The organism is Halomonas sp. YLB-10 (assembly GCF_003856855.1).
In the GTDB taxonomy this organism is placed as follows: domain Bacteria; phylum Pseudomonadota; class Gammaproteobacteria; order Pseudomonadales; family Halomonadaceae; genus Halomonas; species Halomonas litopenaei.
The window spans coordinates 113388-162207 of sequence record NZ_RRCU01000011.1; the positions used below are offsets into that span (position 1 = coordinate 113388).

Genomic DNA, 48820 nt, shown 5'->3' on the forward strand with positions numbered 1-48820 from the left:
TCGCTGGCGCCGAGGTTGTCGAACAGATCGAAGATCTGGTCGATGACCCAGTCCGGGCGTGCGCCGGGGCGATCGATCTTGTTGACCACCACGATCGGCTTGAGGCCCTGATCGAAGGCCTTCTGGGTGACGAAGCGGGTCTGCGGCATGGGGCCGTCGACGGCGTCGACCAGCAGCAGTACCGAGTCCACCATCGACATCACGCGCTCGACCTCGCCGCCGAAGTCGGCGTGTCCAGGGGTGTCGACGATGTTGATGTGGTAGTCCTGTCCCTCGGGGGAATTCCAGCGGATCGCCGTGTTCTTCGCCAGGATGGTGATACCGCGTTCCTTCTCCTGGTCATTGGAGTCCATGATGCGCTCCTGACCCTCGGCCTTGCGGTCCAGAGTGCCAGACTGACTCAACAGCTTGTCGACCAGGGTGGTTTTGCCGTGGTCGACGTGAGCGATGATGGCGATGTTGCGAAGATTCTCGATCACGACGGGATCCTGCTGGAAAAAGTGGGGCAGCATTATAGGGCCTGGGCGATGACAACGACCAGCCTTGTTGGCGCCAATCTCGGCATCGATCCTCAAGATGCTGAACTATCAAGCACCTGCGAGGCGAAAAAAGTAGGCGAAATCGACAGAAAGGACGATCTGACGCTCAGGCGCGCTGCACGACCATCTTGGCGCGACAGGCCTTGAGGCGAGTGGCGAGGTCCTCTACCGCGCTCAAGTCCAGCGACGGGTCGAAGCCTCCCAGCCGATCGAACCAGGTACGTTCGACGCCCAGGGCCCGGGTCGGAGTACGTCGCAGCAGGCTGAGCAGCGATAGCGGACAGGGGCGAGCAGGACGCACCACCGGGCGCGAATCATCGCAGGCGGCTGCCATCATTCGCTCGACCCAGTGGGTGTCCAGAGGGCCGAGGCAGAAGCCAAGCATGCGTCCATTGCTGTGGGAGGCGGCCAGGTTGAGGCGCCGCCCCATGGGCGCGGGCCGGCTGCGCACCTGGCGATAGCCGACGACGGCGTGTTCGCCCGGTTCGCCCAGTAGTGGTGGCGCCATATCGCCATCGTCGATGACGAGGATCTCGCCTCTTCCCTGGAAGAGGGCGACCTGCTGGCGTGCTTCCGCGAGCCGGCGAGGCAGTTCCTTGCCGGTAAGTCGGGCATCAATGATCAAGCTGATTTTCACGACGACACTCCGAGGAGGGTGACGCCGGCCGGCAGGGGAGGCGGTCGGAGTCGAACGTAATAAAGTGTATCTTTGCGTTGCGAAAGGTTCCAGCGCCCACTGACACCTCGCGATCGGCCCGGCAGAGTTTATAGATCCTGTCACAAAGGTCCAAAGTGGTGCGTCGCAGTCTTTATTGCACTTTTGTGGTGCATTGGTCGGCAGATCCTGAAGGTGGTGGGCCTTTGTGCCCTAAGCTGGCGCAAAGGGCCTGTTTGGATAAAAAAGATTTGAAACAATGGGTTGGGATTTTTTTGGTCGATGCTGGTGCAATGCTGGCACGCAATCTGCATTGTGGTTGGCAGTGTCATCGTGTCGCGCACGTTGCCATGGGCAGTGTCCCGGGAGCGTGCTACAAAGGATCCCGGTACCCCTTTTGTTCCCTGGATCATCCCCCGTTTCAAACCGGTGACATGGGATTGGCGCCGTTGCGCAACGCTCGAGTCACGAGACAAGTTCCACTCTGGAGGACCACATGTCAGACAAGACCCTCGCCCTGATCAACGAACATGATGTGAAGTGGGTTGACCTGCGCTTCACCGATACCCGCGGTAAAGAGCAGCACGTCACCATTCCGGCCGCCGAGGTCGACGAAGAGTTCTTCGAGAATGGCCAGATGTTCGATGGTTCCTCCATCAACGGCTGGAAGGGCATCAACGAGTCCGACATGATCCTGCGTCCGGAGGACGGCACCGGCTTCCTCGACCCCTTCACTGAAGACGCGACCCTGATCCTGCGTTGCGACATCATCGAGCCGGCCACCATGCAGGGCTACGAGCGTGATCCGCGCTCCATCGCCAAGCGCGCCGAGGCCTACCTGCAGTCCTCTGGCCTGGGCGACACCGCCTTCTTCGGCCCCGAGCCCGAGTTCTTCATCTTCGACGAGGTGCACTGGAAGGCCGATATCGAAGGCGCCATGTACAAGATCAGCTCCGAAGAGGGTGCCTGGTCCACCGACCGCGCCGTCGAAGGTGGCAACCTCGGTCACCGTCCGCGGGTCAAGGGCGGCTACTTCCCGGTTCCGCCGGTGGACAGCTTCCATGACATGCGCGGTGCCATGTGCAACACCCTCGAGGCCATCGGTCAGAAGGTCGAGGTGCACCACCACGAGGTGTCCAACGCCGGCCAGAACGAGATCGGTGTTGCCTTCAACACCCTGGTCAAGAAGGCCGACGAAGTTCAGGAAATGAAGTACGTGATCCACAATGTGGCTCACGCCTACGGCAAGACCGCCACCTTCATGCCCAAGCCGCTGGTCGGCGACAACGGCAGCGGCATGCACGTCCACCAGTCTTTCTGGAAGGACGGCCAGAACCAGTTTGCCGGTGACGAGTACGCCGGTCTGTCTGAAATGGCGCTTTACTACATCGGCGGTATCATCAAGCACGCCCGCGCCCTGAACGCCTTCACCAACGCTTCTACCAACTCCTACAAGCGTCTGGTGCCGGGCTTCGAAGCGCCGGTCATGCTGGCCTACAGCGCCCGTAACCGTTCTGCTTCCATCCGTATCCCGTACACCGCAAGCCCGAAGGGCAAGCGTGTCGAGGCGCGTTTCCCCGACCCGACCGCCAACCCCTACCTGTGCTTCGCGGCGATGCTGATGGCCGGTATCGACGGCATCAAGAACAAGATCCACCCCGGCGACGCCATGGACAAGAACCTCTATGACCTGCCGCCGGAAGAAGGCAAGGCTATCCCGACCGTGGCCGAGAGCCTCGACCAGGCGCTGGCAGCCCTCGACGAGGACCGCAGCTTCCTGACCGAAGGTGGCGTCTTCACCGACGACATGATCGACGCTTACATCGAGCTCAAGAACGAGGACGTCGAGCGCCTGCGCATGGCGACCCACCCGATCGAGTTCGACATGTACTACAGCTGCTGATCGGCATAGCGCCTCGTGCGTTCCGTCGGCCCCGCGATGATCGCGGGGCCGATTTTTTTTGCGCGGGCCTTGCGCCTGGGCAAGGGATCCCCTTGGCGCGGGTCGTGGCTGACGTCATCCTCGTCAGGGGAAGGTCGGCGAGGGCAATCACGATGATGCAGCGGTGGACGCGCAGGGCAGGCCGGGAGAGGGGCGAGAGCGCTCCCTCGTCGCCGAGTCGACCGTCACTGATGGCCATTGCCTTGCTGGCAGCGTCCGGGCTGGCGTTGCCGGTGGCAGAAACCGTGCCGGCGAGCACCATCTATCGCAGTGTCGGTCCCGACGGCGTCGTGCGCTACAGCGATACCCCCTCGGCCGGCGCCCGCGAGCTGGCACCGCCGCCGTTGTCCAGCGCCCCTGCGCTGGATGTGGCGGCGCCCTCCAGGCCGACGGCGCCTTCAGTACCAGGCCCGGATAGCGACGCCGATATCTTCCAGCCCCACGATGTCCTGGCCATCGCCTCTCCGGCGGATGGCAGCGTGTTGCCCACGGGGGCCGGGGGAAGATTGAAGGTGCTGGCCGCGATCAGCCCGCCTCCGGCGACGGGGGATCGCCTCGGCCTGGAGGTCGACGGTGTGCTCGCCACCAGCGTCACCGGCATCGGCCCACTGTGGCTCACCAATCTGGAGCGTGGCGAGCATCGCCTGGGCCTGGTGGTGCTGGCCCCGTCGGGAGAGGTGCGTCAACGCAGTGCCGATATCGTCATCCACGTACAGCGCGCAAGCCGCCTGCTTCCCGCCAACCCCCTTCGTCCTGCGCCGCCTTGACCCGCGATCTGCGGGCCTTGTGCGGACAGTGATCCAGGCGAGACTGCCCTGCACCAGGTTGGTGCACTAAAATGGTGCGTAGGTGCGCCGACGGTGACCCGCCTCCTCGACAAAAGCACCGTCCTGGCGCCTGCGCGGCGGGAGTGTGCCACTGGCACCAAGGCTGGCCCGCTTCTTGCTTTGAATGTTGTTGTCTGACGCCTGCTCGAGGCCGAGACCTGGACCGCCACCATGGAATGCCGGCTTGGCGCCGTGGCGGCCTCTATCGAGTGGGCGCTTTGCCCCATCAGGATGGACCCATGACGCCTGGCATCATCGAACACCTCACAACTGCGGTCATGCTGCTCGACGGCGAGCTGCGACCGACCTGGATGAACCCGGCGGCCGAGACCCTGCTGGCGGTCAGCGCCAGTCGGGTTGCCGGCGTGGCGCTGACCGACTGGCTCAGCGGCGAGGATGATATCGCCGAGGTGCTGATACGTGCCCGGGATGGGCAGCATCCCTATACCCAGCGGGAGGCGCGGCTGGTCCTCGCCGGTGGAGACCCCCTGACGGTGGACTACACCGTGACGCCGCTGTCGCCTGATGAGCTGCTGCTGGAGATGGAGCCACGGGATCGGCTGTTGCGAATCTCCCGCGAGGAAGCGCTGCAGTCGCGCCAGGAAACCATGAAGGTGCTGGCGCGGGGGCTGGCCCACGAGGTCAAGAACCCCCTGGGGGGGATTCGTGGTGCAGCGCAATTGCTCGAGCGTGACCTGGAGCAGACGCCGGCGCTCAAGGAGTACACCCGGATCATCATCGAAGAGGTGGATCGGCTCCGGGATCTGGTCGATTCCATGCTCGGGCCCAACCGGGTGAGTCGGCGAGAGCCGCTGAACATCCACCGGGTGCTGGAGCGGGTACGCGCGCTGCTATTGGTCGAACAGCCGCGGGTGGGCATCGAGCGCGACTATGATCCCAGCCTGCCGGAGTTGACCGGCGATGAAGCCCAGTTGATCCAGGCGGTGCTCAATGTGGCCCGCAACGCCGTCCAGGCGCTGGTCGAGTCCGAGACACCGAACCCGGTGATGACCCTGAGGACCCGCGCGCGCCGCCAGTTCACCCTGGGCGCCCAGCGCCATCGTCTGGTCTGCGACGTCAGCGTGATCGACAACGGCCCGGGCGTCCCCGAGACGCTGCGCGAGACCCTGTTCTATCCGATGGTGTCCGGTCGTGCCGAGGGCAGCGGCCTGGGGCTGTCGATCGCCCAGTCGGTGCTGCACCAGCACGAAGGGCTGATCGAATGCGAGTCCGAGCCTGGACGTACCGAATTCCGTCTGTTGATTCCCCTGGAGATGAGTCATGACTGATACCGCTCGTGTAATGATCGTCGACGACGACCGGGCCATACGCTGGGTGCTCGAGCGCGCCCTGGCGCAGCCGGACCTTGAGGTCGAGGCGGTCGAGCGGGCCGACGGTATCCTCGATCGACTGCTGGCCGAGCCGCCCGACGTGCTGGTCACCGATATCCGCATGCCAGGTATCGACGGACTCGATCTGATGGCCAAGGTGCGCCAGGTGCACCCGGACCTGCCGGTCATCGTGATGACCGCCCACTCCGACCTGGACAGTGCGGTGGCTTCCTATCAGGGCGGGGCCTTCGAGTACCTGCCCAAGCCGTTCGACGTGGACGAGGCGCTGGCCCTGGTGCGACGCGCGGTGGCCCACGTGCGCGAGCGCCAGCGGCCGGTCAGCGTGCCCGAAGGACTCGACGCCGAGATCATCGGTGAGGCTCCGGCGATGCAGGAGGTGTTCCGGGCCATCGGGCGCCTGGCGCACTCGCATATCACGGTGTTGATCAACGGCGAGTCCGGGACCGGCAAGGAGCGTGTGGCGCGTGCGCTTCATCAGCACAGCCCCCGCGCCGCCAATCCCTTTATTGCCCTCAACATGGCGGCGATCCCGCGGGATCTGATCGAGTCGGAGCTGTTTGGCCACGAGAAGGGCGCCTTCACCGGCGCCAGCGCCAGTCGCCAGGGGCGCTTCGAGCAGGCCAACGGCGGCACCCTGTTCCTCGACGAGATCGGTGACATGCCGTCGGAGACTCAGACCCGGCTGTTGCGGGTGCTGGCCGACGGCGAGTTCTATCGGGTCGGTGGTCATACGCCGGTCAAGGTGGACGTGCGCATCATCGCCGCGACCCACCAGGACCTCGAGACGCTGGTCGCCGATGGCCGCTTTCGTGAGGACCTGTTCCACCGCCTCAACGTCATCCGCGTGCACCTGCCAAGGCTGTCCCAGCGGCGCGAGGATATTCCCCGGCTGGCGCGGCACTTCCTGGTCGAGGCGGCCAAGGAGCTGTCCACCGACGTCAAGGTGCTGACCCGCGAAGCCGAGGAGTTCCTGACCCGGGTGGACTGGCCCGGCAACGTGCGTCAGCTCGAGAACACCTGTCGCTGGCTGACGGTGATGGCCTCCGGGCGCGAGATCCTGGTCGAGGACCTGCCGCCGGAGCTGCGCGGCGGCGATGACAGCGCCGCAGGCGGGGACTGGCGTGAAGCCTTCCGCGCCTGGGCCGACAGCGCCCTGGCCTCCGGCCACACCCACCTGCTCGAGGAGGCGGTGCCGGACTTCGAGCGCATCCTTATCGAGACCGCGCTCAAGCACACCGCCGGGCGCAAGGGCGAGGCTGCCGAGCTGCTGGGCTGGGGGCGCAATACCTTGACCCGCAAGCTGAAGGTGCTGCTGCCGTCGTTGGCGGAAGACCAGGAGGTCTGAGCGGGCCGGGGCGGCGAGTCCGGGGGCACCGATTTAACCAGCCTGCCCGGACCGGCCTACCCCAAGGGGCATATCATCAGCCTGTTATCGGTGGCCTAGAGTGGTGGCGACGTTGCACCGCTACTCTCGGCGTCGGGGGTAGCGTCACGATTCTGAGGCCTACCCCCATGAACCTTTCACGCTCTCGTCGGCTTGGCCTGGTGGCCATGTCGCTGGTTTTCATCTCGAGCCTCTCGCTTGCCCAGGAGCGGTCCTCGCCACGCACCGTACCGGCCAACAGCGAGCCTGCTGCCAGCAGCGAGGATCTTGCTGCCATCGCCAAGGAAACCACCAACCCGGTGGGATCGGCCTGGATGCTGTGGATGCAGAACGACTATACCCACCTGGACGGCGACGACTTCGACGGTCGCTGGTCCAATTCCTTCAAGTTCCAGCCGGTCATGTCCTTCCCCTTCGAGATGGCAGACGACAACTGGAACCTGGTGGTGCGCCCGGTGTTCCAGTACAACTCGAGCCCGATGGACGAGAGCTTCGGTACCCTGGCCCGGGGCGGCAGCCCGCTGGACATCGATCCCGACGAGTGGAGCCGCAATGCTCCCCATCGCGGGCGTACCGAGGGTCTGGGTGACACCGCCCTGGTGACCCTGGCCGGCCCGGCACGCGCCGACGGCGTCATCTGGGGCCTGGGGCTGACCCAGATCTTCCCCACCGCCGAGCATGATGTGCTGGGCCAGGGCAAGTTCCAGGCCGGCCCGGCGGCCCTGATCGCGCGCCTGGCGCCCAATCCCGGCGGCTGGAACATGGGCCTGCTGGCTCAGCACTGGTGGTCCTACGCCGGCGAAGATGACCGCGAACACACCAGTCAGACCGATCTGCAGTACTTCCTCAACTACCGGCTCAGCGGCACCGAACTGGTGGGCATGACGCCCAACGTGCGCATCAACTGGGAGGCCGACAGCGGCGAGAAGGTCAACTTCCCGATCGGCCTGGGCTATTCCAACGTGGTCCGCATGGGCAGCACCCCGGTGCGCCTGGCCGCCGAGATCCAGCACAGCGTGATCCGCGGTGATGAGTGGGATGCGGACTGGAACTTCCGCTTGATGTTCATCCCGGTGGTCAAGAACCCGTTCATGTAACGGCGCTGGCAGCCTACGCAAAGGGGCCCCGCCATGGCGGGGCCCCTTTGCATCTGCGGCCGACCAGCAGGCCCGCTATCAGGCAAGCGTCAGCGGTTCGGTGCGGGCTTCGAGCCAGGCCAGCGCCTGGCCGTCGAGCCTCGGCGCCAGCCGGCGGCGGACCTCGTCGTGGTAGGCGTTGAGCCAGTCGATCTCGGCCTGATCCAGGGTGAACAGGTTCAGGCAGCGGGTGTCGATGGGACACAGGGTCAGGGTCTCGAACTCGAGGAAGTCGCCGAAGTCGCTGGGGGCCGCGGCGCGGTTGGCCACCAGGTTCTCGATGCGCACCCCCCACTGGCCGGGACGGTACACCCCAGGCTCGTTGGAGGTGATCATGCCTTCGCGCATGGCGGTATGTTCGGCGACGGAAGCGCCCGAGCTGATCACCTGAGGACCTTCGTGGACGTTGAGGAAGTAGCCCACGCCGTGGCCGGTACCGTGACCGTAGTCGCGGCCGGTGGCCCACAGCGGCGCCCGCGCCAGAGCGTCCAGCCGCGAGGCGGCGATGCCCTCGGGGAAGCGCGCCCGCGACAGTGCGATCATGCCCTTGAGCACCAGGGTGCAGTCTTCGCGCTGAGCCTCACTGACGGTGCCGACCGGGACCATGCGGGTGATATCGGTGGTGCCACCGCGGTACTGGCCGCCGGAGTCGATCAGCAACAGGCCGTCGCCCTCGATCACCGAATGGGCCTCCTGGGTCGCGCGGTAGTGGGGCAGGGCACCGTTGGCGTTGAAGGCGGCGATGGTATTGAAGCTCTCGCAGACGAAGTCCTCGTCCTTGGCGCGTTCCTCGTACAGGCGGGCTTCGACGTCCAGCTCGGTGACCCGTTCGCCGGCGGCGAAGGCGGCCTCCAGCCAGGCGAAGAAGCGACACAGGGCCGCGCCGTCGGCTTCCATGGCCTGACGCACGAAGCCGAGCTCGTGGGCTGTCTTGATGCCCTTGGCCAGGGTGCTGGGCTGGAAGGCTTCGACCACGGTCATCTCGTCCGGCAGGGCCTGGCGGGTCCCCAGCGTCAGCCGGGCCGGATCGATCAGTACCCGTTCGTCCCGCGGCAGGGCGGACAGCCGCGCCGCCCAGTCGGCGTAGTCGGCCACCTCGACGCCATCGGCCTTGAGCGCATCGACCAGTTCGGGAGCGAGCTTGCCCGGTGCCACGAACAGGGTGGCGGTGGCGCGACCGATCAGCAGGTGGGACAGGAACACCGGATTGAAGCCCACGTCGGCACCGCGCAGGGTGGTCAGCCAGGCGATGTCGTCCAGCGTCGACACCAGATGCCAGTCGGCGTGGTGCTCGGCCATGGCCGTGCGTACCCGGTCCAGACGCTGGCGCCGGGTCTCGTCCAGATAGCGGCTGGCGTGGGGTTCGATGGCCCCGCTCGGCAGGCTCGGGCGATCGCGCCAGATCTCGTCGAGCAGGTCGCTGTCGCCGCGCAGGACGACGCCCCGTTCACCCAGGATGTCCTCGAACTGGCGGCCGTGGGCCAGGGACACCACCTGGGCGTCGTAGCCCAGGGTGTCGCCGGCCTCGAGACGCTCGGCCAGCCACAGCATCGGTGCGCTGGCCTGGCCCTGGGTCAGCTTCATCATGCTGATGCCGGTGCCGGCGAGTTGAGCCTCGGCCTGCACGAAGTAGCGGCTGTCGACCCACAGGCCGGCCTCGTCCTGGGTCACCACCAGGGTACCCACCGAGCCGTCGAAGCCGGACAGCCACTCGCGACCGGCCCAGTGCTCGGGCAGGTATTCGCTGTTGTGCGGATCGCTGGACGGTAGCCACCAGGCATCGATGGCGTGGCGGCGCATCGCCTCGCGCAGATCGCTCAAGCGTTGGCGAGCGGTATCGGCACTGGCTGAGGTCATGCTCAGACTCCTGTTCTGACAATGGCTTCGGCGTCCGCGCGGTGGGCGGCCGCCGGATCGATAAGACGGTGATGCTTCAGCATGCGCTTGAACACCGGCACGAGCAACAGCAGCACCCCGGCGAAGATCACCAGGGCGATAGCCGACCGCCCGAACAGTTCCGGCAACTGCTGAAGCTCCTCGGCGTTGACGTGACCGCCGATCAAGCCAGCCACCAGGTTGCCGAGGGCGGCACCGGTGAACCACAGGCCCATCAACTGGCCCTGGGTGCGACGCGGCGACAGCCCCGACATGGTGGACAGCCCCACCGGCGACAGGCACAGCTCGCCCAGGGTCAACAGCAGCATGCTGCCGACGATCCACCAGGGTGACACCAGCCCTGTGCCTGTCAGTACCTGTTGCGCCGCCAGCACCATCAGGCCAAAGCCGCAGGCTGCGAGCAGCAGGCCGAGGACGAACTTCATCGGGCTGCCCGGTTCCAGTCGGCGACGACCGAGCGCCGGCCACAGCCAGCCGAACAGCGGACCCAGCAGCACGATGAATACCGGGTTCAACGACTGGAACCACAGGGTGGGGACCTCCCAGCCCATCACGTTGCGGTCGGTGTAGTTGGCCGCGAACAGGTTATAGGAGGTGGGCTGCTGCTCGAAGGCGGCCCAGAAGAAGGCGGCGGCGACGATCAGCACAAAGCAGATGGTGACGCGAATACGCTCGTCACCGCTGAGTCCAGAGAACAGCATCAGGTAGGCAAAGAAGCCCAGCGAGGCGACGATCAGCACGCTGGTCATGGCCTCGGCCACCGCGCGGGCGTCGATGGTCACCACGCCGGTAGCGACCAGTGCCACCAGGGCGGCGATCAGCGCCAGGCACAGCGACACGACGGGGCCGACGTGACGACGGCGCTGGGCCGGGGCGTCCCAGGTGGAGGCGCGGCCGCGCTCGGCGTCGGCGCGCTGCATGGCGGGCACCGCCCACAGGCGAAACAGCAGCAGTGCGATCAGCATGCCAAGGCCGCCCATGGCGAAGCCCCAGTGCCAGCCCAGCGAGTCCATCAGCAGCCCGGTGAACAACGGCGCGAACAGGCTGCCGATGTTGATGCCCATGTAGAAGATGGCGAAGCCGCCGTCGCGGCGCACGTCGCTTTCGTCATACAGGCTGCCGACCATCACCGAGATGCAGGTCTTGAATAGCCCGGTGCCGAGCACGATGAAGATCAGCCCGACAAAGAAGGCGACGGCACCGAGCAGGGCCGACAGCGCGATGGACAGATGACCGAAGGCGATCAGGATGGAGCCGTACCACACCGCCCGGCGCTGGCCGAGCCAGTTGTCGGCGAGCCAGCCGCCGGGCAGCGCGGCCAGGTAGATGGCACCACCGTAGATGCCGACGATGGCAGCGGCGGTCTTGGGGTCGAAGCCGAGCCCGCCGTCGAACAGTGAGGCGGCGATGAACAGCACCAGCATGGGGCGAATGCCGTAGAACGAAAAGCGCTCCCACATCTCGGTGAAGAACAGTGGCCCCAGGGCGCGGGGGTGACCAAAGAAGCCCTTGTCGGCGGCCGAGCCGTCGGAGGAAGTGGATTGCATGAAACCAGGCCTTTTCAGGGTGGGAAGGCGAACGTCGACGCCTCTACATCAAGCGCCCCGGGACGGAGGCGGCATGCGAACAGAAAAACGTGTGAAGAACACGATAATGTGCGAGTCCGCAACAAAAATTGCTGTGGATCACGATTTGGGCGGTGAATTCTATGGAAATCACCGGTCAAGGGGAATACCTCTGCGGTCTGGCACCGTCAGCGTACGGACGTCTCAGCGAAAAGGCGTATGTCCAACATGAGCCAATAGCCTCTATATTGGTGAAATATCGACTTTTAGGGACTTCTTCGCCATGACGTCATCGCCGCCCCAGCGAGCACCTGCCAGAATCGAACTGACCGAAGTGGGGCTTCGTGATGGCCTGCAGAACGAGGCGCGGGTGCTGTCCACCGAGCACAAGCTCGAATTGCTGCACGGGCTTCACCGGGCCGGACTCAGGCGCTTCGAGCTGACGTCTTTCGTCAGTCCCCGGGCGGTACCGGCGCTGGCCGACGCCGCGGAACTGGTGGCCGCCGCCAAGGGGTTGGCGGATGCCCGCTTCAGCGCCCTGGTGCCCAACCTGCGCGGTGCCGAGCGCGCACTGGAGGTGGGCATCGATCGTGTGGTGCTGTTCGTGTCCGCTTCCGAGACCCACAACGCGCGTAACGTCAATCGCTCGATCGACGCCTCCCTGGCCGGTTTCGCCGATATCGTCGAGCGTCTGTCCGGCAGCGGTATCGAGGTACAGGGCGCCATCGCCACGGCCTTCGGCTGTCCCTTCGAGGGTGACCTGCCGGCCGGGCGCATCGGTGAGCTGGCGCGTCGCCTCGGCGAGCTGGGTATCGATGACCTCACCCTTGGCGATACCACCGGCATGGCCACCCCCGCCGTGGTCTCGCGGGTGGTGGGTGAGATCGCCGAACAGGCCCCCGCGGCGCGGCCGATCCTGCACTTTCACAATACCCGGGGTCTGGCGTTGGCCAACGTCATGCAGGGGCTGTCGCTTGGCGTCACGCGCTACGAAAGTGCGGTCGGTGGTCTTGGAGGCTGTCCCTTCGCCCCCGGTGCCAGCGGCAATCTGGCCACCGAGGAGCTGATCTACCTGCTCGAGGAGCTGGGATATGACACCGGCGTCTCGCTGGAGTCCTTGATCGAGGTGGCGGGGCTTGCCGCGCGGCGACTGGAACGTGCGCCGGGCTCCCAGCTGGCCCGGGCCGGCACTCGGCTCAGGCTGCATCGACCCGATGCGGTGCCCACCGCGAAGGGCTGAGTCAGATCCCTGAACCTGGCAAGACCAGACGACACCACCACAGACATACCGACGGATACGCAAACCTATGGATGCTAGCCCCGGCAGGGATGACAGCGACGACCCGCGGCCATCGACCCAGGACGCCACCGGCCTTGCCCCGGGCAGCCTGGCCGGCATACGTGTGATCGATCTGACCCGGGTGATCTCCGGCCCCTTCGCCAGCCAGATGCTGGGGGATCACGGCGCCGAGGTGATCAAGATCGAGACCCCGGGGGAGGGCGACGTGGTCCGCCGCCAGGGCAATATGGTCAACGGCTTCAGCGCCTATTTTGCCCAGTTCAACCGCAACAAGCGCTCGATCACCCTCAATCTGCGCGAGCCCGAGGGACGCCAGATCCTGAACCGCCTGCTCGAGGACGCCGACGTGCTGGTGGAGAACTTCCGCCCCGGGGTGCTGGCCAAGATGGGACTCGACGACGACACCCTGAGGCAGCGCTTCCCGCGCCTGGTGGTGGGGCGGATCAACGGCTTCGGATCCACCGGGCCCTACCGCGACCGACCCGCCTACGATTTTGTCGCCCAGGCCATGAGCGGCTTCATGGGCGTCAACGGGGTCGAGGGGGGCGAGCCGATGCGCGCCGCGCCACCGATCAGCGACATGGTGGCGAGCCTCAACCTGGCCTTCGGGGTCAGCGCGGCACTGGTGCGCCGCGAGCGTACCGGCCAGGGCGAGATTCTCGAGACCGCCCTGACCAACGGTCTGGTGGCGATGCTGGGCTATCTGGCGGCGGAGTACTTCGCCACCGGCGAGGTCCCCCGACGTACCGGCAATGACCATCCCATGCTCTACCCCTACGGCCTGTTCGAGGCCAGCGATGGCGAGGTCGCCATCGCCCCCAGCAGCGAGACCATGGTGCGTCGTCTGCTGGAGGCGCTGGGTCGTGTCGATCTGCTCGAGCAGCCGCGCTTCGCCGACAACGCCCAGCGCATGGCGCACCGCGAGGCGCTGCGCGAGATCCTCAACGAGGTGACGCGCCGGCGCAGTGTGGACGACTGGATCGAACACCTGAACACCGCCGGCGTGCCCTGTGGCCGAGTGCAGGATCTGCGCGAGACCTTCGATGACCCCCAGATCATCGACCAGCGCATGCGCCTGACCCTGGATCAGGGCGAGGCCGGACAGATCGCCACCACCGGCTTTCCGGTGAAGATGCGCGAGGCCCCGGCGATGATCCAGCGACCGGCGCCACAGCTTGGCGAGCATACCGACGAGGTACTGGCCGAACTCGGCTTCGGTGCCGACGAGTGTCGGGCGCTGCGCCAGCGCGGGATCGTCTAGGCTGGGTGGCGGTCCCCGCCGGACAACGCCAGGCGAGTGGCCGCGCAAGATGGCGACTCGACAACCGCCAGGCAATCCGCCGGATGGCCGGTGCCGGCTGGTGACAACGATGCAGGACCGCAGGACCGCAACACCCACAACGAAAACGCCAACAACGAAAAACAAGGAGCCTTCCATGCCCTCGACTCTGACCACTCGCCTTGGCCTGCCGCTGCTCGCGCTCGGCCTCGGTATCTCGACCTCGGCCAGCGCCCTGCCCATCGACGAGTGCATCGCCCCGGCCGACCCCGGTGGCGGCTGGGACTTCACCTGCCGCAGCGTCGGCAAGCTGCTCACCGACCTGGAACTGACCGACGGCTCGGTGCAGGTCACCAACATGCCCGGCGGTGTCGGCGCGGTGGCCTTCTCCAACGTGGCCTCCAAGCGTGCCGATGACAGCAACCTGATCGTCGCCACCAGCACCGTGGGCATGACCCAGATTGCCCAGGGTCGCTATCCCGGGGGTGCCGAGACCATGCGCTGGCTGGGCATGCTCGGTACCGACGTCGGCGTCATCCTGGTCGACGACGAGAGCGAGTACGAGTCCCTCGAGCAACTGCTGGAGGCCATCGTCGCCGATCCGACCTCGGTGGCCATGGCCGGCTCCAGCGGTGCCGGTGGCTGGGATCACATTCGGGCATTGATGCTGGCCAAGGCCGCGGGCCTGCCCGGCGACCAGGTCGGCGCCCTGCGCTGGGTGCAGTTCGACGGCGGCGGCCCCGCGGTAACCCAGATGATGGGCAACCACGTGGACGTGGTTTCCACCGACCTGGGCGAGGTCGCCGGCTTCATCGAGTCCGGTGACGTGCGGGTGCTGGCGGTGATGTCGGATGATCCGCTGCCCGAGCCCTTCGACGAGCTGCCCACCGCGGTCAGCCAGGGCTATGACGTCACCGGCTACAACTGGCGCGGCTTCTACACCGGCGGCGAGGTCTCCGACGAGGACTACGCCAGCATGGTCGAAGACCTCGAGAACCTTTACGCCAGCGACGAGTGGAAGGACGTGGCAGCCCAGAATGGCCTGGTGCCGCTGTGGCGTGGCGGTGACGACTTCTCGAGTTTCGTCGAGGAATCCATCCAGCGCGTCGAGGCCATCTCGCGCGAGATCGGGGTTATTCAATGAGTCAGATGAGCGACCTCGACGCTCACCAGCATCGCCGGCCGGCCCAGGTCGGCGATCGCCTGGCCGGCGCGGTGCTGCTGGTGCTGGCGCTGGGGGCCTGGTGGCATTCTCATAGCTTCGTCACCGGCTTCATGCAGCCGGTGGGGCCGGGGGCCTTCCCCCGGCTGGTCAGCCTGCCGCTGGCGGCGCTGTCGGCCTATCTGATCCTGCGCCCGGGCTTCAACGAGCGCTGGCCGGATCGTGCCGGCCTGGCCCGGCAGCTGGCGGTGCTGCTGCTGCTGGCGGCCTACGCTGGCCTGCTCGAGCCGCTGGGGTTTGTTCCCGCCACCCTGGCCTGCGCCATCGTACTGACGCGGCTGTTCGGCGCGGCCTGGGGCCAGGCGCTGATCGCCGGCACAGGACTGGCGCTGGGGCTGTACGCACTGTTCGAGTTTGCCCTCGGCATGCCCTTGCCGGACGTGCCCTGGTGGGGAGGGGGACACTGATCATGGAAACGCTTGCCTTTCTTGCCCAGGGCTTCGCCGTGGCGACCCAGCCGGAATTTCTGCTGCTGGCGCTGATTGGCTGCGCCGTGGGAACCCTGATCGGGGCGCTGCCAGGGCTCGGCCCGGTCAACGGGGTGGCGCTGATGATCCCGCTGGCCTTCAACTTCGGCCTGGATCCCACCGCCGCGCTGATCCTGCTGGTCAGCGTCTACTATGGCTGCATGTACGGTGGGCGGATCAGTTCCATCGTGCTCAATATCCCCGGCGACGAGCCGGCGATGATGACTACCCTGGACGGTTACCCGATGGCGCTCAAGGGGCGCGGAGGCGAGGCCCTGGGGCTGTCGGCGGTGGCTTCCTTCGTCGGCGCCACCATCGCCACCATCGGGCTTACGCTGTTCGCGCCGCTGTTGGTGGACCTGGCGATCAAGTTCGGTCCGGCCGAGTACTTCGCGCTGTTCCTGCTGGCCTTTGCCACCATCGGCGGGGTGACCAGCGGCAGCTTTACCAAGAGTTTCATCGCCGCCTGTCTGGGCCTGCTGCTGGGGACCGTGGGCATCGACCCGGTGTCCAGCGTCGCGCGCTACACCTTCGGCACCTTCGAGCTCTATGACGGCATCGACTTTATCGTGGCCCTGGTGGGACTGTTCGCCATCTCCGAATGCCTGGTGTTTCTCGAACAGCGCCACGACGCCGACAAGCCGCATATCAAGCTGGGCTCGGCCTGGCCGGGGATGAAGGCGTCGCTGTCCTGCAAGGGCACCATCGGTCGTGGCTCGCTGATCGGCTTCGTCTCCGGGGTGCTGCCCGGCGCTGGCGCCTCGCTCGGCAGCTTCCTGTCCTACATGCTTGAAAAGCGCTGGCTGGGAGCCAAGGGCGACTTCGGCAACGGCGACCCGCGCGGCGTGGCCGCGCCCGAGGCGGGCAACAACGCCGCCGCCGGTGGTGCGCTGATTCCGATGCTGTCGCTGGGCATTCCCGGCAGCGGCACCACCGCGATTCTGCTGGCCCTGCTGCTGTCGATGAACATCACCCCGGGGCCGCTGTTGTTCGCCCAGCAGCCCGAGATGGTGTGGGGGCTGGTGGCGGCGCTGTTTATCGGCAACATCATGCTGCTGGTGCTCAACGTACCGCTGGTGGGACTGTTCGCTCGGGTGCTGCAGGCCCCCAGCTGGCTGCTGATGCCGATGGTGGTTCTGATCGCCTTTGTCGGGGTCTATTCGCTCAACAACAGTCCCTTCGATCTGTACATGATGCTGGCCTTCGGGGTGCTCGGCTATGTGCTCAGAAAACTCGAGATTCCCACCGTGCCGGTGGTGCTCGGCCTGCTGCTGGGCGGGCAGATGGAGTTCAATCTGCGCCGGGCGATGTCGATCAGCGGTGGTGACTGGAGCATCCTGGTCAACAGCGGGATCTCGATCGGGATCTACGCCTTCGCCGCCACCCTGATCGTGGCCGGAGCGGTCTACGCCATGATGCTCAAGCGTCGGCTGGCGTAGAGAAGCGTCGCTAAAGCGTCGCTAAAGAAAGAGGGCCCGGTGGAGGTGTATCCACCGGGCCTTTCCATCGACTTTCCATCGATGCGCCTAGGGCCTGTCATGAGGGTCCTGGCGACCTCGCGGTCGTGGCCTTGCAGGTGTCGTCCCGGGTGTCAGAATGGAGGGCCACAAGGAGGGGCCATCGATGAAGACCATGAACTGGGAACGACTGCTCGATCCGGGCCGACTGCACGATCCGCGTGGCGGGACTCGTGACGAGGTGGGACGCAGTCCCTTCCACAAGGATCACGATCGCATCGTCTTCGCCGGCTCCTTTCGTCGCCTGGGACGCAAGACCCAGGTGCATCCCCTCACCGACAACGACCATATCCACACCCGCCTGACCCACTCGCTTGAAGTGGGCTGCGTCGGCCGCTCGCTGGGCATGAGCGTGGGCGAGCTGCTGCGTGACCGCCTGCCCGACTGGATCACTCCGGCGGATTTGGGGGTAATCATCCAGGCGGCCTGTCTGGGGCACGACATCGGCAACCCACCTTTTGGCCACGCCGGCGAGTACGCCATCCGTGACTGGTTCAAGTGCGCCGAGGTCAACGGTAGCGGGCTGCTCGATGGACTGTCGCCGCTGGAGCGCGAGGACCTGCTGACCTACGAAGGCAACGCCCAGGGCTTTCGTATCGTCACCCAGATCGAGTACAACCAGTTTCGCGGCGGCATGCGCCTGACCGCAGCGACCCTCGGTACCCTGCTCAAGTATCCGTGGACGGTGACCCACGGTGGCAAGGCCGGCAAGTTTGGCTGCTATCAGAGCGAACTCGGTGCACTTGAGCAGGTGGCCGACCATCTGGGACTGATTCCCCAGGGCGAGCACCGCTGGTGTCGCCATCCGCTGGCCTGGCTGGTGGAGGCCGCCGATGACATCTGCTACGCCCTGCTTGACCTCGAGGACGGAGTGGAGATGGATATCCTGGCCTTCGACGAGGTGGCCGAGATCCTGACCCAGATCGCCGGTGGCGAGCCGTCGGACTACGCCGAGATGAACCGTACCGGTGTGTCTCAACGCCGGCGTATCGCGGCGCTGCGAGGGGCGGCCATGGAGCGAGCGGTTACCGACGTGGGCCAGGTGTTCGTCGAGCATGAGCAGGAGCTGCTTTCCGGGACGCTTCAGGATGACCTGCTGGAGCTGTGCCACCCGGATCTGGACTGGGGGGTCAAGCTGGCCAAGCAGCTGGCGCGCAAGCGCATCTTCCGCAATACCCGCAAGGCCAAGCTGGAGATCGGTGCCTACACCACCCTCGGCATTCTGCTCGAGGCCTTTATCGGCGCGGCCCACGAGCTGCACCACACCGGCCATTCGAGCTTCAAGCACCAACGGGTGCTGGCGCTGATCGGCGAGAACACCCCGCTGCCGTCCTGGTCTTTGTACGACAGCTATCGACGCATGCTCGACTTTATCGGTGGGATGACCGATCACTACGCGGTCGACCTGGCCCAGGAAATGGGCGGCAAGCTGCGGGGTGATTGAAGAATTGAGTGTGTTCAGGCGGTAAGCGCGGGGTGATTGAACCAGGGCGTTCCGGTCAAGGGAGTCGAGCGGCGGACGATAGGGCGTTTGTCGCTGCGCGGCCTAAGTCAATGGATGACGTTTGATGCAGCAAGACTGCGTATACTGGGGAAAACGATAACAAGGGTATGGCCCGTGAAAAGGAAATCCTCCCCCGCCTCTTCCGATCAAGGCTTTGATGCGATCGACAAGCCCACCTTCTTCGGTTCGCTGTTTCTCCTCCTTGCTGTCACTCTGCCTCTGGTGGTGTTCCCCGAACAGGGAGCAACCTGGGTCATCGCGGCCAAGAACTTCATTACCAATGAACTTGGTGTGCTGTATCTGGCCCTGGGGCTCGGGGCCAGCGGCTTCATGCTGTTCATCGTGTTCAGCGATATCGGCCAGATCAAGCTGGGTGACCCTGAGGAGCAGCCGGAGTTCTCGACCCTGTCCTGGGCGGCGATGCTGTTCTGCGCCGGTATCGGCGCCTCGATCCTCTATTGGTCGATGATCGAGTGGATCTACTACTACCAGGCGCCACCCTTCCATGTGGAACCTCAGTCGCCGGATGCGGCGCGCTGGGCGGCGGCCTACGGTATCTTCCACTGGGGGCCGGTGGCCTGGTCGATCTATCTGATCCCGGCGATTCCCATTGCCTACTTCTACTACGTGCGCAATCACAGCGTGCTCAAGATCAGCGAGGCGCTGATGCCGGTGCTGGGCGAGAGCCGTGCCCACCGCTGGCCGGGCAAGCTGATCGACGTGCTGTTCGTGTTCGGCATGCTGGGCGGCGGTGCCACCACCCTGGGACTGGCGGCGCCCTTGATCAACGAGGGGCTGCATGAGCTGTTCGGTTTTCCGAAGACCCTGGCGACGCGCATCTTCGTGCTGATGCTGTGTACCGCTGTCTTCGGCTACAGCGCCTTCGTCGGCCTCAAGAAGGGCATCAAGGTGCTGTCGGACATCAACTTCTGGCTGGCGGTGTCGCTGCTGACCTTCGTCTTCATCGTCGGGCCGACCCAGTTCATGGCCAGCACCGGCCTGGATGCCCTTGGCAGGGTGCTCAGCAATCTGGTGCACATGGGCACCTGGACCGAGCCCTTCGCCCGCTTCGAGAATTTCCAGGACACTCACTTCCCTCAGGACTGGACCATCTTCTACTGGGCCTGGTGGCTGGTGTTCGCCCCCAGCGTCGGCCTGTTCATTGCGCGCATCTCCCGCGGCCGCACCATCCGCTCCATGGTCGCGGGCTCGATCTTCTTCGGTACCCTGGGATGCGCCCTTTTCTTCATCATCCTCGGCAACTACGGTCTCTACCTGCAGCTGTCCGGCACCCTAGATCTGGTCACCATTCTCAACGAGCAGAGCCCCACGGCGGCGATCTTCGCTACCCTGTCGACCCTGCCGCTGAGCTACCTGGTGATCTTCGCCTTCACCCTGCTGGCGCTGATCTTCACCGCCACCACCTTCGACTCCATCTCCTACATCCTGGCGGCGGTGGTGCAGAAGGAGGTCGACGAGGAACCGATGCGCTGGAATCGACTGTTCTGGGCCTTTGCGCTGTCGTTCATGCCGGCGGTGCTGATGTTCATCGGTGGGCTCGAGACCCTGCAGACGGCTTCGGTGGTAGGGGGTGTGCCCTTGCTGCTGGTGGCGCTGTTGTTGTGCATCTCGACCGTCCGGGCGGCCCACTACGATCTGCGCTATCAGCCGGACTACACCGACAAGGAAATCTATATCGAGGAATTCCCCGAGGATGACCCCTGGACCGAGGATGGCACCTGGGAGTTGCCGGAAGGGGAGCACCACGGTGTCGATCATGACGACAAGCCCCACCAGGAGGGCGACCCGGCGAGCCATCCTTCACGGCTGTAATCAGCGCTCAGCGCCGACTGCCCGGGCCACCGTCATTGCGACGGTGGCCCGTTTTCTTGTGGTCGATCTTGTGAAGGGGGATAGCTCCGAGAGCGGCGACCAGCAAGGCTCAAGGATCAGGCCGCCTGGCGCCAGCTATCCTGCTCGAGGTGTTCGATGATCGCCTCTCCCACGCTGGTCTCGGGGGAGTCGATGCCCTGGTTGCCGAACAGGCGGTTGAACTCCAGCACCATCGGGGCGTCGTCGACCATGGCGATGTCGAAGCCGGCATGATCGATGCCCAGGCGCTGGGCCAGGGTGGTGGCAAGCTCGATGGCGGAGGCCGGCACCGGGTCGTGGCGGATCTCGCCGCCGCGTGCCACATTGGTGCGAAAGTCGCCCAGCGGGCTCTCGCGCCAGTAGGCGGCCAGCACCCTGCGCCCGACCACCACGATGCGCAGGTCGCGTTCGATGGGCAGGTAGCGCTGGGCGTAGAGCAGATTCTCGCTGGACAGGTGATCGATCAGCGCCTCGCGGGAGCGAATCAGGCGCACGCCCTCGCCCATGGAGCTGCGCACCCGCTTGACCACGAACGGGTAGCCGAAGCGCGCCTCCACCTGGTGGATGGCGTCTGAATTGACCCCGAGGATGGCGGTATCGGGCGTTGCCTCGGGGCAGCAGGCCTGGAAGGCGCGGGTCTGTTCGATCTTGTCGTGACCCAGGTGATAGCTGGGTAGACTGGGAAAGACGCGCGGATTGAGGCCGTAGGCCAGGGCATTGATCTGCCAGTATTCGGGGAACAGCAGGGCGTCGGCATCGGCCAGGGCCTGGCGATGGTCATTCATGTGCTCAGGCTTGATGTATCGCGCCCCCGGGACCCCCAGACTCCGTAACGGATCGAAGGTGATCAGGTTCATGAGACAGTCATCCGAGAAAGACGAAAGAGGATTGAAGCGAGGCGGCGCACCTTGCCAACTGTGGTCGCCGATTGCAAGGCGACAGGGGGACCGGGGAGCCCGTCGACGGCAACCATGGCGTGCGCTGGCTGCGGTGCTGCTGGCCCTCACCATGGTCGCTGGCACCCAGGCCCACGAGCCGCAGGAGCAGCGTGAGGCACTGGAGGATCTCGAGCGAGAGCACTTCGATCATTATGTGCTGGCGCTGACCTGGCATCCCGGGTTCTGCGCCAGCCGCCGTCAGCCGCCACGAGAGTGCCGGGATCCGTCGCTGATGGTCGGGGCCGACGACGGCTTCGTGATCCACGGGCTGTGGCCGTCACGCCCCGTCAGGCTGATCTCACAGGGCGTCAGTGTCAGCGAGTGGCGCCGCCAGGGCTGCTTTCTTGAACGCCCGAGGCCAGCGGGCGACTTCTGCCAGGCAGGGCCTGCCATCGATATCGGCTCATCGCTTGAACAGGAGCTCGACGACGCCATGCCCGGCAGGGCCAGCTGCCTCGACCGTTACGAGTACGCCAAGCACGGTGCCTGCCTGTCGATCAGCGATGATGACTTCTTCGACGGTGCCCTGGAGCTGACCGAGATCGTCAACGCCGGGGCCCTGGGGGACTTCATGCGCGACAATCGAGGCTCGACGGTCAGGCGCAATGCGCTGATCGCGGCCTTCGAGGAGGCTTTCGGCCGGGGTACCGGCAGCTCCCTGTCGCTGCAGTGCGGGGGCTCGGGCAACCGACTGCTCACCGAGGTGCGCATCGGCCTGGAGGCGGAGCATATCGATGACTTCCCGGCCAGAAAGAGTTTCGCTCCGGTGGATCATGGACGCTGCCCCAGCCGGATCGAGCTGCGCCGCTTCTAGATGGACGGGCCTTCCAGGTGGCCAAGTTCCCGCGTCAGTGTTCGCCGGTTCAAGGCCTCGATGACCCGGTCGTGCAGCGTCGGATCCATCGGCGCGATACCAGGGCAGGCGTCGGTCAGATGGGCGGCAAGCCCTTCGCCGCTGACCACGGCAAGATCGTCGTCGGGGACCTCACGTTCGATCTTCCAGCCGGGCAGGGCAAGGATGCCCTTGACCGGCACCGGCTGTCCCAGTTCGCGACATAGCCAGGAAGCGACCCAGCGGGTGGCCTGGCGGGCCTTGCGCTGGGGGCGTCGCTCCATCCAGCCGGGAAAGCGCAGGCGCTCGTGTTCGACCACCACGGTGTCCTCGGTCTCGCCGGCGGGACTGATGGCCGGGGTGCGGGCCCGGGTCTCGATGACGAAGACGGCGTGGGGGGTGATCGCCACGTGGTCGATCACGAAGGTGTCGGCGGGTACGTCGTGGAACACGAAGTAGGGATGGGCCTCGGGGCGAATCAGGCGTTCGAGCTCCTGACCCACGGCCAGTTCGCAGGCGAGCCCCAGCTTCAGTCGACGGATACGCTGGTAGTCACGCATCAGTCGGAAGCTGACCACGATCGCCAGCAGTGTGCACAGCACACCGTAGAGCGCCCATTCGATCCAGTTCTGGTGGCGCGAGAACAGCATCCGGCCCATGCCGTAGACCAGCGGGGTCAGCACCAGCACGGGGCCGAGGGCGGCGTTGAGGAACAGGGTGGCGAAGGCGCGATCCAGCCGATCGCGCAGGGCCTGCCCAGGCTCACGCAGTGGATGGGCGTCGAACGGCGAGCGTACTCGCGCGTCGTGCAGGCTTCGGAGTGCCACCACCACCGTGGCGGCCGCCGCGAGGGGGAACAGAAAGAACAGCGGCAGCAGGTAGTCCAGCCAGGCCATCGGCACTCCTTGCCCGTGAAGAATCCCGTCCATTGTAGACAACGACGTGCCTGTTGGGCCATGGCGCCCTTGGTCTTATCGATCGCCCGGGGGTAGTCTTGGCCTTGGGGGCAGGGCCGGCGGGCCTGTCCCGGGTGCTGGTGCGCGGTCACAAGGGGAGGAGCAATGACGAATGTCGGCGGCGGTAGCGAGGCTCGAACTTGCGTCAACCGAGACGCGTCAGCGTCGGCGATGGATGCGCTGTTTGACCTCGTCTGTCGTCACCGGCGCATCGCCGTGCTCAGTGGCGCCGGCATCAGCACCGCCAGCGGTATCCCCGACTATCGCGACGCCCAGGGCGAGTGGAAGCGCTCGCCGCCGATCGACCATCGCGACTTCATGTCTCGCCACGCCTCGCGTCAGCGCTACTGGGCGCGGGCGATGATCGGCTTTCGGGTGCTCAATGAGGCCAGTCCCAACGCGGCGCACCGGGCCATCGCCGAGCTTGAGCTGCGCGGCAAGGTCTCCGGGGTGATCACCCAGAACGTCGATGGACTGCACCAGCGCGCGGGCTCCCGGCGGGTCATCGATCTGCACGGCAGGGCGGATCTGGTGGTGTGCATGAGCTGCGGTGCGCGCCAGATGCGCCATGCCCTGCACGATGAGCTGGCACGCTGCAATCCGCAGTGGGCGGCGCAAACGTCGCCTGTGCGGCCTGCACCGGACGGCGATGCGGACCTGGAGGCGGACTTCTCGAGCTTTCGGGTGCCCTCCTGTGGCCGCTGTGGCGACGGTATCTGGAAGCCCGATGTGGTGTTCTTCGGCGACAACGTGCCAGCGGCGACGCTGGCCAGCGCCCGCGGGCTGCTCGAGGACAGCGACGCCCTGCTGGTGGTCGGCAGCTCGCTGATGGTCTATTCCGGCTTTCGCTTCGTGCGCGAAAGCGTGAAGGCGGGACGCCCGGTGGCCTGCATCAATCTGGGGCGCACCCGCGCCGATGAACTGTTCGACGTCAAGCTCGAGGCCCCGGCGGATCAGGCGCTGGAAGCGCTGGTGCGGGATCTGGGCTAGGCGCCGGCCCAGGCACTTCTCAGGCGAGCCAGCGCTCAGCCTCCGGCCAGCTTGACCCTGTAGCCTTTCTTCTCCAGGGCGTCTTTCAACACCTGGCGGTGGTCGCCCTGGATCTCGATGACTCCATCCTTCAGCGCGCCACCGGTGCCGCAGCGTTTCTTCAGCTCCTTGGCCAGGGCCTTCAACTCCTTGTCGGCAAGCGGCACGCCGTCGATGGTGGTGACACCCTTGCCCTTGCGTCCGCTGGTTTCCCGGCGGATTCGCACCACCCCATCCAGGCTGGCCAGGCGCGCCTGGTCCTGGATCTCGTCGCAGCGGCAGGCGTCCTTCGGTTCACGGCAGTCCGGGCAGATGTCGCCGTGTTCGGTGGAGTAGACCAGCGAGCCGAGTTGTTCCTTCAGCGATGACATGGTGGTGCGCTCCTGTCGGGTGGTGCAATGGTGCGGTCGGGTCAGGCCAGCTGGACCGGGATGGCGTTGCTGGTGTGGCTGATCTCGTTGCCTTCCTGGAGGTAGACCAGGGAGGGCTTGTGCTGGTCGAGTTCGCTGTCGCTGTAGTGGGCGTAGCTGCAGATGATCACGCGCTGGCCTTCGCTTGCCAGGTGGGCAGCGGCGCCGTTGACCGAGATCACCTTGGAGCCTTCCTCGGCACGGATGGCATAGGTGGTGAAGCGCTGGCCGTTCTCGACGTTGTAGATCTGGATCTGTTCGTTTTCGCGGATACCGGCGAGGTCGAGCAGTTCACCGTCGATGGCGCAGGAGCCTTCGTAGTTGAGTACGGCGTGGGTCACGCGAGCCATGTGCAGCTTGGCCTTGAGCATGATGGTGTACATCTAGGGGGCTCCTATCGAGGTAGCGTCACAGTGAGGTTGTCGATCAGTCGCGTGGCGCCGAGGCGGGCGGCCACCAGCAGGATGGCATCACGGGTGGTGGCGGTCACCGCGCCGAGGTCGCGGGCGCGCAGCTCCAGATAGTCGGGAGCAAAGCCGTGGGAGGCCAGACGCGCGCGGCCCTCTGTCAGGGTGGCGTCGATGTCGGCGCCGGCCTCGAGGCTACGCGCAAGCATTGCCAGGGTGGATTGCAGTTCGGCGGCGGTGGCGTGCTCGGCCTCGCTCAGGTAGCCGTTGCGCGACGATAGCGCCAGACCCGAGGCCTCGCGCACCGTGGGCACCCCGACGATCTCGATCGGCATGTGCATGTCGCGGACCATGCGGCGAATGACCGCCAGTTGCTGGTAGTCCTTTTCGCCGAAACAGGCGAGGTCAGGCTGGACGATATGGAACAGCATGCTGACCACGGTCGAGACGCCGTCGAAGTGGCCGGGGCGGGCGCCGCCACACAGGCCTTCGCTGACCTCGGGCACCCGCACCAGGGTCTGGCCGTCGAGGCCGTCGGGGTACATGGTCGCCGGGGTCGGGGTGAACACCATGTCGCAGCCGGCGGCCTCGAGCTTGGCCAGGTCCGCCTCGAGGGTGCGCGGATAGTTGTCCAGGTCTTCGCTGGGGCCGAACTGCAGCGGATTGACAAAGATCGAGGCGACCACCAGATCACAGCGCTCGCGGGCCGCTTCCACCAGCGCCAGGTGGCCCTGGTGAAGGTTGCCCATGGTCGGCACCAGGCCGATGCGGGCACCACTGCGGCGGTGAGGCGCGAGCGCTTCGCGAAGCTTGGCGATGGCGGAATGGACGTGCATCGCAGACCTCCTAGAAGCAGTGCTCGGCAGCCGGGAACTCCCGCGCCAGCACCGCTTCGTGGTAGCGACGGAAGGCGCCTTCGATGTCCTCGGCTTCGGCCAGGAAGTTCTTGACGAAGCGCGGGGTCCGCCCGTGGGTCACGCCGAGCACGTCGTGCATCACCAGGATCTGGCCGTCGGTGTCGGGGCCGGCGCCGATACCGATCACCGGCACTTCCAGAGCTTCACTGACGGCACGACCGAGACTCGCCGGCACGCACTCCAGCAGGATCACCGAGGCGCCGGCCTCGACCAGCGCTCGGGCGTCCTCGAGGATACGGCTGGCGGCTTCGGCCTCGCGTCCCTGGACCTTGTAGCCACCGAGCTGATGCACGGTCTGGGGGGTCAGCCCCAGATGGGCGCAGACGGGCACCCCGCGACGGGTGAGTTCACGGATGTCATCGGCCATCCAGCCCTCACCCTCGACCTTGACCAGCTCGGCGCCGGCCCTCATCAGCGCGGCGGCGTTGTCCAGCAGGCGCTCGCGACTGGGATTGCCCATGAATGGCAGATCGACCATCAGCAGGCTGTCGCCCTTGCCGCGTGCCACGCAGCGGGTGTGGTAGAGGATGTCGTCCATGGTGACCGGCAGGGTGCTGTCGTGCCCCTGCAGGACCATGCCAAGGGAATCCCCGACCAGCAGCACGTCGATGCCGGCGCGCCCGGCGGCGGCGGCAAAGGAGGCGTCATAGGCGGTCAGGCAGCTGAAGGGTTCACCGGCGCGCTTGCGAGCCTTCAGCGAGCTCAGGGTGACGGAAGTCATGGCGTGTTCTCGTGTTGGCGGTGGGGCGACTTCTATGACCGCCCCAGAGTGATCACCGCGGATTGTTACCGATGGGTGAATCTGTGTCGATAGGTAACGTTGACCAAGGCAGAGCAGGGTTCAAGGTAACAGCGACCAAAGTGGTAGAGGTCGATCGGCGTCTAGTGAGTGCCTGGAGGCTTCGGGCCACCTGGGCTCCAGGTGCTCAGCGAACGGCCTCGGTGGCGTTCAATGGGGATAGATCACCCGAGGTGAGGGCGCCGTTCCAGCGCTCGGCCAGCGATGCCAGGGTCTGACCGTCGGGCAATCTGAGGTCTGTGGCGATCTCGGCCAGCGGCAGTACCACGAAGGCGCGGTTTACCAATTCCGGGTGTGGCAGCGTGAGGCGCGGGTGGCGCCACTCGGCGTTGCCCATCCACAACAGGTCGAGATCCAGGGTGCGGGGCCCCCAGTGGCGCTGGCGTACGCGTCGATGACGTTGCTCCAGCGCCTGCAGTTGGTCGAGCAGGGCCAGCGGCGACAGCCGGGTGTGGAGTTCGGCCACGGCGTTGACGTAGTCGGGCTGGTCCTGGGGACCGACCGGGCGGCTGGCGTACAGCCGAGAGGCCGCGACTCGACGCGTCAACGGCAGCCGGTCGAGCTCCTCGAGAGCCTGCTCGACCTGATGACGGGGGGCGTCGAGATTGCTGCCGAGGCCGATAAAGGCCTGGGTATGGCGCCCCACCTGGTTCACTCGTCCGACTGCGGCGGTTGTTGCGGGCGCGGCTTGCGCCGCCGACGGCGGCGCTTGCGCGGGGCGGCGGTGCCGGCGCCTACCTTGCCCAGCAGACGGCGCTGTTCGTGCTCGTCGGCTTCCTGGAAGGCGGTCCACCAGTCACCCAGTCCCGGTTCGAGTTCGCCGGCGGCCTCGCGCAGCAGCAGGAAGTCGTAGGCGGCACGGAAGCGCGGATGGTCACGGGTCTGGAAGGCGCGCTTGCCTCGACGTAGCGGCAGACGCTGCTGCAGGTCCCAGATATCTCGCATCGGCATGCTGAAGCGCTTGGGCAGCGATACGTGCTGCAGCTCGCGGCTGATGACCTGCTGGGCGGCGGTCTGCAGGGCCGGAACGGGGGGCATGCCGTCGGCCTCGAGATCACGCTGGCGCAGCTGCACCGGCCCCCACATGAAGGCGGCCAGCAGGAAGGCGGGCGTGACCGGGCGATCCTCGCGAATGCGACGGTCGGTGCTTTCCAGTGCCTGCTCGATCAGCGGCTCGGCCCAGGGTAGCTCGGCCATGCACTCGTCGGCTTCGGGGAACAACATCGCGAACAGGCCATAGTCCCGCAGCAGACGGAAGGTGGTCAGACCCTCGCCGGACAGGAACAGCTTGAGGATCTCGTCGAATAGCCGCGCCGGAGGAATCTGCAACAGCAGCGGCGCCATCTCGGCGATCGGCGCCTCGGTATCCGGGGCGATATCGAAGTCGAGCTTGGCGGCGAAGCGGATGGCCCTGAGCATGCGCACCGGGTCCTCGCGGTAGCGGGTCTCCGGGTCGCCGATCAGGCGCAGGGTACGCGACTCGATGTCGTCGACCCCGCCGGCGAAGTCATGCAGGCTGAAGTCGGCAATGCTGTAGTACAGGGCGTTGACGGTGAAGTCGCGACGCAGCGCGTCTTCCTCGATATTGCCCCAGACGTTGTCGCGCAGCAGCAGGCCGTCATCGGACTGGGAGGCGACATGCTCGCCGTGGTCGTCACGGGGCTTGCCACGGAAGGTGGTGACCTCGATGACCTCGCGGCCGAAACGCACGTGCACGATACGGAAGCGGCGGCCGATGATGCGTGAATTGCGAAACAGCTGCTTGACCTGCTCCGGCGTGGCGTCGGTGGCCACGTCGAAATCCTTGGGAGCGATCCCGAGCAGGGAGTCACGCAGGCAGCCTCCGACCAGATAGGCTTCGTAGCCGGCGTTGTGCAGGCGGTAGAGCACCTTGAGGGAGGCTTCGCTGAACTGGCGACGGGACACGGGGTGTTCGTCGCGTGTGAGTACGCGGGGCATCGGCGGTCCTGCGGCGGCTTCCTGAGCGCCGAACAGCGACTTCAAGTGCTCGCCTGGGCTCTGTAGAAAGCGGGTAAATCCTTTGATCATGCGGCGATTTGGACTCGCGGGGTACGGAAAGGTGATGAGTGTAGCGGACGCTCCCGGCCTTGCAAAGCGCAGTGGACAAAGCCGCTCGGGTGTCAAGGGCGACAGTCGGCGCAGTGTTCGAGCTGCGAAGAGGCGCAAAAGGTCCGGTTGCCCATGGCGATTGAGCCCTTGGGGGCTGTCTCGTCTGGCGGGGCAACGACTGGCTTGACGCTCGGAGGCCAGACAGCAGAAGGGGAGGCCAAGGGCCTCCCCATCAAAGCAGGATGCAGCGTCCGTGCTGCTAATTTTTCTTCGTGATGGCGCATCGCCTTGAATACGCACCACAGTCACCAAGGAGTTTCAGGCAAGCAATGATGTTGTTGTTATTGGCGCTCCTGACGGCGACCGTCTCGTATTCAAAACAATAGTCCAACCACGACGGCATGGGATCATGCCTCCTCCCGGATTATTGGCATTGTTGCCGGGAGTGCGCTCTGACGACCCTGTTGTTCTTGTTGGTCGGTCATCGTTGGCGCGTCGCGTCCTGGTACTCCGGGCCTCGTCGTCTTGTTGTTGTTGTTCGACGAGTGATAGCTCCGCAGGTCCGTATTGTTGTTGTCAAGGCTGCGGTGCCTAGTGCCCAATCCGCCTGCTTCACCTGGAAGCGTTGTTGTTGTTGGGGCGGCGGATTCGATCGTGGCGGTGCAGGTTATTGTTGTTGGCTGCCCACGATCGCCGGAATTTGTTGTTCTTGCCCAGACTTACTGCAGTTGTCGTGCCTACTTTGATTTTTTTCTTTTTTATCAGCCGCTTGCTTCATTGTCGTTGGTTCGAAGCAAGCCGCCGGGTCATTTGTGTTACCTCGGGCTACCCATTTTGGCGCACTCCCCTGTGTGGGATGGTAACAACCGGTGCATCAAGAGGTAGCTGGCGTGCAGGGCCTACAATGCCTGTATTGATCGCTACAGACACTTGCACCATGGTCGAATGAACCAAAGCAGGGGGCATGGCAGGAAGCGGCAGGCAAGGGCGAGCCGAGGGGTGAGTCGAGGGGTGAGTCGAAGGGAGGGCAAGGTGAGCGGCCCAAGGGAGGCCGGGGCGAAGCGCGGGGCGAGGGCCCCAGGGTGTTGAGCCTGTGGTCTCGCGTCAGTGGCGCCGCGCCGCCTTCTTGCGCGGGATGCCCAGACGCTGGCGGCGCTCCCACAGGCACTTGCGTGAAATTCCCAGCTTGTTGGCCAGCTCCGTCTCGCTCATCTGGTCCTGATGTTCGAGTACGAAGTGCTGGAAGTAGTCTTCCAGCGACAGGTCGTCCTCGGTAGCCGTGTCGGATCTTTCGGAGGCGGGCGCCTCCAGTGACGTGGCTGCTTCCTTGGGGGGACTGGGCGGGCGCGTTACCGGCACCGTTGCCAGGCCCAGGTCGTCCGGATGGATCAACTGGCCTTCAGCGAGGATCACGCCACGCTCCAGGGCATTTTCCAGCTCCCTGACGTTGCCTGGCCAGGGGTAGTCGGCGATGTCCCGCCGTGCGGCGCGAGACAGGTGCAGACCGTCGCGGGCGTGGCGCTTGCAGGCCTTGGCCAGCAGCACGTCGGCAATCTCGAGAATGTCGTCCTCGCGCTCGCGCAGCGGAGGCAGGTCGATCTGCATGACGTTCAAGCGGTAGTAGAGATCGAGACGGAAGTCTCCGCTGCGTGACAGGGCGCGCAGGTCACGGTGGGTGGCAGCGATCAGCCGAACGTCGACGTGGCGCGTCTCCACCGAACCGATGCGGCGTATCTCGCCTTCCTGCAGCACCCGCAGCAATCGGGCCTGGGCGTCCAGCGGCAATTCGCCGATCTCGTCGAGGAACAGGGTGCCGCCGTCGGCGGCCTCGACCAGTCCGGTACGCATGGCGCTGGCCCCGGTAAAGGCGCCCTTCTCATGACCGAACAGCTCAGATTCGATCAGCGTCTCGGGGATGGCTGCACAGTTGACGCAGACCAGCGGCGCCTCGGCACGGCGGCTCTGCTGGTGCAGGGCCTTGGCCACCAGCTCCTTGCCGGTACCGGATTCACCCTGAATCAGTACCGTCACGTCTGCCGGGGCGGTCTTGCGGATACGGGTGTAGACCGCCTGCATCGCCGGGCAGTTGCCGATCATGGTGTGGCGCCGTCCACCCTCGTCGGCGATGGCGGGCGGCGTGCTGCGCTGACTCGCCTGGCGGTGCAGTACTCGAGCCACGGTTTCCAGCAGTTCATCATGATCAAACGGCTTGGCGACGTAGTCCACCGCGCCGAGTTTCAGCGCATCCACCGCCGAGCGCATGCTGGCGTAGCTGGTCATGATCAGTACCGGGCAGGGGGCGGCGGCCTTGATCAGGTCGGTGCCGGGTGCACCGGGCAGGCGCAGGTCGCTGATGATCAGGTCGTACTCGCCAAAGCCCTGCCCGCATGCCTGCTCCACCGACTCGCATTCGCACACGCGGTGGTCGTGGCGTTCGAGCAGGCGGCGCAGGGCGCTGCGGATGATGGCTTCGTCTTCAACGATCAGGATTCGGCTCATGGATCGGCATATCCCCGGCAGGTCGATGGACATCGGGAGAAGGTAACCATACCTGAATTCTGGTGCCACCGGCCTGCCCCGGCAGGGGCGACTCCACCTCGACCTTGCCCTGGTGCTCGGCCACGATGCTTACCACCAGGGCGAGACCAAGACCGGTACCTTGGCTTGGCGGCTTGGTGGTGGTGAAGGGCTCGAACAGGTTTTCGCGCACGCTGGGATCGATGCCGGGCCCCTGGTCGGTGACCGACAGCCAGTGACGCTCACCTTCCTCGCCGGCGTCGATGACCACCAGGCCGTTGGCCGGGCTGGCGTCACGAGCATTGCTCAGCAGGTTGATCAATACCTGCAGCAGGCGCTGCTCGTCTCCCGTGATGTCGAGCCGCGCCGGACAGCGATTGTCGTAGCGAACATCGTCGCTCTTGCGGGCCAGCTTGAGCAAGTGCAGCGCCTGGTCGGCCAGATGCCTGGCCGATACCGGCGCGAAGTCGCTGCCGGTGACGTGGCGACCGCCGTGGGCAAAGCCCACCAGTGAGCCAACGATACGCGACACGCGCTTGGTCAGTGTCTGGATCTGTTCGGCGGTCTCGAGCACGTGGGGATCCGTGGTGTCATAGCGCAGGTTCTGGGCCAGCGATGAGATGCCGGTGATGGGGTTGCCAATCTCGTGGGCCACGCCGGCGGACATCTGGCCGATGGAGGCGAGGCGAGCCGCGTGGATGAGTTCGTTCTCCAGCCATTTCATCTCGCTGTGGTCCTCGACCAGGATGACCGTGCCACCAGCGGCGTCTGCCGCCGGCTCGTCCACCAGGCTGGCCTTGAGCAGGCTGACGTAACGCAACCCCCGGGGCAGCTCCACAGCTTCCTGGTAAAGCCGGTCCTTGTCGCTTTCCAGAATGGTCCCGAGCAGCTCGGCCCAGGGCGCGGGCAGGGCCTGGCGATGGGCGCCAATGATCTCCTCGCCGGAAATCTCGCTGAGCTCGGCCAGGGCGTCGTTCCACATCAGTACCTCGCCGTCGTCACCGAAGGCACACAGCCCGACAGGCAGTCGCGTCAGCATGCGGCGATGGTGACGTCGCAGCTCATCGAGTTCCCGCGCGAGGCCAGTGAGGCGAGATCGGTAGGCCTCCAGGCGGCTTTCGACGAAGTGGATATCTTCCTTCGGCACTCGCCCATCGCGCCGATAGGGCAGGTAGTGATCGACGATGTCCTGGGCGACCGATGGGCCCATCAGGCCGGACAGGTTGGCCTGGATACGGTCGCGCAGACGTCGCAGCGCGTAGGGCCTGGCATCCTTGGCAGATTGATGGAGGCTTGCCAGCGCCCGGGTCACTTCGCGCTCGGCGACCTCGTCGCCCAGCGCCATGGCCAGGCGCCGCCTGACGTCATCACTGTCGGCCAGATTCAGCGGCAGGCGCTTGGGGCGGATGACCGCATCCACCGAGCAGGCCTCGGCGGCCGCTCGTTCTCCGGCGGAGGTGGGGGTGATCAGCGACACCAGAATCAGGCTCAGGCCATTGACGCCAAGCGATACCAGGGCGACCGGATACCAGGCGGGCGAGTCGGTGACAGCCTCGTCGCCCAGGAGCCCGAGCAAGGCGTCCAGCGGCGCAAGCAGCGGCGGCAGATCGCTGAGCAGCGGCAGCCACAGGCCGGCACACCAGATCGCCACACCCAGGCCGAGGCCGGTCATCACCCCCTTGCGGTTGGCACCGGGCCAGTACAGCAGGGCCAGCAGACCCGGCAGACACTGAGCCATGCCAACCACCGCCACCAGCCCCAGTCGGGTCAGCTCGGTATTGGCGTCGACGGCCTGGGCGAACAGCCAGCCGGTGAGAATGATGGCGCCGATCAGGCCGCGCCTTAGCCAGCGTAGCCAGCGATAGAGGTCGGGGTGCTCCACCGGGGGATGGGCGACCAGCACCAGATGGTTCAGCACCATCCCGGCGAGCGCCAGCGCGCTCAGGATCAGGGTGCCGCAGGTGGCGGCCAGTACCGCGACAAAGGCCAGGGCGGTGACGGCGGGGCTATCGGACAGCGCGAAGATGACGTAGGCGGCCTCCTGGATATCATCGGCCACCCCCATGCGCTGACCGGCCCACAGCACCAGCGGCACCGGCAGTGCCATCAGCAGCAGCACCAGCGGCAGTCCCCAGCCCGCGCTGAGCAGGGTTCGGCGACTGAGCGGGCGGGCGAAGGTCACGTGAAACATGTGAGGCATCAATAGCGCAGCGGCGAAGAACAGCAGCAGCAGGGTTCTCCATTGGGCGGCATCGAACTGGCTCGCCTGTGCCTGGTGGGCGCGGCCTGGCCCGTCCAGCCAGCGTTGCAGGTCGCCGGGGCCGTCGAAGATGGCGTAGAGCGCAAAGGCGCCCAGGGCGAGAAAGGCGACCAGCTTGATCAGCGACTCCAGGCCGATGGCGGCGGTCAAGCCGTCGTAGCGCCGATGGACGTGGGTGTGACGGGCGCCGAACAGTATCGCGAACAGTGCGATCAAGGCACACAGCAACAGCGACAGCAGGCCTGGAGAGGCAGCGTCGGTGTAGCGATGGATGGCATGCCTCATGGCCTCCACCTGCATCGCCAGCAGCGGCATGACCGCCACCAGGCTCAGCAGGGTGACGCAGGTGCCGACCCAGCGGGAGCGAAAACGAAAGGCGAACAGGTCCGCCAGAGAAGACAGCTGGTGGGTTCGCGTCATGCGCTGCAACGGCAGCAGCAGGACCGGTGCCAGCACAAAGGCGCCGGCGGCACCCAGGTAGTAGGCGAGATAGCCAAATCCCCGCTGGTGGGCCACGCCAAGGCTGCCGATTACCGCCCAGGCGTTGGCGTAGACGCCCAGGGCCAGGATGCCGATCAGTGGGTGGTGGACCAGCCGCCGCGGAATCCAGCCGCGCTCCACCGCGCTGGCGGTGGCGAACAGTACCGACAGGTAGCCAAGCCCCAGCAGTACAAGGGAGACGAGCTCAGCGCTCATCCAGCGCTCGCTTCTGCTCGAGCCACAGCGTCAGGGCGATCAGTGCCCCCCAGATCAGGAACGGGCGGTACCAGGCGTTGCCGGGCTGGCCCCAGCCGGTCATCAGCAGCGGCGAGAGCAGATACCCGCAAAACACAAGCAGCAGCATGATGCGGTAGACGTACATGGCAGGCTCACTCGTTGGTGTCAGCGTCGTCGCCGTCCACTTGCAGCCCCTGCGAGGCGATGTCTGCGCGGGGGATCTGTCGAGGACGCCAGCGGCGGCAGGCGGCCTCGAGCTGCTCGGCCACCGGCGCCTCGCTCGCCGCCGGGTCGGGGGACTGCCCCAGCAGTGCCAGGGTGGCATGCAGCAGCCGGCGTACGTCACGGGGATCTTCGGGCAGCGGTCGGGCCAGGTTCTGCTTGGACAGCTTCTGCCCATCCTGCCCTATCACCAGCGGCAGGTGAAGGTAGCGCGGCGGCTCGGCACCGAGGGCTTCGAGCAGCTGCAGCTGCCAGGGGGTGTTGTCGAGAAGATCGGCGCCGCGCACCACGTCGGTGATGTGCTGGTCGATATCATCCACCACCACCGCCAGCTGGTAGGCCCAGAGGCCGTCCTTGCGCTTGAGCACGACGTCACCCAGGGCGGCAGGGTCGAAGCGCTGCAGACCCTGCAGCCGATCGTGCCAGCTGACCGGGCGCTGCCCCAGGTCGCTGCGCAGGCGCCAGGCCTGCGGGGCCTCGGGCTGGCATACGCCGTCGCGGCACCAGCCTGGATAGATGCCGTGGTCCCGCCACTGCTTGCGCGAGCAGCTGCAGGGGTAGGCCATGCCCTGCTCGGTCAGCCGCGCAAGGGCACGTGCATAGGCGTCATGGCGATGACTCTGGTAGCGCACCTCGCCGTCCCAGGCGAGGCCAAAGGTCTCGAGCTGGCGCAGGATGGTATCGACGCTGCCAGGAGGGCAGCGGGGGGGATCGACATCCTCGATGCGCAGGCTCCAGCGGCCTTGCTGGCTACGCGCATCCAGATAGCTCGCCACCGCGGCCACCAGCGAGCCGGCGTGAAGCGGTCCTGAGGGGGTGGGGGCAAAGCGACCATGGACGTGGTGCATGGGGGCTCCAGCGCTATCGGGAACAGGCAGCCCTCGTGAACAGGCAGCCGGGGGGCAGGTGATCACGCAAACGGGCACCCTGAGGTGCCCGTTGTCGAAGGTCCGGCGAGGGGGGATCAGCCGCCGAGCTGCTTTTCCTTCAGTTCGGCCAGGGTCTTGCAGTCGACACAGAGGGTGGCGGTGGGACGCGCTTCCAGGCGACGGATGCCGATCTCCACGCCGCAGGCATCGCAGAAGCCGTAGTCGTCCTCATCGATCATCTCGAGGGTCTCGTTGATCTTCTTGAGCAGCTTGCGCTCGCGATCGCGGGTCCGCAGCTCCAGGCTGAAGCCCTCTTCCTGGGTGGCACGGTCAGCCGGGTCGGCGTAGTTGTTGGCCTCTTCCTGCAGATGGCGAACAGTACGGTCGACTTCTTCCATCAGCTCCTGCTTCCAGCCAAGCAGGATCTGGCGGAAGTGCTCGAGCTGCTTCTCGTTCATGTATTCTTCACCCGCCGCCGGCTCGTACGGGATGAACTTCTTGGGCGCTTCCGGTTTTTTCTGTGCAACTGGCATGGGATTGCCTCATTACTTTAGTGACTGCTGATCAATACCCCACGCTAGGCTAAGGTATCTCACGCCAAAGGGAAGGTTGTTTAGCGGATATTTGGCCGTAGTGCAATACTTTTGCGCGATAACTACCAGTTTTCTCCCCGAAAGTCGTAGCCCGCATCGTCCGGATCAATGATTGGCGTCCTGGACGGTGACGGACGGCGACGAGGTTCCATGTTTCAATACCTCCATTGGACCATCAAGCAGGGCTCGGGTTCGCTGCGGGCCGCGATCAAGAGAGGAAGCCATGAGCTTTAACGCCAGGGTCGAAGGGGTCGCCCCTTTCCGTGTGATGCATCTGCTGGAACTTGCTCAGCAGCGCGAGGCGGCCGGCGAGGACGTGATCCATCTGGAGGTCGGCGAGCCGGACTTCTCGACCCCACCTGCGGTGCGCGAGGCCGGCCACCGTGCCCTGGACGAGGGACGCACCCGCTATACCCCTGCCACCGGTATTCCTGCGCTTCGCGAGGCGATTGCCGGCCACTATCGTGAGCACTTCGATGCCGAGGTGGCGCCGGAGCGGATTATCGTCACCCCCGGCGCGTCCGGGGCGCTGCTGCTGGCGAGTCAATTGCTGGCGGGGCCCGGAGACGGCGTGCTGATGGCCGACCCGAACTACCCCTGCAATCGCCACTTCATGGCGCTGGCCGGCGCCCGGGTAGACGCGGTGCCGGTAGGGCTTGATAGCGGCTGGCAGCTGAACGCCGAGCTGATCGAGCGGCATTGGCGCGACGATACGCGCCTGGCGATGCTGGCCTCGCCGTCCAACCCCACCGGCCATGTGCTCGAGCGCGCGGCGCTCGGCGCGGTGGTGGACGCGGTGGCCGAGCGTGGTGGTGAACTCTTGGTGGACGAGATCTACCAGGGGCTCAACTACGGCATGGCGCCGCTGTCGGTGGCGTCACTCAGCGATCGGGCCTTTATCGTCAACAGCTTCTCGAAGTACTTCGGCATGACCGGCTGGCGCCTGGGCTGGCTGGTGGCGCCCGAGGACGCCGTGGAGCCGCTGACGCGTCTGGCTCAGAACGTCTTCCTGGCCGCCTCCACGCCGGCCCAGCACGCGGCGCTGGCCGCTTTCAGCCCGGAGTGTCAGGCGTTGTTCGAGGAGCGCCGGCGAGAGCTCCAGACACGCCGGGACGCCTTGCTGGAAGGGCTGTCGCGGCTCGGCCTGGCACCGTCGCTGCCGCCCCAGGGGGCCTTCTATCTTTGGCTCGACATCTCCGCCTACAGCAACGACAGCCAGGCGTTCTGCCTGCGCCTGCTCGAAGAGGAGAACGTGGCGATTACCCCGGGGACCGACTTTGCCCTGCAGGGCGGCGAGCTCCACGTGCGCATCGCCTTTACCACCGAAGTGCCGCGTCTGCAGGAAGCGCTGGCGCGTCTGGAACGTTTTCTGGCACGGCAGGGCTCATGAACTACCCCACCCTGGTCGGCGGCGTATTGCTGCGCCGCTACAAGCGATTTCTGGCCGATGTGCGCCTCGACGACGGGCGCGAGGTGGTCGCCCACTGCCCCAACACCGGCTCGATGCGCGCGGTCAATGTCCCCGGCGCCCGGGTCTGGCTGTCCCCCAGCGACAATCCGGCGCGCAAGCTGGCCTGGACCTGGGAATTGATCGAACTGCCGTCTGGCGACGCCCAGGCCGGTGCTGCGTCGGCGTTGGCCTCGGTGCATACCGGACGAGCCAACCGGATCGTCGAGGAGGCTTTGCGCTCGGGGACGGTGGCCGAACTCAGGGGTTATTCGGCGATCAAACGCGAGGCCAAGGTGGCCAACGCCCGGCTGGACTTTCGCCTGGATGATGACGAGCGCCCGAGCTGCTTCGTCGAGGTCAAGCAGGTCACCCTCAAGGAAAGCGATGGCCACGGTTACTTTCCCGACGCGGTCAGCGAACGTGGGCGCAAGCACCTGGAAAGCCTGGCGCAGCTGGTGGTCGAGGGGAAGCGAGCGGTGTTGCTGTTCCTGGTCGCCCACGAGGGCATCGACGATGTCGCCCCGGCGATGCACCTGGATCCGGGGTACGGCGATACCCTGAGACGGGTGATGGCCGAGGGCGTCGAGGTACTGGCCTACCGCATCCGCACCCGGCGAGACGACCAGGGCAGGCCACTGGCGCTGACCCTGGATGCATCCTTACCGGTGCGGCCGATGGCGCAGTTCGTCGAGGACTGAATCGGCGCTTCTGTGAGGGGCGGGCTCAGTCTGCTGCGGACGGGCGGCAGTCGGGCAGGGCCGCGAGGACGCGCTGCATGGCGGTGTCGCCCTTGGCTCCCTCGCTGACCTGTTCCCACCACTGACGATGGATGCCGCGGACGCGCACCTCGACCCGTGGTATGCCGATCACCTGGGCCATGGCCATGCGGTGCAGCCCCTTGTTGATCTTGACCAGCTCGCCGTGCCGATCCACCGCCGCGCCCAGACGGTCCTTGCCGAGGCCATTGTCGAAGCCGAAACAGGCCATGGCCTCCATGTACAGGAGGTAACGGCGCAGATAGGCCAGGATGCGTTCGGGACGATCCAGCACCATGCCGTCGGAGTGCGAGGCCACCGGTTTGCCTCTGGCCAGGCGTTCGGCCAGCTGGTGGTAGCTGCGGCTCTGGCTTGGGTCGCGGCGGTGTGCCCAGATGTCGGCGATGAAGTGCATGCGACGGCTCGACAGGGCGTGGGTCGTCGACAGATCCCAGTCGCCGTCCCATAACAGGCGATCGCTGATCCGGTGACGCTCGCGCCGATCCGGGAAGGAGCGTGGATAGTGGATCTGCTTGAGCAGCCGACGCGGGTCGACGCTAACGTCCAGGGCCTCGCCGTAGCGTGATTCGATGCCGCGTCGGGGCAGGCCGCGGGCCTCGAGGGGCCGGCTGCCCGGGGCCTCGGACAGCCACAGGCGCAGGGCCAGGTGCTCCAGCGGCAGTGTCAGCGAGCGATTGATCAGTCCCTTGGCCCGCTGGGCCAGTCGTGACAGGCTCATGCGCGGGCCCAGGCTGGGATCGTACAGGCTGGGGTCGGCGGGCTCACCGCCGGGCGTCAGCGGCATGTCGCGGCTGGCATCCAGCAGGCTGATGGCACAGCACAGTCGTGCCTTCAGGGCATCATCCACAGACGCCGGAGGCAACTGCTGGTACAGCGCCATCAAGGCGTCCAGCGTCGGGCGCTGGGCATCCGTCAGCGGAGGCGGCAGAACGACGCGGTCGACATCGAGCCGCCAGGGCGTGGCATCGGCCGGTGTGGCCAACGCCAGGCGCTGGCTCGCCAGACGCGAGGCGAACACCTGCATCAGCCACGCATGGGGGGACTCGGCGGCGGGGTCGAAGCGCCAGACGTTGTGCCATGCCAGCACCAGGGTATCGTGGATCACGTCCTCGACATCCCTTGGCGCGTCGAGAAAGTGGCGGGCGATGGCGGTCAGGTGAGGCACCGTCAGCCTGGCAAGGGTCTCGAGGCCGCCGGTGGCGCCCTGAGCGCACTCTTTCAGGGCGTCGCCGACCGCGGAGGTGACGGGTGGCGCCGAAGAGAAAAGGGTATCACTGGTCACGATAGAACCGTTTCAAGAAGCTGACTGCCTCGGGGGAAGCGTTGCGGTCAAGCTGCAGCGAGAGCCGAAAGCGCATCGGCGCACTGGTGTCGATGGCGAAGGTGGCGTAGCGCGAGATGCCATCGCCTTCCCGCAGGGTGCGAAAGGCCAGAGGTGTCTCGCCGGGCTTGCCCACCACCGAGACGCTGCCTTCGGTGGCGACGTTGAGGGCCTGGCCATCGGCGTCGCGAACGCTGAGGCTGACCAGGCCCTGGTGCGGGCTGCGCTGGATATCCAGACGGCGGGCCATCTCCTCGGGGAGAAAGTCGGTGGTGATGGCGCTGTAGTGCGCCTCGATATCGCCGAAGCGCTCGAACTGCTGGGCCTGGGCTGGCGCCGTCGGCAATGCCTGCAGCGCCAGCAGCACCAGCAGAGACAAGGCGAGCGCGTATCGTCGGTGGCTGGCTCGATTGACGTTCATCTCATGCTCCTTGGCAGCAGGCTTGCCTGCTGACGTCCGACCCATTGCTGCCTTGACCCTCGGCCCATCCTGTCGCGCCGAGGCCTGTGGTGGGCCCGCGGCAGGTGTCAGCCGTCGCGGCTCACGCGAAAGATCGCGATCTCGCCAAACAGGTTGGGCCACAGCCGTGACAGCCGTCTACCTTCGTGGTCCTTGATGCCCACCGCGCGGTCGACGATGGTCACCCCCTTGTCACGACACAGCGCCTCGAAGTCATTGAACGTCGACAGGTGGATGTTGGGGGTGTCGTACCAGGCGTGGGGCAGCGACTTGGACACCGGCATGTAGCCGCGTAGCCCAAGATGGACCCGGTGGCGCCAGTAGGCGAAGTTGGGGAAGGTGATGATGCATTCCCGGGCCACCCGCAGCATTTCGTCGAGCATGCGGTCGGGGCGGCGCAGCGCCTGTAACGCCTGGGTCATGATCACCAGATCGCAGGCGTCATCCTCGAAGTTGGCGAGTCCTTCGTCGAGGTTCTGCTCGATGACGCTGACGCCCTTTTCGATGCAGGCGGTGATGCCGTCAGGATCGATTTCCAGACCGTAACCGGTGACGCCCTTGTCGCGCGCCAGAGCGTGCAGCAGGGTGCCGTCACCGCAGGCCAGGTCGAGCACATGGGCGCCCTCGGGAATCCAGCCGTGAATCAGGGTGAGGTCAGAGCGCATGGTCGGCCTCCTGGCGTGACGGCAGCTTGAGGTCATCGGCGACGCGTCTCATGAAGCCGGCGAAGATCGCTTGATAGCGTGGCTCCGGCATCAGGAAGGCGTCATGGCCGTGGGGCGAGTCGATATTGGCGTAGCTGACCGACTTGCCGGCACGAATCAAGGCGTTGACCAGTTCCTTGGAGCGTGACGGCGGGAACCGCCAGTCGGTGCTGAAGCTGACCACCAGGAACGGACACTCAGCCGGGGCCAGGGCCTTGGCCAGGTCGCCCTGGTGGGACGAGGCCGGGTCGAAGTAGTCCAGCGCCTTGGTCATCAGCAGATAGGTGTTGGCGTCGAAGGAGGTGGAAAAGGCGTCGCCCTGGTAGCGCAGGTAGGACTCCACCTGGAACTCCACGTCGAAGCCGAAGTTGAGGTCTTCGCTGCGCAGATCACGGCCGAACTTCGAACCCATGGCGTCTTCGGACAGATAGGTAATGTGGCCGACCATGCGTGCCAGCTTCAGTCCGCGACGGGGCAGGGTCTCGTGATCGGCGTAGTGGCCGTCGTGGAAGTCGGTGTCCGAGCGAATGGCCTGACGCGCGACCTCGTTGAAGGCGATGTTCTGCGCCGACAGCTTGGGCGTGGCGGCGATGACCACCGCGTTGGCGATGCGTTCCGGATAGGCCAGTGACCACTGCAGCACCTGCATGCCGCCCAGGCTGCCGCCGACGACGGCGGCGAAGCGGCTGATGCCCAGCCGATCGGCCAGGCGAACCTGGCTGTCGACCCAGTCGCAGACGGTGACCATGGGGAAGTCCGGCCCCCAGCGGCGGCGGGTGTCCGGGTTGATGCTGGAAGGCCCGGTGGAGCCGTGGCAGCCGCCGAGGTTATTCAGCGAGATGACGAAGAAACGATCGGTGTCGATGGACTTGCCGGGACCGATGTGGGCGTCCCACCAGCCTGGCTTGCGATCGGCCTCGTCATGATAGCCCGCGGCGTGGTGGTGGCCGGACAGGGCATGGCAGATGAGGACCGCATTGCTGCGGTCCTGATTGAGGGTGCCGTAGGTCTCGTAGACCAGGTCGTAGGCCGGCAGCGTCTTGCCGCAGACCAGGGGCAGAGGGTCGTCGAAGTGCGCCACCTGCGGCGTCACCAGTCCGACCGAATCGCGAGTCGTCTCGGGCATCAGTCGTGTGTGTCCAGTGAAAGTTGGTGTTGTCGTGGCCGTGTACGCGAGCGTTGGTCGAGCCTAGAGCCCGACCAGCATCCCGGAGATACCGGCGGCCCGGACCAGCGAGCCCACCACGATGCCATCGATCAGGTTGATGCCGATGAACACCACGATGGGTGACAGGTCGAGCATCCCCAGCGGCGGAATCACCCGGCGTACCGGCGCCATGATCGGCTCCACCAGTTGCATCACCAGCAGCGCGCCGGGATGGCTGGCGTTGGGGGCGACCCAGCTGAGGATGATCATCACGATCAGCGCAAAGAAGTAGATCTTCAGGATCGCGCTGGCCAGGGCCGCGACGCCGGCGATGGCCAGGCCATCGAGCCTCGGCATGCCGACACCGGCCAGCTGCAGCAGGATGATGATGCTGATCACCTTGACCAGAAAGCCCGCGGCCAGGGTGGCCAGGTCAAAGCGGCCCATCACCGGGCCAAGCACGCTCTGGAAGGGACGCACCACCGGCTGGGTAATCTTGACCACCGACTGGCTCAAGGGGTTGTAGTAGTCCGCCTTCGAGGCCTGCAGCAGAAAGCGCAGCATCAGCAGGAACAAGAAGATGTTGATCAGGGTGTTGACCAGCAGCAGGCCAGCGTTTCCCAGTTGACTGCCCATGTGGGCTCCTCCGTCTTTGATTAACCCTTGCCGAGTTCGGCAGACATTTCCTGGGCACGCTTGGCACAGGCATGCATGGCGCCGTCGAGCGCCTGCCGCAGTCCTGCCTGCTCCAGATATTCGATGGCCCTCTCGGTGGTACCCCCCGGGGACATCACATTGCGTTTCAGTTCACCGGGATCACGGTCGCTCTGCATCGCCATCGAGGCGGCTCCGTAGGCGGTCTGCATCGCCAGTCGGCGAGCGCTTTCTGCGCTTAGCCCGAGTTTGACGGCGGCCTCTTCCATGGCCTCGAACATCAGGAAGAAGTAGGCCGGTGCACTGCCCGAGACGGCGGTGACCGCTTCCAGCAGGGCTTCGTCTTCGACCCATTCGATGATGCCGACGGACGTCATCAGCTCGCCGACCAGGGCGCGCTGCTCGTCGCTGACGCGCGGGTTGGCATACAGCCCGGAGGCACCGGCACCGACCAGCGACGGAGTGTTGGGCATGCAGCGGACCACCGCCAGGCCGCCACCCAGCCATTGTTCCAAGGTCTCGGCGCTGAGGCCAGCCGCCACCGACACGATCAGCGGCCGACGCTTTTGCACCGACTCCCGTAGAGTCTCGCACACCTGGCGCATGATCTGTGGCTTGACCGACAGTACGACCACGTCGGCGTGCTCGATCGCCGCCAGATTGTCGGTGGTGGTATGGATGCCCAGGCGCTCGGCGAGCGGCGCCAGGGTGGCGTCACGGGTGGCGGTGGCGGTGATGGCATCGGCAGGGTAGCCGCTGTGCACCATGCCGCCGAAGATGGCGCTGGCCATGTTGCCGGCGCCGATAAAGGTCACGTTGCTGGCCATGCGGGGCTCCTTGAAGGGTAGGGCATTGGATATTCGGACAAACAGGGTAGCGTCACCAGGCCTGTCGTGGCGACGGGCTCACTGGCGCGAGCCAAAGATCGCGGTGCCCAGGCGCACGATGGTGGCGCCCTCGGCGACGGCGGCCTCCAGGTCGGCACTCATGCCCATGGACAAGGTGTCCAGCGGTGCGTCCGGCAGCTCTCGACGCAGCGATGACAAGGCCTCGGCCAGTAGACGGAAGGGCTCGCGCTGCGCTTCTGGGTCTTCGCTGGGGGCCGGGATGGCCATCAATCCGCGCAGACGCACGCGAGGCAGCGCCGCCGCCAGGCTCGCCAGCTCAGGCAGCTCCTCCAGGCTGACGCCTGATTTGGTTGCTTCGCCGCTGACGTTGACCTGCAGACAGATATTCAGTGCGGGAAGGCCATCCGGGCGCTGATCGCTCAGGCGCTGAGCGATCTTGGCACGATCGACACCATGGACCCAGTCGAAATGGCTGGCCACGTCACGTGTCTTGTTGGATTGCAGCGGTCCGATGAAGTGCCAGTGTATGCCAGGGCAGTCGCCCAGTTGGGCCTGTTTATCCAGCGCTTCCTGTAGATAGTTCTCGCCGAAGTCGCGCTGGCCCAGGGCATAGGCATCCCGGATCATGTCGGCTGGCTTGGTCTTGCTGACCGCCAGCAGCAGGGCCGCGTCGGGCGCTCTTCCCGCCTTTGCAAGTGCCTGATTCAGGCGTGTCCGGGCTTGGGTCAAGGATTCGGCAATCGTCGTGGTCATCGGCCTGGGTCTGTCCTATCGTGGGGCTCCCTGCCCCCGAGTCGGGGGTTCAAGCCTGGTAAGCCCATGGATATTACCGAACTGCTGGCACTCTCGGCAAAGCAGGGCGCCTCGGATCTGCACCTGTCGGCGGGACTGCCACCGGTGATGCGCGTCAATGGTGAACTGGAGCGTCTGCCTGGTCCGCCGCTGGGCGACGGTCAGGTCAGATTGCTGCTCGAGTCGTTGATGGATGAGGAGCTGCGCGAGCAGTACTCGCGCACCCACGAGGCCGATTTTTCCCACCAGATCCCGGGCCTGTCGCGTTATCGCGTCAATGCTTTCGTCCAGCAGCGCGGGGCGGCGGCGGTCCTGCGTACCATCCCCGATCGTATCCCGACGCTTTCGGAGCTGGGGATGGGCGAGATCTTCGAACGTCTTGTCGCCCTGCCGCGGGGCCTGGTACTGGTGACCGGGCCCACCGGGTCCGGCAAGAGCACTACGCTTGCGGCGATGATCGACCATATCAACCGCCACCGTCGCGACCATATCCTCACCATCGAGGATCCCATCGAGTTCATCCACCACAGCCAGCAGGCGCTGGTGTCCCAGCGTGAGGTACACCGCCACACCGAGGGCTTTGCCGTCGCCCTGCGCAGCGCCCTGCGCGAGGATCCCGACGTCATTCTGGTCGGAGAGATTCGCGACCTGGAAACGGCGCGCCTGGCCATGACCGCGGCCGAGACCGGGCATCTGGTATTTGCCACCCTGCATACCGCCTCCGCGGTCAAGACCATCGATCGGATCATCGATGCCTTCCCGGGTGATGAAAAGAATGCGGTGCGGACCATGCTGTCGGAGTCGTTGCAGGCGGTCGTCTCCCAGGCGCTGCTGCCCAGCAGCCGGGGCGGGCGAGTGGCGGCACGCGAGATCCTCTTGATCAATCAGGCGATCCGTCATCTGATCCGCGAGGACAAGTTGGCCCAGATCTACTCATCGATGCAGACCGGCGGCCAGGCCGGCATGCAGACCCTGGACGCCGACCTGGCGAGACTGGTGGCCTGTGGCGAGGTGGCGCCGGAGGATGCCCGGCGCCTGACCCGTGAATCTCTGGTCGATAGCGCGCCGAGCGCCGGCTGGAGCGGCGGGCAGAACGAGGGCTGGGTGAGCCCCCAGGGCGAAGGCTGGGGGTGAGGCGGTGGTTCAGAGCCAGTCGTGACCCTTTAGCGGGCGTAGAGCCCGCCGAGCACGCGCTCTGCGCTGGCGCCGGTGACCGACGGCAGGTTGCCGGGTTGCAGATTCAGTCGGGCATGGGCCAGCCAGGCAAAGGCGGCGGCTTCCAGCCAGTCGGCCGGCCAGCCCAGGGATTCGCTGTCCAGTAGAGTGGCCTCCGGCAGCTGGCGCGCAAGGCGTGCCAGCAGGTCCAGGTTGCGTGAACCGCCGCCGCAGGGCACCAGGTCGAGGGAGGCAGGGGCGGTAAAGTGCTCCCGCGCCATCTCGATGCCCAGGGCGACGCTGGTGGCGGTCAGTTCCGCCAGGGTGGCCTGGACGTCCTGTGGTGACTCTGAACCGTTCAACTTCGCCTCTGCCCAGTGGAGAGAGAACAGCTCACGCCCGGTGCTGCGAGGCGGTGGGCGGTGAAAGTAGGGCTCTGCCAGCCAACGTTCTAGCAGTGCGGTATCCACCTGGCCGCCGGCAGCCCAATCGCCGTTGGCATCGAAGGGGGTGCCGCGATGGCGTTGGTGCCAGGCGTCGAGCAGGGCATTGGCAGGCCCGGTGTCGAAGCCCAGCGGGGCACGCGGGTCCGAGGTCGGCGGCAGCAGCGTCAGGTTGGCGATGCCGCCAAGGTTCAGCACCAGCCGCCAGCGTTCGGGGTGGCGAAATACCTGCTGGTGGAAGATCGGTGCCAGTGGTGCGGCCTGACCACCGGCGGCCAGGTCGCGGCGGCGGAAGTCGGCGACCACGGCACAGCGAGTCAGCTCGGCCAGCCGGCTGGGATTGTCCAGTTGCAATGTATAGGGGGGCGAGCCTGGCTGGTGGCCGTAGGGGGCATGCTCGATGGTCTGCCCATGGCTGCCGATGGCAGAGATGTCCTCGGGTTCAAGTCCCTGTTGCTCGAGCAATCGCTGGACTGCCTCGGCCTGGCACTGGCAGAAAGCCTCCTCGGCCCAGGCCAGGTCAGCAAAGCTGACCTGATCGGCGTGGGCCAGTTGCCACAGCCGCTCACGCAGAGCCTGCGGCATGGGAATGCCGACGCTGGCCTCCAGAGCTGCCGTGCCTGTGGCGTCAAAGCGCACCAGGGCGGCGTCGATCCCGTCCATGCTGGTGCCCGACATCAGTCCAATGAAGCGTTGCATGGGCCTTGTCATCTCAACCGGTGGAAAGGTTCATGGTAACATCCCCGCCACTGTCTATACCTGGCGCCGGCGCCGTGACGACGTGCCCCTGCTGACGGGGGCGTCGATGTCCGCGCAAGGGCCGATTGACCAAGCCAAGCCGAGCTGGAAAGCCGAATTGATAAGTGGAGTGAATACCATGAGCGATGTGGACGAGGCCCTTGCGCTGATTCAGCGCGGCACGCACGAGATTCTGCTGGAGGATGAGCTGAAGAAAAAGCTCGCTTCCGGGCGCAAGCTGAGAATCAAGGCGGGCTTCGATCCGACCGCGCCGGACCTGCACCTGGGCCACAGCGTACTGTTGACCAAGATGCGCCAGTTTCAGGCTCTCGGCCACGAGGTCATCTTTCTGATCGGCGATTTCACCGGACGCATCGGTGACCCCACCGGCAAGAACGTCACCCGCAAGCCGCTGACCGAGGCCGAGGTCAAGGCCAACGCCCAGACCTACAAGGAGCAGGTGTTCAAGATCCTCGATCCCGACAAGACCGAGGTTCGCTTCAACGCCGAGTGGTTCTCCGAAATGAGCGCCGCTGACATGATCGAACTCGCCGGTCAGACCACCGTGGCGCGGATGCTCGAGCGCGATGACTTCGAAAAGCGCTACAAGGGTGGCCAGGCCATCTCGGTACACGAGTTCCTCTACCCGCTGGTCCAGGGCTATGACTCCGTCGCCTTGAAGGCTGACATCGAGCTGGGTGGAACCGACCAGAAGTTCAACCTGCTGATGGGCCGCGAGGTGCAGAAGCACTTCGGTCTCGAGCCCCAGGTCGTCATTACCATGCCGCTGCTGGAAGGCCTCGACGGCGTGCAGAAGATGTCCAAGTCGCTGGGCAACTATGTCGGCGTCGACGAAGCGCCGGGGGCGATGTTCAACAAGCTGGTATCGATGCCCGACAGCCTGATGTGGCGCTATTTCGAACTCTTGTCGCTCAAGGACAATGCCGCCATCGAGGATCTGCGCGCGCGGATCGAGCGCGGTGACAACCCTCGTGACATCAAGATGGAGCTGGCGCGCGAGCTGATTGCCCGCTACCACGGTGATGAAGCGGCGGCGAATGCACACCGAAGCGCCGGTAACCAGTTGGCGGAAGGTGAACTGCCCGAAGACCTGCCCGAGGTCGAGGTGGTCTTTGAAGGCAGCGATCAGGCGCCGATCGCGGCAGTGCTCAATCGCTCGGGACTTGCCAACAACAGCGCCCAGGCCAAGGACATGCTGGGTAATGGACGTGTGCGCGTCGATGGCGAAGTGGTGGCCAAGGATCTGATGCTGGCGCTCGGCCAGAGCTATGTCATCCAGGCAGGCAAGAAGCGTTACGCCAGAGTGACGCTGCGCGGCTGATCCGCCGGTGTGACCATCGCTTCCGGGACGCTCGCCACTGGCGGGCGTCCTTCGTTTTGCCACCCGCCTGTCTGCGACCTGTCCACAGGCGAGTGCGAGAAGATGGCTGTGGGTAACATGAAGGCGCGAGTCGTGGGGCAGGCGAAGGCCAGGGCCAAGGCTGGCGCAGCAAGGAAAGCTGGCGCAGCAAGGAAGGTGCAGCAGGCAAGGTGCATCAAGCACGGCGCAGCAAGGAAGAGACGCAGCAAGGGTGGCTTGGCAACGACAGGTGCGGCTCCCGAGGGCGTAGCGGCAAGTGAAAGGACAGACCGGCTCGCTGCACCAATCAGCTATTGAGCAATGGTCTGGAATAGCGCAGTAGAAATAGCGCAGTAGAGACGTGAAGGATGGGGTGGGTGTTGGAGGCTTCTGACCCATGACGATGTGATGACGCTGGCGTGAAATTTTTTTACACGAAGTGCTTGCCAAGCCCGGTCCCAATCCGTAAAGTACGCATCCGCTGCCGGCGACGAGCAAACGTCACAGGCGGTAAAGGGTGGTAAAAGTGATTGTTTTGAAAAGGCTTTTTCAAGTCTTCGAAAAATTCTCCACTTGACGAGCAACGAGAAATCGGTAGAATGCTCGCCACTCGATCGGAGTCGCCAGGACGGCATCGCAGGATGCGCGTCAGGCTCGCTTCGCTTTCTCTTGGGTCTTGCAGGCATCGCTTGCACGGCGAAAAAAGAAAGCCTTGACGAAACACTTCGATTCTGTAGAATACGCCTTCCTCGCAGGGCGCTGCGCCAACAGGCGCTGCAAAGCGAGACGCTCTTCCGGCCAGGTGTCGCGAGAGCAGCTCTTTAAGCTCTCTATAGAGCCCAGAGCACGCTCTTTAACAATTTGATCAGGTAATTCATGTGGGCGCTTGCCGATGAGTCAGTGACACTGTCACTGAAATATCAAGGCAAGCGACTCGTCAAACGAGACGTTTGAACCTTGAGCCAAGTTTGGTCCGCTT

Annotated in this window: 43 protein-coding genes (1 of these 43 running past the window's edge); 18 read left to right on the plus strand and 25 right to left on the minus strand. The window is 65.6% G+C overall.

All coding sequences use genetic code 11. The features are described 5' to 3' along the window. Together typA and EBB56_RS20915 are read right to left on the minus strand one after the other, a co-directional pair. Positions 1 to 479: the 5' portion of a translational GTPase TypA gene (typA, locus tag EBB56_RS20910; RefSeq protein ID WP_197037093.1), read on the minus strand. 1348 nt of this gene lie to the left of the window's left edge; only the first 479 of its 1827 coding nucleotides appear in the window; it begins with the start codon at positions 477 to 479; the stop codon falls past the left edge of the window. Between the two features lie 166 nt (positions 480 to 645). Next, positions 646 to 1176 (minus strand): glycosyltransferase family 2 protein, encoded by a 531-nt coding sequence (locus EBB56_RS20915; RefSeq protein ID WP_108448683.1) that lies wholly within the window; start codon positions 1174 to 1176, stop codon positions 646 to 648. Between the two features lie 514 nt (positions 1177 to 1690). Here EBB56_RS20915 and glnA point away from each other — a divergent pair. From glnA to EBB56_RS20940, 5 genes are all read left to right on the plus strand, one after another. Continuing rightward, a complete protein-coding gene (gene glnA / locus EBB56_RS20920; RefSeq protein ID WP_108448684.1) occupies positions 1691 to 3097 on the plus strand; it encodes a glutamate--ammonia ligase in 1407 nt (468 codons plus the stop codon). Between the two features lie 230 nt (positions 3098 to 3327). After that, positions 3328 to 3903 (plus strand): DUF4124 domain-containing protein, encoded by a 576-nt coding sequence (locus EBB56_RS20925; protein WP_045992385.1) that lies wholly within the window; start codon positions 3328 to 3330, stop codon positions 3901 to 3903. 299 nt (positions 3904 to 4202) lie between these two features. Continuing rightward, positions 4203 to 5252 carry a nitrogen regulation protein NR(II) gene (glnL, locus tag EBB56_RS20930; protein WP_124805248.1) on the plus strand — a complete coding sequence of 350 codons (1050 nt, stop codon included), beginning with the start codon at positions 4203 to 4205 and terminating at the stop codon, positions 5250 to 5252. Continuing rightward, on the plus strand, positions 5245 to 6660 hold the full coding sequence (gene ntrC / locus EBB56_RS20935) for a nitrogen regulation protein NR(I) (RefSeq protein WP_045992383.1): 1416 nt from the start codon (positions 5245 to 5247) through the stop codon (positions 6658 to 6660). Before glnL ends, ntrC begins: the two co-directional genes overlap by 8 nt. 167 nt (positions 6661 to 6827) lie before the next feature. Continuing rightward, positions 6828 to 7796: a hypothetical protein gene (locus tag EBB56_RS20940; RefSeq protein WP_052704321.1), complete on the plus strand. Its 969-nt coding sequence runs from the start codon at positions 6828 to 6830 to the stop codon at positions 7794 to 7796. Positions 7797 to 7874: 78 nt separating this feature from the next. Here the strand turns inward: EBB56_RS20940 and EBB56_RS20945 are convergent, their stop codons facing one another. Next, positions 7875 to 9692, minus strand: a complete 1818-nt coding sequence (locus EBB56_RS20945) for an aminopeptidase P family protein (protein ID WP_124805249.1) — start codon at positions 9690 to 9692, stop codon at positions 7875 to 7877. A 2-nt stretch (positions 9693 to 9694) separates the two neighbouring features. Next, positions 9695 to 11278 (minus strand): peptide MFS transporter, encoded by a 1584-nt coding sequence (locus EBB56_RS20950; RefSeq protein ID WP_045992381.1) that lies wholly within the window; start codon positions 11276 to 11278, stop codon positions 9695 to 9697. Between the two features lie 301 nt (positions 11279 to 11579). Between EBB56_RS20950 and EBB56_RS20955 the strand changes: the two genes are divergently transcribed. The 7 genes from EBB56_RS20955 to EBB56_RS20985 all read left to right on the plus strand — a co-directional run bounded on the left by EBB56_RS20955 (position 11580) and on the right by EBB56_RS20985 (position 20418). Then, a complete protein-coding gene (locus EBB56_RS20955; protein ID WP_045992380.1) occupies positions 11580 to 12536 on the plus strand; it encodes a hydroxymethylglutaryl-CoA lyase in 957 nt (318 codons plus the stop codon). A gap of 67 nt (positions 12537 to 12603) precedes the next feature. Then, complete coding sequence (locus EBB56_RS20960) at positions 12604 to 13857, plus strand: CaiB/BaiF CoA-transferase family protein (RefSeq protein ID WP_108448687.1); 1254 nt, start codon at positions 12604 to 12606, stop codon at positions 13855 to 13857. A gap of 175 nt (positions 13858 to 14032) precedes the next feature. Next, complete coding sequence (locus EBB56_RS20965) at positions 14033 to 15019, plus strand: tripartite tricarboxylate transporter substrate binding protein (RefSeq protein ID WP_124805250.1); 987 nt, start codon at positions 14033 to 14035, stop codon at positions 15017 to 15019. 5 nt (positions 15020 to 15024) lie between these two features. Then, positions 15025 to 15504: a tripartite tricarboxylate transporter TctB family protein gene (locus tag EBB56_RS20970; RefSeq protein WP_045992378.1), complete on the plus strand. Its 480-nt coding sequence runs from the start codon at positions 15025 to 15027 to the stop codon at positions 15502 to 15504. A 2-nt stretch (positions 15505 to 15506) separates the two neighbouring features. After that, the gene (locus tag EBB56_RS20975; RefSeq protein WP_045992377.1) at positions 15507 to 17003 is read left to right on the plus strand and encodes a tripartite tricarboxylate transporter permease; all 1497 of its coding nucleotides are present in this window, start codon (positions 15507 to 15509) and stop codon (positions 17001 to 17003) included. A 184-nt stretch (positions 17004 to 17187) separates the two neighbouring features. Next, positions 17188 to 18525: a deoxyguanosinetriphosphate triphosphohydrolase gene (locus tag EBB56_RS20980; RefSeq protein WP_108132170.1), complete on the plus strand. Its 1338-nt coding sequence runs from the start codon at positions 17188 to 17190 to the stop codon at positions 18523 to 18525. A gap of 174 nt (positions 18526 to 18699) precedes the next feature. Beyond that, positions 18700 to 20418: a BCCT family transporter gene (locus EBB56_RS20985; RefSeq protein ID WP_260425406.1), complete on the plus strand. Its 1719-nt coding sequence runs from the start codon at positions 18700 to 18702 to the stop codon at positions 20416 to 20418. A gap of 116 nt (positions 20419 to 20534) precedes the next feature. Here the strand turns inward: EBB56_RS20985 and EBB56_RS20990 are convergent, their stop codons facing one another. Then, the gene (locus EBB56_RS20990; protein WP_108448692.1) at positions 20535 to 21314 is read right to left on the minus strand and encodes a RimK family alpha-L-glutamate ligase; all 780 of its coding nucleotides are present in this window, start codon (positions 21312 to 21314) and stop codon (positions 20535 to 20537) included. 151 nt (positions 21315 to 21465) lie between these two features. Between EBB56_RS20990 and EBB56_RS20995 the strand changes: the two genes are divergently transcribed. Continuing rightward, positions 21466 to 22209 carry a ribonuclease T2 family protein gene (locus EBB56_RS20995; RefSeq protein ID WP_124805252.1) on the plus strand — a complete coding sequence of 248 codons (744 nt, stop codon included), beginning with the start codon at positions 21466 to 21468 and terminating at the stop codon, positions 22207 to 22209. Here EBB56_RS20995 and EBB56_RS21000 read toward each other — a convergent pair. Next, on the minus strand, positions 22206 to 23123 hold the full coding sequence (locus EBB56_RS21000) for a nuclease-related domain-containing protein (protein WP_045993302.1): 918 nt from the start codon (positions 23121 to 23123) through the stop codon (positions 22206 to 22208). The genes EBB56_RS20995 and EBB56_RS21000 overlap by 4 nt on opposite strands. Positions 23124 to 23288: 165 nt before the next feature. Between EBB56_RS21000 and EBB56_RS21005 the strand changes: the two genes are divergently transcribed. Continuing rightward, the gene (locus EBB56_RS21005; RefSeq protein ID WP_124805253.1) at positions 23289 to 24173 is read left to right on the plus strand and encodes an NAD-dependent protein deacetylase; all 885 of its coding nucleotides are present in this window, start codon (positions 23289 to 23291) and stop codon (positions 24171 to 24173) included. Positions 24174 to 24208: 35 nt separating this feature from the next. On the opposite strand, the gene EBB56_RS21010 is transcribed toward EBB56_RS21005, so the two are convergent. From EBB56_RS21010 to dksA, 11 genes are all read right to left on the minus strand, one after another. Then, positions 24209 to 24583 (minus strand): translation initiation factor Sui1, encoded by a 375-nt coding sequence (locus EBB56_RS21010; protein WP_124805254.1) that lies wholly within the window; start codon positions 24581 to 24583, stop codon positions 24209 to 24211. A 41-nt stretch (positions 24584 to 24624) separates the two neighbouring features. Continuing rightward, positions 24625 to 25005, minus strand: a complete 381-nt coding sequence (gene panD, locus EBB56_RS21015) for an aspartate 1-decarboxylase (protein WP_045993299.1) — start codon at positions 25003 to 25005, stop codon at positions 24625 to 24627. Between the two features lie 11 nt (positions 25006 to 25016). Next, a complete protein-coding gene (panC, locus tag EBB56_RS21020) occupies positions 25017 to 25865 on the minus strand; it encodes a pantoate--beta-alanine ligase (RefSeq protein ID WP_124805255.1) in 849 nt (282 codons plus the stop codon). A 10-nt stretch (positions 25866 to 25875) separates the two neighbouring features. Continuing rightward, positions 25876 to 26667 (minus strand): 3-methyl-2-oxobutanoate hydroxymethyltransferase, encoded by a 792-nt coding sequence (gene panB / locus EBB56_RS21025; RefSeq protein ID WP_045993297.1) that lies wholly within the window; start codon positions 26665 to 26667, stop codon positions 25876 to 25878. Positions 26668 to 26872: 205 nt separating this feature from the next. Then, a complete protein-coding gene (gene folK / locus EBB56_RS21030; protein ID WP_124805256.1) occupies positions 26873 to 27391 on the minus strand; it encodes a 2-amino-4-hydroxy-6-hydroxymethyldihydropteridine diphosphokinase in 519 nt (172 codons plus the stop codon). 5 nt (positions 27392 to 27396) lie between these two features. Continuing rightward, the gene (pcnB, locus tag EBB56_RS21035; protein ID WP_124805257.1) at positions 27397 to 28794 is read right to left on the minus strand and encodes a polynucleotide adenylyltransferase PcnB; all 1398 of its coding nucleotides are present in this window, start codon (positions 28792 to 28794) and stop codon (positions 27397 to 27399) included. A gap of 1125 nt (positions 28795 to 29919) precedes the next feature. Further along, positions 29920 to 31314 carry a sigma-54 dependent transcriptional regulator gene (locus EBB56_RS21040; RefSeq protein WP_108448695.1) on the minus strand — a complete coding sequence of 465 codons (1395 nt, stop codon included), beginning with the start codon at positions 31312 to 31314 and terminating at the stop codon, positions 29920 to 29922. Next, complete coding sequence (locus tag EBB56_RS21045) at positions 31292 to 34288, minus strand: ATP-binding protein (protein ID WP_124805258.1); 2997 nt, start codon at positions 34286 to 34288, stop codon at positions 31292 to 31294. The genes EBB56_RS21040 and EBB56_RS21045 overlap by 23 nt, the downstream gene beginning before the upstream one ends. After that, the gene (locus EBB56_RS21960) at positions 34278 to 34454 is read right to left on the minus strand and encodes a hypothetical protein (protein WP_045993292.1); all 177 of its coding nucleotides are present in this window, start codon (positions 34452 to 34454) and stop codon (positions 34278 to 34280) included. The genes EBB56_RS21045 and EBB56_RS21960 overlap by 11 nt, the downstream gene beginning before the upstream one ends. Positions 34455 to 34461: 7 nt before the next feature. Further along, positions 34462 to 35379 carry a tRNA glutamyl-Q(34) synthetase GluQRS gene (gluQRS, locus tag EBB56_RS21050; RefSeq protein WP_124805259.1) on the minus strand — a complete coding sequence of 306 codons (918 nt, stop codon included), beginning with the start codon at positions 35377 to 35379 and terminating at the stop codon, positions 34462 to 34464. A 116-nt stretch (positions 35380 to 35495) separates the two neighbouring features. Further along, a complete protein-coding gene (gene dksA, locus EBB56_RS21055) occupies positions 35496 to 35933 on the minus strand; it encodes an RNA polymerase-binding protein DksA (protein WP_045993290.1) in 438 nt (145 codons plus the stop codon). A gap of 283 nt (positions 35934 to 36216) precedes the next feature. On the opposite strand from dksA, the gene EBB56_RS21060 reads away from it, so the two are divergent. Together EBB56_RS21060 and sfsA are read left to right on the plus strand one after the other, a co-directional pair. Continuing rightward, positions 36217 to 37383, plus strand: coding sequence for an aminotransferase class I/II-fold pyridoxal phosphate-dependent enzyme (locus EBB56_RS21060; protein ID WP_124805260.1), 1167 nt, complete (start codon positions 36217 to 36219; stop codon positions 37381 to 37383). Further along, a complete protein-coding gene (sfsA, locus tag EBB56_RS21065) occupies positions 37380 to 38141 on the plus strand; it encodes a DNA/RNA nuclease SfsA (RefSeq protein WP_124805261.1) in 762 nt (253 codons plus the stop codon). Before EBB56_RS21060 ends, sfsA begins: the two co-directional genes overlap by 4 nt. A gap of 25 nt (positions 38142 to 38166) precedes the next feature. Here the strand turns inward: sfsA and EBB56_RS21070 are convergent, their stop codons facing one another. From EBB56_RS21070 to EBB56_RS21100, 7 genes are all read right to left on the minus strand, one after another. Further along, positions 38167 to 39501, minus strand: coding sequence for an RNA polymerase sigma factor (locus tag EBB56_RS21070; RefSeq protein ID WP_185696492.1), 1335 nt, complete (start codon positions 39499 to 39501; stop codon positions 38167 to 38169). Beyond that, on the minus strand, positions 39491 to 39961 hold the full coding sequence (locus EBB56_RS21075; protein WP_162816430.1) for a DUF4426 domain-containing protein: 471 nt from the start codon (positions 39959 to 39961) through the stop codon (positions 39491 to 39493). The genes EBB56_RS21070 and EBB56_RS21075 overlap by 11 nt, the downstream gene beginning before the upstream one ends. A 107-nt stretch (positions 39962 to 40068) precedes the next feature. Next, a complete protein-coding gene (metW, locus tag EBB56_RS21080; protein ID WP_045993286.1) occupies positions 40069 to 40665 on the minus strand; it encodes a methionine biosynthesis protein MetW in 597 nt (198 codons plus the stop codon). Next, positions 40655 to 41830 (minus strand): homoserine O-acetyltransferase, encoded by a 1176-nt coding sequence (locus tag EBB56_RS21085; RefSeq protein WP_124805264.1) that lies wholly within the window; start codon positions 41828 to 41830, stop codon positions 40655 to 40657. Before EBB56_RS21085 ends, metW begins: the two co-directional genes overlap by 11 nt. 63 nt (positions 41831 to 41893) lie before the next feature. After that, entirely contained in the window at positions 41894 to 42487 is a 594-nt protein-coding gene (locus tag EBB56_RS21090; RefSeq protein WP_045993284.1) for a YggT family protein, read from the minus strand. Between the two features lie 20 nt (positions 42488 to 42507). Then, the gene (gene proC / locus EBB56_RS21095; protein WP_124805265.1) at positions 42508 to 43332 is read right to left on the minus strand and encodes a pyrroline-5-carboxylate reductase; all 825 of its coding nucleotides are present in this window, start codon (positions 43330 to 43332) and stop codon (positions 42508 to 42510) included. Positions 43333 to 43410: 78 nt separating this feature from the next. Then, positions 43411 to 44106: a YggS family pyridoxal phosphate-dependent enzyme gene (locus tag EBB56_RS21100; RefSeq protein ID WP_124805266.1), complete on the minus strand. Its 696-nt coding sequence runs from the start codon at positions 44104 to 44106 to the stop codon at positions 43411 to 43413. Positions 44107 to 44172: 66 nt separating this feature from the next. Here EBB56_RS21100 and EBB56_RS21105 point away from each other — a divergent pair, with 66 nt between their 5' ends. After that, the gene (locus tag EBB56_RS21105; RefSeq protein ID WP_124805267.1) at positions 44173 to 45279 is read left to right on the plus strand and encodes a type IV pilus twitching motility protein PilT; all 1107 of its coding nucleotides are present in this window, start codon (positions 44173 to 44175) and stop codon (positions 45277 to 45279) included. 29 nt (positions 45280 to 45308) lie between these two features. On the opposite strand, the gene EBB56_RS21110 is transcribed toward EBB56_RS21105, so the two are convergent. After that, a complete protein-coding gene (locus tag EBB56_RS21110) occupies positions 45309 to 46442 on the minus strand; it encodes an anhydro-N-acetylmuramic acid kinase (protein ID WP_124805268.1) in 1134 nt (377 codons plus the stop codon). Positions 46443 to 46620: 178 nt separating this feature from the next. On the opposite strand from EBB56_RS21110, the gene tyrS reads away from it, so the two are divergent. Then, positions 46621 to 47823, plus strand: coding sequence for a tyrosine--tRNA ligase (gene tyrS / locus EBB56_RS21115; protein WP_124805269.1), 1203 nt, complete (start codon positions 46621 to 46623; stop codon positions 47821 to 47823). The last annotated feature ends 997 nt before the right edge of the window (positions 47824 to 48820 follow it).

Bases quoted from the DNA above. Each gene is read 5' to 3' on its own strand.
- glnA (WP_108448684.1), top strand. From the start codon at position 1,691: ATGTCAGACAAGACCCTCGCCCTGATCAACGAACATGATGTGAAGTGG.
- EBB56_RS20925 (WP_045992385.1), top strand. From the start codon at position 3,328: ATGGCCATTGCCTTGCTGGCAGCGTCCGGGCTGGCGTTGCCGGTGGCA.
- glnL (WP_124805248.1), top strand. From the start codon at position 4,203: ATGACGCCTGGCATCATCGAACACCTCACAACTGCGGTCATGCTGCTC.
- ntrC (WP_045992383.1), top strand. From the start codon at position 5,245: ATGACTGATACCGCTCGTGTAATGATCGTCGACGACGACCGGGCCATA.
- EBB56_RS20940 (WP_052704321.1), top strand. From the start codon at position 6,828: ATGAACCTTTCACGCTCTCGTCGGCTTGGCCTGGTGGCCATGTCGCTG.
- EBB56_RS20945 (WP_124805249.1), bottom strand. From the start codon at position 9,692: ATGACCTCAGCCAGTGCCGATACCGCTCGCCAACGCTTGAGCGATCTG.
- EBB56_RS20950 (WP_045992381.1), bottom strand. From the start codon at position 11,278: ATGCAATCCACTTCCTCCGACGGCTCGGCCGCCGACAAGGGCTTCTTT.
- EBB56_RS20955 (WP_045992380.1), top strand. From the start codon at position 11,580: ATGACGTCATCGCCGCCCCAGCGAGCACCTGCCAGAATCGAACTGACC.
- EBB56_RS20960 (WP_108448687.1), top strand. From the start codon at position 12,604: ATGGATGCTAGCCCCGGCAGGGATGACAGCGACGACCCGCGGCCATCG.
- EBB56_RS20965 (WP_124805250.1), top strand. From the start codon at position 14,033: ATGCCCTCGACTCTGACCACTCGCCTTGGCCTGCCGCTGCTCGCGCTC.
- EBB56_RS20970 (WP_045992378.1), top strand. From the start codon at position 15,025: ATGAGCGACCTCGACGCTCACCAGCATCGCCGGCCGGCCCAGGTCGGC.
- EBB56_RS20975 (WP_045992377.1), top strand. From the start codon at position 15,507: ATGGAAACGCTTGCCTTTCTTGCCCAGGGCTTCGCCGTGGCGACCCAG.
- EBB56_RS20980 (WP_108132170.1), top strand. From the start codon at position 17,188: ATGAAGACCATGAACTGGGAACGACTGCTCGATCCGGGCCGACTGCAC.
- EBB56_RS20990 (WP_108448692.1), bottom strand. From the start codon at position 21,314: ATGAACCTGATCACCTTCGATCCGTTACGGAGTCTGGGGGTCCCGGGG.
- EBB56_RS20995 (WP_124805252.1), top strand. From the start codon at position 21,466: ATGGTCGCTGGCACCCAGGCCCACGAGCCGCAGGAGCAGCGTGAGGCA.
- EBB56_RS21000 (WP_045993302.1), bottom strand. From the start codon at position 23,123: ATGGCCTGGCTGGACTACCTGCTGCCGCTGTTCTTTCTGTTCCCCCTC.
- EBB56_RS21005 (WP_124805253.1), top strand. From the start codon at position 23,289: ATGACGAATGTCGGCGGCGGTAGCGAGGCTCGAACTTGCGTCAACCGA.
- EBB56_RS21010 (WP_124805254.1), bottom strand. From the start codon at position 24,583: ATGTCATCGCTGAAGGAACAACTCGGCTCGCTGGTCTACTCCACCGAA.
- panD (WP_045993299.1), bottom strand. From the start codon at position 25,005: ATGTACACCATCATGCTCAAGGCCAAGCTGCACATGGCTCGCGTGACC.
- panC (WP_124805255.1), bottom strand. From the start codon at position 25,865: ATGCACGTCCATTCCGCCATCGCCAAGCTTCGCGAAGCGCTCGCGCCT.
- panB (WP_045993297.1), bottom strand. From the start codon at position 26,667: ATGACTTCCGTCACCCTGAGCTCGCTGAAGGCTCGCAAGCGCGCCGGT.
- pcnB (WP_124805257.1), bottom strand. From the start codon at position 28,794: ATGATCAAAGGATTTACCCGCTTTCTACAGAGCCCAGGCGAGCACTTG.
- EBB56_RS21040 (WP_108448695.1), bottom strand. From the start codon at position 31,314: ATGAGCCGAATCCTGATCGTTGAAGACGAAGCCATCATCCGCAGCGCC.
- EBB56_RS21045 (WP_124805258.1), bottom strand. From the start codon at position 34,288: ATGAGCGCTGAGCTCGTCTCCCTTGTACTGCTGGGGCTTGGCTACCTG.
- EBB56_RS21960 (WP_045993292.1), bottom strand. From the start codon at position 34,454: ATGTACGTCTACCGCATCATGCTGCTGCTTGTGTTTTGCGGGTATCTG.
- gluQRS (WP_124805259.1), bottom strand. From the start codon at position 35,379: ATGCACCACGTCCATGGTCGCTTTGCCCCCACCCCCTCAGGACCGCTT.
- dksA (WP_045993290.1), bottom strand. From the start codon at position 35,933: ATGCCAGTTGCACAGAAAAAACCGGAAGCGCCCAAGAAGTTCATCCCG.
- EBB56_RS21060 (WP_124805260.1), top strand. From the start codon at position 36,217: ATGAGCTTTAACGCCAGGGTCGAAGGGGTCGCCCCTTTCCGTGTGATG.
- sfsA (WP_124805261.1), top strand. From the start codon at position 37,380: ATGAACTACCCCACCCTGGTCGGCGGCGTATTGCTGCGCCGCTACAAG.
- EBB56_RS21075 (WP_162816430.1), bottom strand. From the start codon at position 39,961: ATGAACGTCAATCGAGCCAGCCACCGACGATACGCGCTCGCCTTGTCT.
- metW (WP_045993286.1), bottom strand. From the start codon at position 40,665: ATGCGCTCTGACCTCACCCTGATTCACGGCTGGATTCCCGAGGGCGCC.
- EBB56_RS21085 (WP_124805264.1), bottom strand. From the start codon at position 41,830: ATGCCCGAGACGACTCGCGATTCGGTCGGACTGGTGACGCCGCAGGTG.
- EBB56_RS21090 (WP_045993284.1), bottom strand. From the start codon at position 42,487: ATGGGCAGTCAACTGGGAAACGCTGGCCTGCTGCTGGTCAACACCCTG.
- proC (WP_124805265.1), bottom strand. From the start codon at position 43,332: ATGGCCAGCAACGTGACCTTTATCGGCGCCGGCAACATGGCCAGCGCC.
- EBB56_RS21100 (WP_124805266.1), bottom strand. From the start codon at position 44,106: ATGACCACGACGATTGCCGAATCCTTGACCCAAGCCCGGACACGCCTG.
- EBB56_RS21105 (WP_124805267.1), top strand. From the start codon at position 44,173: ATGGATATTACCGAACTGCTGGCACTCTCGGCAAAGCAGGGCGCCTCG.
- EBB56_RS21110 (WP_124805268.1), bottom strand. From the start codon at position 46,442: ATGCAACGCTTCATTGGACTGATGTCGGGCACCAGCATGGACGGGATC.
- tyrS (WP_124805269.1), top strand. From the start codon at position 46,621: ATGAGCGATGTGGACGAGGCCCTTGCGCTGATTCAGCGCGGCACGCAC.